This window comes from Vitreoscilla sp. C1 (assembly GCF_002951955.2).
GTDB lineage: Bacteria > Pseudomonadota > Gammaproteobacteria > Burkholderiales > Neisseriaceae > Vitreoscilla > Vitreoscilla stercoraria.
The window spans coordinates 170,996-228,666 of record NZ_CP019644.2; the positions used below are offsets into that span (position 1 = coordinate 170,996).

The 57,671-nt window shown below is 43.0% G+C and carries 53 protein-coding genes, 1 other RNA gene and 1 riboswitch (2 of these 55 running past the window's edge); of the genes, 23 read left to right on the forward strand and 31 right to left on the reverse strand.

Annotated features, from left to right (window positions below; all coding sequences use genetic code 11):
• Positions 1–348, forward strand: the 3' portion of a protein-coding gene (locus ADP71_RS00890; protein WP_104931268.1) for an FMN-binding negative transcriptional regulator. It extends 276 nt beyond the left edge of the window; the window shows 348 of its 624 coding nt (coding positions 277–624); the start codon falls outside the window, past its left edge; its stop codon occupies positions 346–348.
• 601 nt (positions 349–949) lie between these two features.
• Here the strand turns inward: ADP71_RS00890 and ADP71_RS00895 are convergent.
• Entirely contained in the window at positions 950–2,020 is a 1,071-nt protein-coding gene (locus ADP71_RS00895) for a zinc-dependent alcohol dehydrogenase family protein (RefSeq protein ID WP_104932349.1), read from the reverse strand.
• A 606-nt stretch (positions 2,021–2,626) separates the two neighbouring features.
• On the opposite strand from ADP71_RS00895, the gene ADP71_RS00900 reads away from it, so the two are divergent.
• The 6 genes from ADP71_RS00900 to ADP71_RS00925 all read left to right on the forward strand — a co-directional run bounded on the left by ADP71_RS00900 (position 2,627) and on the right by ADP71_RS00925 (position 9,759).
• Positions 2,627–3,898, forward strand: coding sequence for an amidohydrolase family protein (locus ADP71_RS00900; protein WP_019958749.1), 1,272 nt, complete (start codon positions 2,627–2,629; stop codon positions 3,896–3,898).
• 780 nt (positions 3,899–4,678) lie between these two features.
• On the forward strand, positions 4,679–5,794 hold the full coding sequence (locus ADP71_RS00905; protein ID WP_019958747.1) for a class II histone deacetylase: 1,116 nt from the start codon (positions 4,679–4,681) through the stop codon (positions 5,792–5,794).
• A 22-nt stretch (positions 5,795–5,816) separates the two neighbouring features.
• Complete coding sequence (locus tag ADP71_RS00910; protein WP_104931272.1) at positions 5,817–7,283, forward strand: Na+/H+ antiporter NhaC family protein; 1,467 nt, start codon at positions 5,817–5,819, stop codon at positions 7,281–7,283.
• Between the two features lie 17 nt (positions 7,284–7,300).
• Positions 7,301–8,167: an N-carbamoylputrescine amidase gene (aguB, locus tag ADP71_RS00915; protein ID WP_019958745.1), complete on the forward strand. Its 867-nt coding sequence runs from the start codon at positions 7,301–7,303 to the stop codon at positions 8,165–8,167.
• 106 nt (positions 8,168–8,273) lie between these two features.
• Positions 8,274–9,203: a radical SAM protein gene (locus tag ADP71_RS00920; RefSeq protein ID WP_104931273.1), complete on the forward strand. Its 930-nt coding sequence runs from the start codon at positions 8,274–8,276 to the stop codon at positions 9,201–9,203.
• A gap of 25 nt (positions 9,204–9,228) precedes the next feature.
• Complete coding sequence (locus tag ADP71_RS00925; protein WP_019958743.1) at positions 9,229–9,759, forward strand: GNAT family N-acetyltransferase; 531 nt, start codon at positions 9,229–9,231, stop codon at positions 9,757–9,759.
• Positions 9,760–9,821: 62 nt separating this feature from the next.
• Here ADP71_RS00925 and ADP71_RS00930 read toward each other — a convergent pair whose 3' ends face one another.
• Together ADP71_RS00930 and ADP71_RS00935 are read right to left on the reverse strand one after the other, a co-directional pair.
• Positions 9,822–10,898, reverse strand: coding sequence for a hypothetical protein (locus tag ADP71_RS00930; RefSeq protein WP_171460812.1), 1,077 nt, complete (start codon positions 10,896–10,898; stop codon positions 9,822–9,824).
• Positions 10,899–11,030: 132 nt separating this feature from the next.
• Entirely contained in the window at positions 11,031–12,245 is a 1,215-nt protein-coding gene (locus ADP71_RS00935; protein ID WP_019958741.1) for an aminotransferase-like domain-containing protein, read from the reverse strand.
• Positions 12,246–12,522: 277 nt separating this feature from the next.
• Between ADP71_RS00935 and ADP71_RS00940 the strand changes: the two genes are divergently transcribed.
• A complete protein-coding gene (locus tag ADP71_RS00940) occupies positions 12,523–12,900 on the forward strand; it encodes a hypothetical protein (protein ID WP_019958740.1) in 378 nt (125 codons plus the stop codon).
• Positions 12,901–13,092: 192 nt separating this feature from the next.
• On the forward strand, positions 13,093–13,632 hold the full coding sequence (locus ADP71_RS00945) for a hypothetical protein (protein WP_019958738.1): 540 nt from the start codon (positions 13,093–13,095) through the stop codon (positions 13,630–13,632).
• Between the two features lie 76 nt (positions 13,633–13,708).
• Here ADP71_RS00945 and ADP71_RS00950 read toward each other — a convergent pair whose 3' ends face one another.
• From ADP71_RS00950 to ADP71_RS00960, 3 genes are all read right to left on the reverse strand, one after another.
• Complete coding sequence (locus tag ADP71_RS00950) at positions 13,709–14,581, reverse strand: hypothetical protein (RefSeq protein WP_171460813.1); 873 nt, start codon at positions 14,579–14,581, stop codon at positions 13,709–13,711.
• 98 nt (positions 14,582–14,679) lie between these two features.
• Entirely contained in the window at positions 14,680–15,795 is a 1,116-nt protein-coding gene (locus ADP71_RS00955) for a DUF533 domain-containing protein (protein WP_336234331.1), read from the reverse strand.
• A gap of 198 nt (positions 15,796–15,993) precedes the next feature.
• Positions 15,994–17,148: a trans-sulfuration enzyme family protein gene (locus tag ADP71_RS00960; RefSeq protein WP_104931279.1), complete on the reverse strand. Its 1,155-nt coding sequence runs from the start codon at positions 17,146–17,148 to the stop codon at positions 15,994–15,996.
• Between the two features lie 284 nt (positions 17,149–17,432).
• Between ADP71_RS00960 and folE2 the strand changes: the two genes are divergently transcribed.
• Positions 17,433–18,209 carry a GTP cyclohydrolase FolE2 gene (folE2, locus tag ADP71_RS00965; RefSeq protein ID WP_019958734.1) on the forward strand — a complete coding sequence of 259 codons (777 nt, stop codon included), beginning with the start codon at positions 17,433–17,435 and terminating at the stop codon, positions 18,207–18,209.
• Positions 18,210–18,340: 131 nt separating this feature from the next.
• Positions 18,341–19,528, forward strand: coding sequence for an aspartate aminotransferase family protein (locus ADP71_RS00970; protein ID WP_019958733.1), 1,188 nt, complete (start codon positions 18,341–18,343; stop codon positions 19,526–19,528).
• Between the two features lie 104 nt (positions 19,529–19,632).
• On the opposite strand, the gene ADP71_RS00975 is transcribed toward ADP71_RS00970, so the two are convergent.
• The 3 genes from ADP71_RS00975 to ADP71_RS00985 all read right to left on the reverse strand — a co-directional run bounded on the left by ADP71_RS00975 (position 19,633) and on the right by ADP71_RS00985 (position 22,269).
• Positions 19,633–19,905 (reverse strand): hypothetical protein, encoded by a 273-nt coding sequence (locus ADP71_RS00975; RefSeq protein ID WP_104931280.1) that lies wholly within the window; start codon positions 19,903–19,905, stop codon positions 19,633–19,635.
• Positions 19,906–20,365: 460 nt separating this feature from the next.
• Positions 20,366–21,619 carry an IS256 family transposase gene (locus ADP71_RS00980; RefSeq protein ID WP_104931213.1) on the reverse strand — a complete coding sequence of 418 codons (1,254 nt, stop codon included), beginning with the start codon at positions 21,617–21,619 and terminating at the stop codon, positions 20,366–20,368.
• Between the two features lie 62 nt (positions 21,620–21,681).
• Positions 21,682–22,269 (reverse strand): nuclease-related domain-containing protein, encoded by a 588-nt coding sequence (locus ADP71_RS00985; protein ID WP_158667038.1) that lies wholly within the window; start codon positions 22,267–22,269, stop codon positions 21,682–21,684.
• Positions 22,270–22,682: 413 nt separating this feature from the next.
• On the opposite strand from ADP71_RS00985, the gene ADP71_RS00990 reads away from it, so the two are divergent.
• Positions 22,683–24,128: a DEAD/DEAH box helicase gene (locus tag ADP71_RS00990; RefSeq protein ID WP_171460814.1), complete on the forward strand. Its 1,446-nt coding sequence runs from the start codon at positions 22,683–22,685 to the stop codon at positions 24,126–24,128.
• Positions 24,129–24,720: 592 nt separating this feature from the next.
• On the opposite strand, the gene ADP71_RS00995 is transcribed toward ADP71_RS00990, so the two are convergent.
• The 16 genes from ADP71_RS00995 to ssrA form a co-directional block, all read right to left on the reverse strand.
• Positions 24,721–26,772: a DUF262 domain-containing protein gene (locus ADP71_RS00995; protein WP_171460815.1), complete on the reverse strand. Its 2,052-nt coding sequence runs from the start codon at positions 26,770–26,772 to the stop codon at positions 24,721–24,723.
• Positions 26,773–26,917: 145 nt separating this feature from the next.
• Positions 26,918–27,499: a class I SAM-dependent methyltransferase gene (locus ADP71_RS01000; RefSeq protein WP_158667040.1), complete on the reverse strand. Its 582-nt coding sequence runs from the start codon at positions 27,497–27,499 to the stop codon at positions 26,918–26,920.
• Positions 27,496–28,008, reverse strand: a complete 513-nt coding sequence (locus tag ADP71_RS01005) for an HNH endonuclease domain-containing protein (protein WP_216604021.1) — start codon at positions 28,006–28,008, stop codon at positions 27,496–27,498. Before ADP71_RS01005 ends, ADP71_RS01000 begins: the two co-directional genes overlap by 4 nt.
• A 65-nt stretch (positions 28,009–28,073) precedes the next feature.
• Positions 28,074–29,327 (reverse strand): IS256 family transposase, encoded by a 1,254-nt coding sequence (locus ADP71_RS01010; protein ID WP_104931213.1) that lies wholly within the window; start codon positions 29,325–29,327, stop codon positions 28,074–28,076.
• A gap of 90 nt (positions 29,328–29,417) precedes the next feature.
• Positions 29,418–29,906 carry a hypothetical protein gene (locus tag ADP71_RS01015; RefSeq protein ID WP_104931286.1) on the reverse strand — a complete coding sequence of 163 codons (489 nt, stop codon included), beginning with the start codon at positions 29,904–29,906 and terminating at the stop codon, positions 29,418–29,420.
• Between the two features lie 1,842 nt (positions 29,907–31,748).
• Entirely contained in the window at positions 31,749–33,539 is a 1,791-nt protein-coding gene (locus ADP71_RS01020; RefSeq protein ID WP_171460816.1) for a DUF927 domain-containing protein, read from the reverse strand.
• A complete protein-coding gene (locus ADP71_RS01025; RefSeq protein WP_171460817.1) occupies positions 33,536–34,570 on the reverse strand; it encodes a DUF7146 domain-containing protein in 1,035 nt (344 codons plus the stop codon). The genes ADP71_RS01020 and ADP71_RS01025 overlap by 4 nt, the downstream gene beginning before the upstream one ends.
• A gap of 48 nt (positions 34,571–34,618) precedes the next feature.
• Positions 34,619–34,873, reverse strand: coding sequence for a hypothetical protein (locus tag ADP71_RS01030; protein WP_104931290.1), 255 nt, complete (start codon positions 34,871–34,873; stop codon positions 34,619–34,621).
• 211 nt (positions 34,874–35,084) lie between these two features.
• On the reverse strand, positions 35,085–35,321 hold the full coding sequence (locus tag ADP71_RS01035; protein WP_019957489.1) for a hypothetical protein: 237 nt from the start codon (positions 35,319–35,321) through the stop codon (positions 35,085–35,087).
• Positions 35,322–35,787: 466 nt separating this feature from the next.
• On the reverse strand, positions 35,788–36,456 hold the full coding sequence (locus ADP71_RS01040; RefSeq protein WP_171460818.1) for a KilA-N domain-containing protein: 669 nt from the start codon (positions 36,454–36,456) through the stop codon (positions 35,788–35,790).
• Entirely contained in the window at positions 36,456–36,755 is a 300-nt protein-coding gene (locus ADP71_RS01045) for a helix-turn-helix domain-containing protein (protein ID WP_104931292.1), read from the reverse strand. Before ADP71_RS01045 ends, ADP71_RS01040 begins: the two co-directional genes overlap by 1 nt.
• A gap of 2 nt (positions 36,756–36,757) precedes the next feature.
• Entirely contained in the window at positions 36,758–37,009 is a 252-nt protein-coding gene (locus ADP71_RS01050; protein ID WP_019957493.1) for a helix-turn-helix transcriptional regulator, read from the reverse strand.
• Positions 37,010–37,183: 174 nt separating this feature from the next.
• Entirely contained in the window at positions 37,184–37,888 is a 705-nt protein-coding gene (locus ADP71_RS01055) for a hypothetical protein (protein WP_171460819.1), read from the reverse strand.
• 122 nt (positions 37,889–38,010) lie between these two features.
• A complete protein-coding gene (locus tag ADP71_RS01060; RefSeq protein ID WP_171460820.1) occupies positions 38,011–39,096 on the reverse strand; it encodes an ATP-binding protein in 1,086 nt (361 codons plus the stop codon).
• A gap of 81 nt (positions 39,097–39,177) precedes the next feature.
• On the reverse strand, positions 39,178–40,371 hold the full coding sequence (locus ADP71_RS01065) for a tyrosine-type recombinase/integrase (RefSeq protein ID WP_171460821.1): 1,194 nt from the start codon (positions 40,369–40,371) through the stop codon (positions 39,178–39,180).
• Positions 40,372–40,624: 253 nt separating this feature from the next.
• Positions 40,625–40,989, reverse strand: a transfer-messenger RNA (tmRNA) gene (ssrA, locus tag ADP71_RS01070).
• A gap of 119 nt (positions 40,990–41,108) precedes the next feature.
• On the opposite strand from ssrA, the gene ADP71_RS01075 reads away from it, so the two are divergent.
• Positions 41,109–41,603, forward strand: coding sequence for a DUF1841 family protein (locus ADP71_RS01075; RefSeq protein ID WP_019957498.1), 495 nt, complete (start codon positions 41,109–41,111; stop codon positions 41,601–41,603).
• 291 nt (positions 41,604–41,894) lie between these two features.
• Here the strand turns inward: ADP71_RS01075 and ADP71_RS01080 are convergent, their stop codons facing one another.
• Positions 41,895–42,296: a hypothetical protein gene (locus ADP71_RS01080; protein WP_104931294.1), complete on the reverse strand. Its 402-nt coding sequence runs from the start codon at positions 42,294–42,296 to the stop codon at positions 41,895–41,897.
• Positions 42,289–43,602 carry a homoserine dehydrogenase gene (locus tag ADP71_RS01085; protein ID WP_171460822.1) on the reverse strand — a complete coding sequence of 438 codons (1,314 nt, stop codon included), beginning with the start codon at positions 43,600–43,602 and terminating at the stop codon, positions 42,289–42,291. Before ADP71_RS01085 ends, ADP71_RS01080 begins: the two co-directional genes overlap by 8 nt.
• Before the next feature lie 118 nt (positions 43,603–43,720).
• Here ADP71_RS01085 and ADP71_RS01090 point away from each other — a divergent pair, with 118 nt between their 5' ends.
• Complete coding sequence (locus ADP71_RS01090) at positions 43,721–44,104, forward strand: Mth938-like domain-containing protein (protein WP_104931295.1); 384 nt, start codon at positions 43,721–43,723, stop codon at positions 44,102–44,104.
• A gap of 50 nt (positions 44,105–44,154) precedes the next feature.
• Positions 44,155–44,199: riboswitch (PreQ1 riboswitch) on the forward strand.
• An 82-nt stretch (positions 44,200–44,281) separates the two neighbouring features.
• Positions 44,282–44,944: a 7-cyano-7-deazaguanine/7-aminomethyl-7-deazaguanine transporter gene (locus ADP71_RS01095; protein WP_019957502.1), complete on the forward strand. Its 663-nt coding sequence runs from the start codon at positions 44,282–44,284 to the stop codon at positions 44,942–44,944.
• A gap of 112 nt (positions 44,945–45,056) precedes the next feature.
• On the opposite strand, the gene ADP71_RS01100 is transcribed toward ADP71_RS01095, so the two are convergent.
• Both ADP71_RS01100 and thrB read right to left on the reverse strand, forming a co-directional pair.
• A complete protein-coding gene (locus tag ADP71_RS01100; RefSeq protein WP_104931296.1) occupies positions 45,057–46,457 on the reverse strand; it encodes a hypothetical protein in 1,401 nt (466 codons plus the stop codon).
• A gap of 13 nt (positions 46,458–46,470) precedes the next feature.
• Positions 46,471–47,394 carry a homoserine kinase gene (gene thrB / locus ADP71_RS01105; protein WP_104931297.1) on the reverse strand — a complete coding sequence of 308 codons (924 nt, stop codon included), beginning with the start codon at positions 47,392–47,394 and terminating at the stop codon, positions 46,471–46,473.
• A gap of 206 nt (positions 47,395–47,600) precedes the next feature.
• Here thrB and lysM point away from each other — a divergent pair, with 206 nt between their 5' ends.
• The 8 genes from lysM (at position 47,601) to ADP71_RS01145 (ending at position 55,275) form a co-directional block, all read left to right on the forward strand.
• A complete protein-coding gene (gene lysM / locus ADP71_RS01110) occupies positions 47,601–48,077 on the forward strand; it encodes a peptidoglycan-binding protein LysM (RefSeq protein WP_019957505.1) in 477 nt (158 codons plus the stop codon).
• Between the two features lie 255 nt (positions 48,078–48,332).
• Positions 48,333–48,596 carry a 30S ribosomal protein S20 gene (gene rpsT / locus ADP71_RS01115; RefSeq protein WP_019957506.1) on the forward strand — a complete coding sequence of 88 codons (264 nt, stop codon included), beginning with the start codon at positions 48,333–48,335 and terminating at the stop codon, positions 48,594–48,596.
• An 83-nt stretch (positions 48,597–48,679) separates the two neighbouring features.
• Entirely contained in the window at positions 48,680–49,795 is a 1,116-nt protein-coding gene (locus ADP71_RS01120; RefSeq protein WP_019957507.1) for a phospholipase A, read from the forward strand.
• Between the two features lie 261 nt (positions 49,796–50,056).
• A complete protein-coding gene (locus ADP71_RS01125; protein WP_104931213.1) occupies positions 50,057–51,310 on the forward strand; it encodes an IS256 family transposase in 1,254 nt (417 codons plus the stop codon).
• 47 nt (positions 51,311–51,357) lie between these two features.
• Positions 51,358–52,377 (forward strand): ABC transporter permease, encoded by a 1,020-nt coding sequence (locus ADP71_RS01130; protein ID WP_019957540.1) that lies wholly within the window; start codon positions 51,358–51,360, stop codon positions 52,375–52,377.
• 14 nt (positions 52,378–52,391) lie between these two features.
• Positions 52,392–53,300, forward strand: a complete 909-nt coding sequence (locus tag ADP71_RS01135) for an ABC transporter permease subunit (protein WP_171460823.1) — start codon at positions 52,392–52,394, stop codon at positions 53,298–53,300.
• Positions 53,300–54,301 carry an ABC transporter ATP-binding protein gene (locus tag ADP71_RS01140; protein ID WP_019957538.1) on the forward strand — a complete coding sequence of 334 codons (1,002 nt, stop codon included), beginning with the start codon at positions 53,300–53,302 and terminating at the stop codon, positions 54,299–54,301. The genes ADP71_RS01135 and ADP71_RS01140 overlap by 1 nt, the downstream gene beginning before the upstream one ends.
• Positions 54,298–55,275 (forward strand): dipeptide ABC transporter ATP-binding protein, encoded by a 978-nt coding sequence (locus ADP71_RS01145; RefSeq protein ID WP_019957537.1) that lies wholly within the window; start codon positions 54,298–54,300, stop codon positions 55,273–55,275. The genes ADP71_RS01140 and ADP71_RS01145 overlap by 4 nt, the downstream gene beginning before the upstream one ends.
• A gap of 98 nt (positions 55,276–55,373) precedes the next feature.
• Here ADP71_RS01145 and ADP71_RS01150 read toward each other — a convergent pair whose 3' ends face one another.
• Together ADP71_RS01150 and ADP71_RS01155 are read right to left on the reverse strand one after the other, a co-directional pair.
• Positions 55,374–56,297, reverse strand: coding sequence for a MetQ/NlpA family ABC transporter substrate-binding protein (locus ADP71_RS01150; protein WP_104931298.1), 924 nt, complete (start codon positions 56,295–56,297; stop codon positions 55,374–55,376).
• Positions 56,298–56,388: 91 nt separating this feature from the next.
• Positions 56,389–57,671, reverse strand: partial view of an NAD(P)/FAD-dependent oxidoreductase gene (locus tag ADP71_RS01155; protein WP_104931299.1) — the 3' portion only. 40 nt of this gene lie beyond the right edge of the window; only the last 1,283 of its 1,323 coding nucleotides appear in the window; the start codon falls outside the window, past its right edge; its stop codon occupies positions 56,389–56,391.

The window sequence follows — 57,671 nt, forward strand, 5'->3', positions numbered from 1 at the left end:
CATCGCAAAGTGCCCACATGGAATTATCAAGTAGTGCATATTCATGGCACAGTGTCATATTTAACCGACCAAAAATCCAAATTGGCAGCAGTTGGCATGTTAACCAAAAAGCAAGAGCGGGTTGCCAATGGCGAAGCGGCTTGGAAAATGTCGGATGCGCCCAAAGACTATTTGTTAGAACAGTTAGCGTATTTAGCGGTGCTGGAAATCAATATTCACAAAATCGAAGCCCAATCCAAGCTCAGCCAAAACCGTGAAGCACAAGACTTTGATGCGGTCATCGAAAAACTGCATGGCCGTGGCAAACATGTTTTGGCGGATAATATGTCGGATTTAAAATCAATCTGAATGGTGATTGATTAAGAGCGATAGCATGATGTTTGATACAAAGCGTCCTGTAATATTTACAGGACGCTGGTTTGGGTCTGTGCCAAAAATATTTTAAAACGCAGGCATTTTGTTTACAACTGAGCGGTTAATTTTTAGAAAACCATTTAAAAAACTGTTCTCGCAGCGAAATAGAATGGGCTGTGTTGGTCACGTTGGTACGCACCAAACGTGATTCGCAATCTGGGCAATAATCGATAGGACCTATAAAGCAATCTGATATTTGGACAGGACCTTGCCAATCACATTGTGAGCACAAAAATAAAAAAGGGGGGTTAGGTGGTAATGGCATAATGGTTCTCCTTTTAAATTGATGAAGTCTGACATTGCGGCAATGTGGTTTGCCATACAAAGTGATGTTGTGTATGTGTGTTATCAGCTTGACTATAAATATAAGCAATGGTTTAGACAAGACGTGTCCGAATCTGATAAATATTTTCAATATCGTCTTAGCAATAGGCATATGAGGTGTGAAAAAGCGTTACAGGCCGCTTGTGTATACGAAACAAAGCCCACAACACTGTTGTGGGCTTCGGCTCAACATGGAAAAGCAGAAGTTGGATTAAAAATCGATGATCACTTTCATCGCTTTTTCTTCCGCCGCATGTTTGAACACGTCATAGGCTTTTTCCATTTCTTCAAATTTGAAATAATGGGTTGCCAATTTTTCCATTGGTAATTTGCCTGAACAGCAAGTTTTTAACAACATGCCTGTGGTATTGGCATTGACCAAACCTGTGGTGATGGTGATGTTTTTGATCCACAAACGCTCTAACTCAAAATTCACACCTTGACCGTGTACGCCGACGTTGGCAACGTGACCGCCTTCTTTGACCACGCGTTGGCAAATATCCCACGTAGCAGGCACACCCACAGCTTCCATAGCGCAATCCACGCCACGACCGCCGGTCAATGCCATCACTTCTTGCACTACATCGCCTGCGCCTGAATTGAGAATATGGGTGGCGCCCAATTCTTTGGCCATCGCCAAGCGGTTGTCATCCAAATCGACCATGATGATTTCGCTCGGTGAGTACATTTGTGCGGTCAACAAGCAACTCATGCCTACAGGACCTGCACCAACAATGACAACCGTATCACCGGGTTTGACATCGCCATATTGCACGCCAATTTCATGGCCGGTTGGCAGTGCATCAGACAATAAAACCGCCACATCTTCGTTTAAGTTTTCAGGCAATAAATACAAAGATGTGTCCGCAAATGGGGTGCGCACATATTCCGCTTGGGTACCATCAATCATATAACCCATAATCCAGCCGCCTTCGTTACGGCAATGAGCATACAATTGTTTTTGACAGTTTTCGCACGTACCACAACGGCTCACGCAAGAAATGATGACTTTGTCACCCACTTTGACATTGGTTACCGCTTCGCCGATTTCTTCAACAATGCCTATGCCTTCATGACCCAAAATACGGCCATTGAAAGAACCTGTTTTGTCGATGGCAGTTTGGGCAATTTCAGGATTTTTGCCTTTCCAAATACCCAAATCCGTACCGCAAATGGTGGTTTTGGTCAGACGAACCACTGCATCGGTTGGTTGGATGATGGTAGGTTTTGGACGCTCTTCAAAGCGAATGTTATTTGCACCGTAGTAAACCATTGCTTTCATACAAACTGCTCCTTGTTGGTCAAAATCAATTTTTAAAAGACGAAATCCAGCAAACATTCAATATTCTTACCTGTTTGGGCTTATTTGCCATCGCTTTGTAAGACGACACCATCGTAACATGTTCAAGGCGATGATTGCTTGAATATTGGTATACAATTAAATATTCATATTGAATATAATATTTATTTTTAGTCTAAATGCTTTATAGAAATAACACCATGACATAAGACAATAAAAATGAATTTGACATTATTTATCAAGAGGTGCCCAACACCATGCAAACCAAATTTTACAGGACACATATTAAGCGTCCTGTAAAAAATTCATGCTGTAAAATGATTGATATTTTATTGAATTTATTGTTTTTATTTTTATTTGTGAGTTTTTGGCCAGAATCAAGCATGTGATGGAAAAAGCATCATGACAAAATCTCTGTTTCAAACAACCAGCGTAATCAAAGCCTGATGTGTAAATAAGCATCCATAATTCAAGCTTAAGATGGAACCATTTGCCTACCGTCAATCTCTGATTTTCCGTTAAGGTGTTTTGCTTATTTATAAGCCATAAATGCATACTCAAACTTAAAATGAGGTCGATGGAGACGAAATGAATATTAAGCATATAGCGTTTAAAACATTGTTGCTCAGTGCATTGGTCAGTTCTCCAGCATATGCCGCTGATCTCATCATTAAAAATGCCACTGTATTTGATGGTACGGGTTCCGACCTAATAAAAAATGCGAATGTGATTATTGAGGATGGCAAAGTCAAAGCCATTGAAACAGGTAGAAGCAAAGAAAAAGCTGATCAAATCATCGATGCCAAAGGCAAAACAGTGATGCCCGGTATCATCAATAGCCACTTGCATTTGTTTTGGAATATGTATGATTTACCGCCTAAAATGCCAGCAAGCAATGACAGTGAAGCGAAGGCTTTTATGGATGGTGAACTTAAAACGCGCCTACATGACCATTTAACACATGGCGTCACTTCTATTTTGTCTCCTATTGATTTTTGGCCTTATATTGATGAGGTTAAAAAGAAGGTGGCCTCTGGAGAAATTGTGGGACCACGTATTTTTATGGCTGGACCCGTGTTGGTTCAATCTGGAGATTATTATGCGTGTGCTGGTTTGGCAGGTGCGGATTTAAAATGGTGTAATGAGCATGTTCGTTTGCCAATTGATACGCCCAAACAAGCCCAAGCTTCGGTGCAAAAATTGGTGGGCTATAAGACAGATGTGGTGGTGTATGATGGTGTGACCAATCAGAAAAAATTCAATTTACCTGCTTTAAAAGCGATTGTTGATGAAGCGCATAAAAATGATTTGAAGGTTTTCGTACACAATGCCGATGCAAAAAATGTTCCTGCCATGATAGAGGCTGGCGTTGACGTGTTTATTCATCCGCCAGCTGTGACAAAAGATATGGATGGGCGTTATTTAAATGTCTTGGGTGAGAAAAAAATGCCGCTGGCCATTACGCTTGGCTTTATGCAACGTTATATTGGATTAGGCTTTGCGACGGACAAAGACAAAAATGACTACGACATTATGAAAAACAATGTTCAGGTCATGTTAAAAGCAGGTGCCACGCCCTTATTCACATCTGATGTACCTGGCATTCCTGCAAAAGAAGTGATTCCTATGGTCACAGGTGTCATGAAAGGTCAGGGAATTGATAACAAGACAATTTTATTGTCTGCAACACGTGAAGGGGCTAAAGCTTTGGGCGCCGACAATTTGGGGACGCTTGAGCCAGGAAAAATTGCAGATTTAATTTTGGTAGACGGTGATCCATTACAAGATATTACGGCATTGGAGCGTGTTCAAGTAGTGGTAAAAGATGGTGAGCTTATCATCAATCGTCTTAAAAAATAAGATATTTAGATATCTAATTTTCATGGGTTTTGGCTTGAATTGTGATTTTTAAGCGTTTGAGTATTCAAAATATCCGTACATTTTGTGCGGATATTTTCGTTATTAAATCTGCAAATGTATGATTGATTGAAACACTGCTTTTAGATTGTATATCGAGGATGCAAGCATGTCTGAATGGAAAGGAATGGCTTTGTGTGTAGGTGATTTGGTTGTTGCTGACAATTTGTTTGCAAAGATGAGAAAGTTTTGCGCATTGTGACAGAAACCGATTGATGGTTTTGGGTGTAAATGTGTTTGACATTGATTTAGATAACAACAATCAAGCGTCCTGTAAAGATTACAGGACGCTTTGTTTATGGCTTGAGGAGAATATTCCTTAACGATTTTTGTTAATGTTCCATTAGGCGGTATTTATAGCGAGAAGTATGCGCAACCAAATCTTAAAACTCAAAACGATATGAATCGAGAATTGAACAATATTTTGTAAACTTATGTAAATATGAATTTAATATTTGAGGATTTTGTTGTCATCAAAACGAAATCAAGTTTCTTGAGGGGAAATTTTTATTCGAAAAATCAAATAAAACAGGCTTTTGGCATCTTGTGACATCATGAAAATGGCATTGAGTTTAGACAGGGATTTGTATCAGATTCTTAATCCATGTTTGGCGCAATTTGTGTTTTGAACACTCTTGCACAATCAATATCACTTGAGCATATTATTTGAATGCACTTTGCAAGCAGGCGTTTGATTTCCCACATATCTCTAAGGAGCGAAAGATGAACAAAACGGGTCTGGTTTGGCATGAGTTATACATGTGGCATGATACAGGAGCATATGCAGGTTTGATGCAACCTAGCTTAACAGTGCAGCCAAATATTCATTATGAATCTCCTGAAGCGAAACGTCGGATTAAAAATTTGCTCGATGCCACAGGCGTGAGTGAACAAATGACGATGATTAAGCCGGTGGTGGCGACTCGTGAACATTTAGAGCGTGTGCATACAACTGAATATTTGGACAAAATCGAGGCCATGCAAGGGGTCGGCGGTAACGCTGACCCCGAAACCGTTTTGGGCAAGGCGTCCGTTGACATTGCCAAACTCTCGGCAGGTGGTGCCATTGCCGCAGTCGAAGAAGTGGTTTCAGGCCGCTTGCAAAATGCTTATGCCTTGATTCGCCCACCTGGACACCATGCTGAAAAAAATCACGGTTGCGGCTTTTGTGTGTATGCCAATGCCGCGCTTGCTGGGGCACATGCTTTGGATGTGTTGGGTTTGGAGCGTATTGCGTTTGTCGATTGGGATGTGCATCACGGTAATGGTACCGAAGACATTTTCTTGAATGATGCGCGTGCTTTGACGATTTCTTTGCATCAAGACGGTTTGTATCCTGCGGGAACGGGTGCGGTGACGGTGGTGGGTGAAGGCGATGGCATCGGGCGCAATATCAATATTCCATTGCAACCGGGTTCGGGCGAAGGTGCGTATTTGTATGCGTTTGAGACCATTGTGTTGCCAGCATTGGATGCATTTAAACCTGATTTAATCATTGTGCCGTGTGGTTTTGATGCCAGTATCGAAGACCCGTTAGGGCGCATGATGTTGCATGCGGACAGCTACCGCCAAATGACACAAATGTTGATGGATGCAGCAGACAAATTGTGTTCAGGCCGCTTATTGGTCACGCACGAAGGCGGTTACAACCCTAACACCACACCATTTTTAGGCATGGCAGTGATGACCACCTTGATGGGCATAGACAATCCTGCGATAGACCCGATTTTAGAAGGCTTTAAAAACACGCCGGGGCAAGCATTGCAAGCGTATCAAAAAGATTGGATTGACCAATTGACGCAGCATTTGCGCGCGGTTCCTGATTCATTGTTGGCTTAAAGACCAAGCGAGGAGACACATCATGATGTGGTTTCGCAATGTGAATGTGGCAGCCATAGACAATAAATTGCTGTTAACGGTTGTGGCGGTCATTTTGGTGTTGATTGGCGGTGTGTATGCTTTGGCACCTGTCGATGTGGAAGGCAAACGCATTTTTGGTATTTTTACCTTGATACCTGTTTTGAGTGTATTGGCGTTGGCATTGATCAGTAAGCGCACTTTGGAGCCTTTGTGTGCAGGCGCAATCATTGGTTTATTGATGTTGGATGTGAATCCATTGGCATTTATCAATGGTTTGATGGGCAGTTCTTTAAAAGTATTGGCCTCTCCTGTGATGGGTTGGATCATGTTGCTCTCAGCTTTGATGGGCGGCCTGATTATGTGGTTGCAAGTGTCACGAGCGACAGTGGTATTCAGTGATTTATTGGAAAAATACGTGAAAACTCGCCCACAATCCATGTTTGCCGCTTGGATTTTGGGTTTGATCATTTTTGTAGACGATTATTTGAGCGTGTTGACTGTGGGTGCTGCCACGCGCCGTTTAACCGATAAATTTGGTGTGTCACGTGCCATGCTCGCTTATATTGCTGCGGCAACAGCTGCGCCTTTGTGTTTGTTGGTGCCGTTGTCGACGTGGGCAATTTATGTGTCAGGTTTGCTTGAAGCGAACAATGCCGTTGCAGCAGGCGAAGGCTTGAAATTCTACATCAGTGTGATTCCGTATATTTTTTATGCATGGTCGGCGGTATTTTTGGTGCCATTGGTGATTTACAACTTGATTCCAATGTCGCCTGCGATGCGCCGCGCTGAAATGGCCGCCAAAACCAATCCACCTGTGCAAACCAATGTCGAAGAGTTGGAAGGCTCAGCCAAACCAGCTTTGTGGCATTTTTTCTTGCCCATTATTGTGATGATCGTTTTGACTTGGTATTTGGGCGATACTTTGCTGGGCGTGATGGGCGCGACCATTGTCACTTTGGTGGCGTATCGCATGGCAGGTTTGGGCAGCATTCCCGCTTTGTGCGAGCACTTTATGAAAGGTGTTAGCAGCATGGTCACTCCGATTGCCATCATTTTTGCAGCGTTTGTGTTGCAAGATGTGAACGAGCAATTGGGATTAGCACCTTACATCATTGAAAGTGCGAAACCTTTAATCAGTGCCAATTTGTTGCCAGTGATTACATTTGTGTTGTTGGCATTTTTAACTTTCACCACTGGTTCATTTTGGGGCATTTATGCTATTTCCATTCCCATCATCGTGCCTTTGGCGCAAGCATTGGATGCGAACATGGCTTTGACTTTGGGTGCGTTGATTTCGGCAGGTGGTTTTGGTAGCCATGCGTGTTTCTTCGGTGATTCAACGGTTTTGGAGTCGCGCGGTTGTGAGATTACGCCGATAGAACATGCGTTGACACAATTGCGTTATGTGATGATTAGCGCGGCCATCGCAGCGGTTTTGTTTGCGGTGATGCCATTTATCATGGCTTAAAAAAATAAGGATTTTGAATGAGAAAAGTCAGTGTGGCAATAACACAAATGTCTTGCTCTTGGGATGTAGAAGATAACATTCAAAAAGCAGAGGCATTGGTGCGAGAAGCGGCCTGTAAAGGCGCGAACATTGTGTTGTTGCAAGAATTGTTTGAGCGCAATTATTTTTGTCAAAAACACATTCCTGCTTATTTGAGTTTTGCTACGGCTACTGAAGAAAATCCTGCGGTGCAGCATTTTCAAGCCATCGCCCGCGAATTGAACGTGGTGTTGCCCATCAGTTTTTTTGAATTGGCAGGACAAACTTTGTTCAACACTGTGGCGGTGATTGATGCCGATGGCAGTGTGTTGGGAACATATCGCAAAAGCCATATTCCTGATGGACCCGGTTATAGCGAGAAATATTATTTTTCGCCCGGCGACACAGGATTCAAAGTCTGGGAAACTCAGTTTGGCAAAATCGGCGTGGGTATTTGTTGGGATCAATGGTTTCCTGAGTGTGCACGCGCGATGGCGTTGATGGGGGCGGAAATTTTGCTCTATCCAACGGCCATCGGTAGTGAGCCACACGACCCAACCATTTCGTCTAAACGCCATTGGCAACGTGTCCAACAAGGTCATGCAGGTGCGAACATTATGCCGTTGATTGCTTCGAATCGCATTGGCAAAGAAATTCAGGACGATTTTGACATTACGTTTTATGGCGGCTCGATGATTTGCGATCAGTTTGGTGAGATTGTGGCCGAAGGCGGGGACGAAGCAGGTGTGTGGGTGCATGAGTTTGATTTGGATGAAATTGCCAGTATGCGCCGAGCATGGGGCGTGTTTCGTGACCGCAGAACCGATTTTTATGCGCCTTTATTGAGCAAAGATGGCGTCCTGTAACAGATGGAATTGGCAGTCAAAGACATGACTTAATGTCATGTCTTTTTATTTTCAAATGGGCAAACCCAAGTTTTGAGCAGGTGCAAACTTAGTCAAAATCAGGCAAATGTGGTTTAATCAAACTTCTGTCGATTTTAACAATGAAGATGGCATGATGTTTCCGATTCAATACATAGAACCTGTTTTCAGGCCGCCTAGCGAAGCCAAATCATTGATTTTGCCTGTCACCAATGGTTGTTCTTGGAATGAATGTACGTTTTGTGACATGTACACACAGCCACAGAAAAAATTCCGTCCGTTTGCGCACAATGACATCGTTGCCAATTTAGAACGCATGAGCGCGTATCCTGTGCGGCGCGTGTTTTTGGCCGATGGCGATGCGATGGCTTTGTCGACCAAACGCTTGTTGGCGATTTTAGAAGCCATTCAAAAGCATTTGCCCAATGTTGAACGGGTTTCGAGCTATTGTTTGCCCAATAATGTGAAAAACAAATCTGTGGCAGAATTGAAAGAGTTACAGGACGCAGGTTTGGCCTTGGCTTATATCGGTTGTGAGTCGGGCGATGATGAGGTTTTGCGTTTGGTGAACAAATCTGAAACGTTTGCCAGTTCTTTGTCTTGTTTGGAAAAATTGGGCGAAGCAGGCATCAAGCGTTCAGTGATGATTTTGAACGGTTTGGGCGGTAAAAAATTATCACCGCAACATGCTTTGAATTCAGCCCGCTTGATGAATGCCGCACCGCCTGAATTTTTATCGACTTTGGTGGTGTCGTTTCCATTGGGTTTGGAGCGATTCAAAAGCCGTTATCCTGATTTTGAAATGTTGACGCAGCAAGAGTTGTTTTTAGAGTTGCATTATTTAATCAGCCAATTGGATTTGCCCAATACCGTTTTTCGCAGCGATCATGCATCTAATTATTTGGTGCTGAAAGGGCGATTAGGGCGTGATCAAGCACGATTGTTACAGCAATTGCAACACGCCATAGACAGCCCGCAATTGGCCAATTTGCGACCTGAATGGGCGCGCGGTTTGTAGTTTTTTTGTTTGGAAGGGGAAGAAAATGAATATGAGCATTGGTTTTGCCAATTGGGACGAAGCAGCGATTTTGACTGATTTGATTAACCAAGCTTATCGTGGTGAAACATCGTGGACGACTGAGCATGGCTTGATTACAGGGGCGCGCGTGAGTGAAGACGATGTGCGTCAGATGATTTTGGATGCCAAAGTGCAATTGTTGGTCTTGCGTGAAGGCGAGGATGCTGAAAACCAACGCACTGTTTTGGGCTGTATTGCCGCACAAGAAAAAGAGGGCTTTGCTTATTTGGGCATGTTTGCGATGGATCCAGAACGCCAAAATCAAGGTTTAGGCAAAGGCCTATTGGCAGGTGCGGAGCATTTTGCTCGTGGTTTTTGGCCACAAATCAAAGGCTGCAAAATGACTGTGATTACTGCGCGTGATACTTTGATTGCATATTATGTGCGTCGTGGTTACCAAGTTTCAGATGAATTAGAGCCTTTTCCTAGCGATGAAAGCGTGGGACAACCACAACAAGAATTGCAATTGGTGACTTTGTACAAATATTTTTTATAAATTGTTCAGCATCAATAAGCGTCCTGTAAATATGTTTACAGGACGCTTTTGTATAGCCTGAATCAATAAGTTGTCAGATTACAAACGGCATCGCTGCTACAATCGTAATATTGATTTTTAGATGAGCCTTGTAAAGGTTCAGGATAATCCACTTTAATCGAACGATGGTATGCTTGTTGGGCTTTTTCTTTGTCATGGTCAGACAGTTTTGCCCATTTGGCATTGTATTGTGCAATCCATTTTAAAGCCGCTTCCGATGTGGGCGCTAGGCTGCTGTGAGGGTGTTGTGCCAGTGTTTGATGCGTTTGTAAGGCCTCTGGTGCAATGAATAACGTATCTGAAAAACGGTCTATGAATGGTGTATTGTCGGTGCCATGAAACAAAGCGGCGCGATACCATTTGAATTGGTATTCGGCAAATTTGGCGTAAGGACTTTTGGCATAGCGTTGCTGGTATTGCTCCCAAAACAAAGCCCGTTTGGATAACTCAGACCATGGCAACACAATGGCAGCGTCATTGGTTGTTAAACTCAGGTTTTCTTGACCCAATTGTTGCATAAAAACTTTTTCATCTTCGGGCATGTATGGAGCAAAAATGTCTAATACATATTGCGGTGAGCGGCGCAAATGCATCATGCCTTCGCCGATGTAAAAATTGTCGATGTATTCTTGACCCAACCATTGTGACATTTGCTTCATGCGATCGTTAAGCTTAGGCCAAATGTCTTTTTGTTGTTGCAAACGGGCTTGGCGTTCGTCTGCGGTTTCTTCAGGATGGCCTTCGAGTGTCCATGAAAACTCATCCCACAAACCTTCTGTTTTGGGCGTGAGCTGTAAATCCAAAAAACGTTGGTACATGGCATAACTGTCTTCTAGCCATTGGTGGCGTGTGGCATTGTCCACTTCGGCAACACATTTTTTCAACGCTTGATTGACCACAGCCAAAGATTGCACTTCGCTGCGATTGGTAATGGCGCTCATTTGTAAGGGAATGTTTTCACAATGCGCAGGCAGCGCAACGGGTCTGGCAGATTGGGTATTAGGCGTTTTAATGGTGGCTGTATTGGAAGCAGAATTACTGGGTTGGCAGGCAGTTAGACCGAATAAGGCACACATACCGAGTAAGCGCAAAATAGCCATTCTATTCTCATCTTAAAATATTCAATCAAGATAGACATGGTAACAAAAAACACCCACATTTTCAGCTGTTAAAAACCAAGCGTCCTGTAAACTTTTACAGGACGCTTGGTCATTATGGCTGTGAATCTATTGTTAGATGGTGACAGTTTGATTGTTATTGCTGGTGTTGGCGCTGGTCAATTCGCTGATGGCAGTAGCCAAACGCTGAACGCCCAATTTGATGGTTGCCGCATCTGCACCACAGAAACTCAAACGAATGTCATAAGACGTATTGCCTTCGGTTGAGAATGGTTCGCCAGGTACAAAAGCCACTTTGTGTTTGACTGCAATCGGGAACAAAGTCATCGCAGGGCAATTTTTTGGCAATGAAATCCACAAGAACATGCCGCCTTCAGGCTCAGTGAACGTTACGCCTTCAGGCATGTATTCGTGCAAAGCCTCAACCATCGCCATGCGCTGCTCAAAATATGCATCGCGAATGGTTTGGATGTGTTCATCCAAAGGGTTGTCTTGCATGTATTGCGCCATAATGCGTTGGTTGAAAATCGGCGTGTGCAAGTCAGACGCTTGTTTTGCGGTCACCAAACGCTCCATAATCGCAGGATTGGCAACCATCCAACCCAAACGCAAGCCGGGCGCGCACACTTTGGAGAATGAACCCAATAACACCACATTGTCAGGTGCAAACGCATACACGTTTGGCAAATGTTCGCCAATAAAACGCAATTCGCCATAAGGGTCGTCTTCAACCATCACATTGCCGCTGCGCTGTAAATATTCGCCCAACGCTTGGCGGCTTTGTAAACTGTAAGTCAAGCCAGTTGGATTTTGGAAATTAGGGATGCCATAAAAGAATTTCGCATCTGTGCGTTGCATTTCTTGTTCTAAAGCAGGCAAATCAATGCCGTCTTGGCTCAAATCCACTTCTTGAAAACGTGGTTGGAACATTTGAAAAGCTTGAATCGCGCCCAAATAACTAGGGCGTTCCAAACACACATAATCGTTTTTGTTCAAAAACACTTTGCCGAGTAAATCCAAAGCTTGTTGTGAACCTGTGGTGATTAAAATGCGATTGACATCTACGTTCACACCGCGAGCAGCGTAGCGTGCTGCGATCATTTCACGCAAAGGCAAATAGCCTTCGGTGGTGGAATATTGCAATGAATTGGCGCCATCGTTTGCCAACACTTTGTCAGAGGCTTCTTGAAGGGCTTTGACAGGGAAGAAGGTTTTGTTTGGCAAGCCGCCCGCAAACGAAATGATGTCTTCGCTTTGGGTCAGTTTCAAGATTTCACGGATGAAAGATTTCGGCGTGTTGTTACTGGCATCTGAAAAACGATAATTCATGGCGTATCCTGTTGCAATGTGGGACGCAAGAGCGTTAAGTCAATAAGATTGTTGAGTATACGCCTGTCAAATGCTTTTCGGGAATAGGCAAAATCATTTGCTTGAGTCAGTCGGAGATTTTTTTGTGTTTTAAAATGCTCAATGTGTAATAAATTGGCTGAAAGTGGCAATTTAGACTGGGCTTTGGCGCGGTTTTTTGGTAATCTAGAAGGCTGAGCTGAACGCTTTTTGTGTTCACTTTGGCACCGATGAAAACCTTTTTCAGAAAGTGTCTGTCATGAATCTTCAACAATCTTTTCAAGTACAAGATTTCCGTTATGAAGTGCGTTTGTATCACGGAGAATTGTCTTTTGCCTTACTCAATCGCCCGCGTCGTGTGCGCATTCCCAAAGCCGATGATTGGATTAATTTCATGGACGATGAAATCTATGAAGACGTGGCTTATCAAGTGCCTGTTTGGCAGGTTTTAAAACACGTTGTGGGAATTGTGCAAGCGTGGTTGCGCCGTTATCGTGTGCGCTACTTCACTTTCAATGCTGCTACTGTGCGCAAAATTCAAGTGTATGAGCGTTTATTACAACGCTATTTGCCCGATGATTATGCTTATTCATTCGATTTTAATGCGTTTCATGTTTATATCGTAGAAGCGTCCTGAAACTTTGCTTAAGCCAACTTTGATTGCATTTTCCAGAGCTTCGCTTCAAAACCCTGTTCAAGCCATTTGATAAATAGCAAATAATGCTTGAAAACGCGTGGCGCATCATCAAAGAAGCACTGTTGGCGCAAGGTGAATGATTTATATTGGTGGCTGGTTTCATTCTCAACCAGCATATTCAAAGGACAAATCATGGAGTTACACAGCAATTTGTATTACAAACATCCCAATACCAACACCATGGATGTGTTGGATGCTTTGTTTTTGAGTGCCAAAGACAACGAAGCGGCTTGGTTGGCTTTGGCGGCACAGTTGAATGCCGAACAAGGTGCGAGTTTGGCGCAAGAGTTGTGGTCACAAGTGGATGAGCCTGAATTTGATTTGAATCCAGAAAGCAGTTATCGCCATGAAGGTTATAGCATCGCCCATTTTGTGCATGGCTCTATGGGCGATGAAAACATGGAAGCGATTTTAGAATTTTTACTAGCCTTGTTGCCAGACATTCAAGCCCAAGCATGGGGTTGTGGCGATGACGATCCGTGGGAATTTTGGTTCAAATTCAATGAACAAGGTCAATTGGTGCGTAAAGACGATGAGCCTTATCAAGACGAAGAAGAAGACGAACACATTCAAGCAACCATTTATGCATGGTGGCACAAGGGTTTGCCTGAGAGCATCAAAGAAGGCTTTTTGAATGAAACCGATGCAGCTGATTCGCAAAACACATTTTAAAGCCTTGGTGTTTATCAAAGCGTCCTGTAACAGTTTACAGGACGCTTTTGTGTTGTTTTTGCTTATGCAAATGTGTTTAGCCAAACTTTTGTTTCATTTGTTGCAAATACTCAAATAACTCATTCAAATTGTAAAACGGTGCGACCAGCGGAATGTACAAAGTGCGGTTTTCATAATGCGGCGGTTTACTTTTAATCGCTGCAACGGCACCGTCTTTGGCATAATCAAACATTACAATGTCTTGCCATGGAAAAAATTCTTGCTGCATGCAGCCTTGTTTCAGACCATTGTCAATATTAGGGTTGTGCCAAGATTGCATTTGGATGCCAGTTGAATCAATGCGCATCCATTCGCCGCCTTGTGCATCAATGCGTTGTTGTTTGGTTAAGGTGTCTTGATGAGCAAGGGCGCAAAGAATAGTGAAACCGACCAACAATGCGCTCACAATCCATTGACCCCAATGCCAACTGCTCGTAAACATCGTCACAATCAACCGCAGACTGATGGTATAAGCCAAACTGAATAAGATGGTGCTGACATACAAAGGCATGCGCATCGAATCCAAAGGGGCGATTACCGTTGCATAAGGTGTGACGACATGGCTTTCAGGTCGCATTTTCATACTGGCATAATCTATTGCCCATACCAAGATGAGTAAGACGGGAATGAAGCCCCATTCTAAAAACACCAACAAGGGCGACTGCCATGATTGGGGCACCACATAAGGCCAAAACAACAGCGCCAAAAATAAAATCAGCATAAAGCGCCGAACATAGCCATCGAATGATTGGACTTTGGCTTTGAAAAATAAAAACAAACCAATGACCAGCACGGTTTTCAAAAAAACACTTAAGCCACCGAAATAAGACACCATTGCCAAAAGGCTGTTAAGCGTGATTAAAGCAGGCCAAGAAGGGGTGGGTTTGAGGTGAAAATGGTGTGACAACATGGCGGCTCAATTTTTAAGGATTAATTAAATCAGCGTCCTGTAAAACTTTACAGGACGCTGATGATTGATGGTGACAGTCGTTTAAGTCAAAGCAATTCTTATTGTCCTTTGACCATTTGCATGATTTTACCCATGTCCAAAGTTTTGGATTGTTGGCGGATTTGTTCTTGGTATTGCGGTTGGATGGACACGCCTTCTTGTACCAAGCGCGCGTAAGTGTCTTTCAAAACCGAAGTGCTGAATTGGCGACCGCCTGCGTAATACTCTTTGGCAACGTGTCCGAGTGCATAAGTCGAGGCAAAACTCATGCCCGAGCTGATGGCTTGATTGCCCGCTTTGCCGACCACATTGGTCAAAGTTTTGCCCAATTTGCCGCCCAAACTGTTGCGCAGTGTACCCAAAACCGTACCCAACAATTTGATGCCAGCTTGCTCTAAGTATTGCGATGTCACACCCACGCCCATCGCAGTGAGCAAATCTTTGATATGCCCTTTGTCCAAATCATAGCCAAACTCTTGTCCAATGCTGTATACCAAGCGCATTTGTAATGGAATAATCGCCATGCTGGCTGCCGTTTGTGGCAACAATTCCAAAGCACCATTAATGACAGAAGCTTTTAAAATGCGAGAATTGATGGCCGCTTCTAAATCGGTATCGATGCGTTTGAGTGGGCTTGGAGAAGTGGGCGCTTGATTGAGCGTGGTGCCTGCTAACGATACTTGGTTGACCGCATTGTGAAAAATATCTTGGTTTTGTGGCGAAATCTGCGTATTGCCAATGTCTGAGGCATGGCTTTCAATGTCAACTGGATTATTAATCCCAAAAGCATCTTTTAACTGTTGTAAAAATATTTGCTCGGCAGTGCTGATGTTGCCATCGGCTTCACACACGCCCACAGCCATTTCATATGCCAACATCTTGGAACCATCACTGTTCAATTGCGCGGCTAAGTCTTGCAATTGTGTCAATTGGCGCAATACGGCTTGGTCGATTTGTAGCAGTTGCACTTGATTGTCTAAGCCTAGACTCGAAGCAATGGTACTCAATTGCTTGCGCTCGCTGCTGTGTTTGGAACCATCGGCAAATGCTGCCATGACGGCGATGGTCATGATGGCTTGGTTTTCTTGTTCGGTCATGGAATACTCCTGTGGCTGAAAGTCGAAAAAAGGGAAGCGCAAAAAATTTAAATTGCATATTAACGTGTAAAAAGCCATTGCTGGCAATGTTTTGCAATATTTTTCATGCAAAAGACAGAATATTGCGCTCAATGTGAGCAGATAGTGACAAATTGCGAATGGCGTGGAGCGTAGGGTGTTTCTGAGGCTAGGGTAAATGTGAACGAGTATGTTTTTATACAATTAAAAAAGCGTCCTGTAAATGTTTACAGGACGCTTGATATTGACATATAGCGATTACAAAGTTGCATTTAAGGCTTGTTGGATGTCATTCCAAATGTCTTCCACATCTTCAATGCCAATGGAAAAACGCAGCAAACCTTCACGAATGCCCAACGCATCTTTGACTTCGGTACTCATGCCGCTGTGCGATTGGCTGGCGCTGTGGTTGACCAAACTTTCTACGCCGCCTAAGCTCGGTGCCATCAACAACATTTCCAAAGCTTTGATGACTTGGTTGGAGGCTTCACGGCTATCGTTTTTCAAATACACCGACACCACGCCACCAAAACCATTCATTTGCGTTTGCGCCAATTCATGGTGTTCGTGCGATGCCAAACCTGGATAAAACACTTTTTCCACTGCTGCGTGTGTTTGTAAACGCTCGGCAATGATTTGTGCATTGAGCAAATGACGGTCCATGCGCACGCTCAAAGTTTTGATGCCACGAAGCACAAACGCACAATCCATAGGCGCGGCAATCGAACCGGTCATGATCTGCATATTGCGCATGCGTTTGGCCAAAGCCGCTTCTTTGACCACGACGATGCCCATGGTCACATCAGAATGGCCGCACAAATATTTGGTGGCGGAATGAAACACCACATCCACGCCCAAAGTGATGGGCTGCTGTAAATAAGGCGTGGCAAAAGTGTTGTCAAAGCCTACCGACGCGCCATATTGGTGCGCCAAAGTGCAAATGGCTTGAATATCCACCAAGCGCAAAAGCGGATTGCTTGGCGATTCTAGCCACACCAAAGCAGGTTTGTGTTGTTGCAATAAAGGCTCGACTTGGCTCAATTCGGTCAAATTGGCAAACACGACTTGGATGCCCCAATGTGCGTACACATCGACCAGCAAATCATACGCGCCGCCGTAAATGTCTTGCACTGCTAAAATGGTGTCGCCGGGTTTTAAAATCGTGCGCCAAATACAATCAATGCCACCCATGCCACTGGCAAATGCCATACCGCTATGACCTTTTTCCAAAGCCGCCATCGTGTCTTCTAAGACTTGGCGAGTTGGGTTGGAGACGCGGGCATAACGAAACGGGGTATTTTCACCGATTTCCTTTAAAGCAAACATTGAGTTTTGGTAAATCGGTGGCATGATGGCGCGGTTGTGGTCATCAGGATCGTAACTGCTGTGTATGGCTTCGGTGGCAAATTTCATGTTCCAACTTTCGCATCAACATCGTTCAAAGAAATGTTTATCATAAACCTTATTGCATATCTTGGCTAAGGCTTAGAAGCCATAAGCTCATGCTTAAATGGTCTGAAATCGACAATTAAAGAGAAACTATCGACTATTAAAGCCTACTAATTTGCTCAACTATTTTTGCTATTGCTATACTAGCGCGGAGTTTATGCCAGAGTAGTCCCGATTTTGATTGAAATCGGCTATTTTGAGCCCATATTAAAAAGCCGCACGCATCACATCATAAAGGTTCATCATTCATGAATGCTATTCCTGACGTACAAAGCAGCGTCGACAGCCGCAATTTGCCGATTCAACAAGTAGGCATTAAAAATTTGCGTTTCCCGATTCATATCGCAACAGCAAGTGGTCCGCAAACCACTGTTGCGAATTTGACCATGACTGTATTTTTGCCTGCTGACCAAAAAGGCACGCACATGTCACGTTTTGTGCAATTGATGGAAGATGAAGCACAAACGGTTTTGGATGCAGCGCAATTGCAGCGTTTGACGCAAGACATGTTACAACGCTTGGATTCACATTCAGGCCGCTTGGATATGTCGTTTCCTTATTTTCGCAGTAAAACCGCACCGATTTCAGGCATTAAAAGCTTGTTAGATTACGATGTGCGTGTGGTGGGTGAAATCAAAGACGGTCAATACCAATCGCAATTGCAAGTGTTGATTCCTGTGACCAGCTTGTGCCCATGTTCCAAAGAAATTTCACAATATGGCGCGCACAACCAACGCTCACACGTGACCATCAATTTGACTCACACAGGCGGTATTCAAGTGGATGAATTGATTGATATTGTGGAAGAACAAGCGTCTTGTCAATTGTATGGTTTGTTAAAACGTCCTGATGAAAAATATGTGACCGAACGTGCTTATGAAAATCCAAAATTCGTAGAAGACATGGTGCGTGATGTGGCAGCGACTTTGCGTGACGATGAGCGTGTGCTGGCGTTCACAGTGGAAAGTGAAAACTTTGAATCCATCCACAACCATTCCGCTTATGCGGTGATTCAATATCCATAATATGGATTGAATGCTTTCAAAGCATTGAAGCGTCCTGTAAAGCTTACAGGACGCTTTTTTAACGCCATGAGTGATGTGAATGATGGTGTTACAATCGTTCATATTTTATGAATGATTTTTGAGTGAGAACGATGGCAAGCCAAGAAGATTTTTTGCAATACCAAGCTCCAACCAATCCGCATCCTTATTTACTCAATGTTGAAAAAGCCGAAGGTTTGTATATTTACACCACCGATGGCAAACGCTATATGGACATGATTGCAGGCGTGTCTGTGAACAATATAGGACATCGCCATCCCAAGGTGGTTGATGCGATTAAATGCCAAGTGGATCAATATTTGCACGTGATGGTGTATGGCGAATTCATTCAAGAAGCGCCTGTGGCATTTTCTAAAAAATTGGCATCTATGTTGCCTGCATCGCTCAATTGCGTGTATTCGGTCAATTCAGGTACCGAAGCGAATGAAGCGGCTTTGAAGCTTGCTAAACGCATTACAGGCCGCTCGCAATTGTTGGCGTTTAAAGGTTCGTACCATGGCAATACACATGGCTCTTTGTCGGTGTCTGCCAATGAAAGCAAAAAAATCCCATTCAAACCCTTGCTGCCAGATGTGCATTTTTTAGAACACAATGACATGGCTGCGTTGCAATACATTACTGAAAAAACCGCAGGTGTGATTTTGGAAACGGTGCAAGGCGATGCTGGTGTGCGCGTGTCGTCGCCTGAATTTTTGCATGCTTTGCGTCAGCGTTGTAATGAGGTCGGAGCGCAATTGATTTTCGATGAAATCCAATGTGGCATGGGGCGCACAGGCAAAATGTTTGCGTTTGAACACAGCGGTGTGGTGCCTGATATTTTGACTTTGGGCAAGGCTTTGGGCGGTGGCTTGCCTATTGGCGCTTTGGTATCGTCTTATGAAAACATGCAATTGTTCACCCACGACCCCATGTTAGGGCACATCACCACTTTCGGCGGCAATCCTGTGATTGCAGCAAGTGCATTGGCGACTTTGAATGTGTTTGAAGAGGATATTGATTTTGTGGAAGTTGAGCGTTTGGGGCAATTACTGGAAGACTTAATCAGTCAAAATCCTGAAATTCTTGCCATTCGCCGTATTGGTATGATGTTTGCTTTTGATATGGCATCGGCTGAGCGTGTGACCAAAGTGGTGTTGAAATGCTTGGAAGAAGGTTTGATTAGTTTTTGGTTTTTGTCGCATCCGTATAGTTTCCGTTTGTCGCCACCTGTCAACATTACCGAAAACCAAATCCGAAAAGCGGCAGACATTATCTTAAATGCGATTGCTATGACTCGATAGACTATTTAGATTGATATGAATCCCATCTCAAATCGGTGGGATTTTTTTGTTATTAAGCATAAAAAAATACCACCTGTTAAGTAGGTGGCATGCATTGAGTCAATTTATTTTGCAGATAAATTGGTATGACAACCACCTGCAATTTTACTGATTTTGAATACTTGGTTACGAGAATCTGTAAAGTCTTTGGTGATGCAGCTAATCAAAGTCTCTGCTTGGTATTTACCGTCTAAGCTTTTGATAACATATTTGGCATATTCTGAGCGTTCAGATGCTGAAGCTTTGGACCAATCATTGCTGCTGCTGTTAGAGGTAATCGGTGCTGCAATCAATGATGCGGATGCCAAAAGCATCGGTACTAAAACTAAAAATTTCATGATGGATTTTTATAATGTGGAATTGTTGATATGTTGTAAATATATTACAAATGAGTATTTTTGTAAATAGAATAGATACGTTATATTGGTTAATTGGTGGTTTTATGATTTTATCTTGCAAATATGAAAATTTTTTTGAAATATTATATTTTATTTAGAATAGATTGTTTTGAATTAAATATTTCAATATATGAATGGATTTTGGATTTGATATAGATAGAACAACATCTGGTTTCACTTTGTGAAATAGATGATGTTCTATCCATAGGCATTGATTGTGGCAAGACTGGATAAAGGCGTTGCTTTAAATATTGTGTTAAGGCTTTTGGGGTGTATGTTTGTTTTTTAAATGTTGAATGTGGTCATTTTGAGTTTTACGGGTATTGGGTTTTCTTATTGCCTGTATTTTATGGTGTATGGCGGATATTTCTGAGTTATTGTCAAATCTGGTGTATGGCATTCAGGCCGCTTTCTCTGTTGATTGCTCGTCTTCCTGCTTGCCATCTTTGAAGATGACGTTGTTGACCACCAAGGTCAATAAGTTGAATCCTTGAATCCGGCGCCAACGCTTTTGGGCCGTTTCCAATAATTTGTACACCATCGCCAAAGTGGTTTCTCTGGAACCGCAGTTTTTAGCCCGCTTACTACGCAATCGTACGGTAGCAAACGTGGATTCAATCGGGTTGGTGGTGCGGATGTGCGTCCAATGCACATTTGGAAAGTCATAGAATGCCAATAACTCTTCTTCATCCTTCACCAGTTTGTTAATGGCTTTGGGGTATTTGTCACCAAAGCGAGCCACTGTTTGTTTGAAGGCTTGTTCTGCACTTTCTTTGGTTTCGGCCATCCAAATTTCTTTCAAAGCCTCTCGCAATTTGCCTTGTACCGATTTGGGTACGGCTGCCAACACATTGGCCGTTTTGTGCACCCAACAGCGCTGATGTTTGGTGTCTGGATAAGACTTGGCCATGGCATTCCAAAAGCCCAACGCACCATCGCCGACCGCCAATTTTGGACTGGTTTCCAAACCCCTCAAACGCAAGCCTATCAACACTTCTGACCAACTGACTTCAGATTCCCGATAACCATCTTCAACCGCCACCAACTCTTTATGTCCTTGATCAGTCACACCAATGATGACCAGCAAACACAGTCTATCGTCCAATCGCACATTGCTGTAAATGCCATCGGCCCACCAATACACATAGCGTTTGCCCTTTAAATCCCGCTGGCTCCATTGCCGATGTTCGTCCGTCCAATGTTGCTTCAAACGACTGATGGTATTGGCTGACAAGCCTTTGGCCTGCTCTCCCAATACAGCCGCCAAAGCTTGTTGGTGGTCACCTGTGGAAATGCCTTTCAAATACAGCCATGGCAGCAATTCTTCGATGCTTTTGGTACGTTTCAAATAAGGCGGCAACAATTGACTGTTGAAACACACACCGTCACCACTGCGATCTCGTACCTTCGGCACTTTCACCTGTACATCACCAATGCCAGTCTGCACTGTTCGTTCCGGCAAATAACCATTTCTGACCAATGCTTGGCGACCATCGGGAAGTTTCTTGGGTGAGTGTTGCTCCAGCAAAATCTGCAATTCGGTTTCAACTGCTTTGGCAATCAACTCCCTGGCTCCCTGACGCAGCAAATCGGTCAATGGGTCATTGAATGTTTGCTGTGGTTGTACGAATGCATTTGGGTTAGAATCAGTCATGGCGTATTCCTTTTGTTGGTTGAAATCTTTGGTCGGAAATCAATCAACAGGATACGCCTTCTTCATTTGTTCGTCATACACCAGAAATGACTATAGCTCGATATTTCTGCGGTTGAAAATACTGTTTTTTGATGTTGCTGAATATAAGAAACCACTTCATTAAAATACAAAACATTTTGAATACGAGGCTGTTTAAATTTGGCTTTTTCGTGAAATGCAATGATGGAGTGGACGGTAGAGGGCTTTAAATTAAGGCTTTCAATCAATGTTTGTGTGTGTTTGTAATTTTGGCGCAAGGGATTTTGAAATGAAAAGGATTGAGTGGGAAACTTTTGTGTCCATTGGGCTTGATGTGACTCGCCAAAAATCCAACCTTGCATGTTTTTGGTTTCAATGACAAACAATCCAAAAGGGCTTAAAACAATATGGTCGATTTGGGTCGTGCCATCGTCGGTAGGTAAAGTCACATTGTTGAGAACTTGGTATTTTTTAGTGCCAAGCTTACGTAAATGTAATTTTAATAAATTTTCGCCTATGGCACCTTTACCAGCAGGCGATTTGATTTTTTTGAAGATGGTCATGCAGATGAGCAGAACCAAAATGATGATAAAAGCAATGGATAAGCTAGAAAGAAGATGGTCAGTCAACATGATGTCTCTTTTGCCATGATTAAGATGGCGGCAATGTAACATTGCTGTGTTAGCGGCTCAATATAAAATCTTCTTGTCTTTCAGATTTTTTATAAGCCAAGTTAAAAGTAAAATATGGTGAAGTATGTGTAAGATGCATGCTGATTCACTCAATCAAACCATGATGCTTGAATATTGAATTGGAATCTGATGAATATTTATAGTGTATTGGTGTGAGCGGATTGAAGCTTTGCTCATAAATAGTTTACAGGCCGCTAAGATACATCATATGGTTTTATTGGTCTCTTTACTGGACGCTTTAAAGGGTTTCCAGTACAGTCCATGCCTTTGTTGAATTTCAACATTCAGTAGTTTTGGTAGCTGGCACCATCCTACATTGCTCTTCAGTCAGCACTACCATAGATACCAAATTAATGACTCAATTCTCTGAACTCGGCCTTGCCGAACCTATCTTGCGCGCGGTTTCTGAACAAGGTTATACCACACCCTCTCCCGTACAAGCTGAGGCGATTCCTGCCATCATTGCGGGGCGAGATGTGATGGCAGCAGCCCAAACAGGCACAGGTAAAACGGCTGGTTTTACTTTGCCTATGTTACAACGCTTATTAGATGGACAACCTGCTCATGCCAATCGTTGCCGCGCATTGGTATTAACACCAACGCGTGAGTTGGCTGCACAAATTGGTGAAAATGTCACCGCATATAGCAAGTACTTAGATTTAAAAGCGGCTGTGGTTTATGGCGGCGTGAGTATCAATCCGCAAATGCGTGCATTGCGTCGAGGCGTGGATGTGTTGGTGGCATGTCCAGGCCGCTTGCTGGATTTGTACCAACAAAATGCAGTGCGTTTTGATCAAGTAGAATTTTTAGTGTTGGATGAAGCCGATCGCATGCTCGATATGGGTTTTATTCATGACATTAAAAAGGTTTTGGCTTTGCTGCCGAATCAGCGTCAAAACTTATTATTTTCAGCAACATTTTCATTAGAAATTCGGGATTTGGCTCGTGCTTTGGTACATGACCCAATCGAAATTGACGTCAGTCCACGAAACAGCACTGCTCATACGGTAGCGCAGTGGGTGATTCCTGCGGATAAAAAACGCAAGCCAGCGATGTTGGCCAATTTATTGCAGACCAATCAGTGGCAGCAAGTCTTGGTATTTATGCGCACCAAACATGGTGCCAACCGTTTGGCAACTTATCTGAATGAAGAAGGCATTACCGCTATGGCCATTCATGGTAATAAAAGCCAAGGCGCTCGTACTCGTGCCTTAGCAGAATTTAAAAGCGGTGATATTCGTGTCTTGGTGGCAACCGATATTGCTGCACGTGGCTTAGACATTGAACAGTTGCCACATGTTGTCAATTTTGAATTGCCAAATGTAGCCGCTGATTATGTTCACCGTATTGGTCGTACAGGTCGTGCAGGTGCCAGTGGTGAAGCCATTTCTTTGGTATGTGCGGAAGAGCTGGAAGATTTAGAAGGTATTGAAGGTTTGATTGGTAATATCATTGAGCGTCGTGAGTTACAAGGCTTCAAGCCACAAGTGGCTTTGCCTATTTCTCGTCCTCGTAAGCCAAAAAAACCAAAAAAATTAAAGCAGCCGAAAGAAAACCATCATGTTGTTGAGCGTGAGAATGTTACTGAACAAAAACCACGAACACCTCGTCATGCTAAAAAACCAAACACGCTTAAAAAAGATGGTGTGACTTCTAAGCGTGAGGGAGAGCGTAGCGAAAGCCACAAACGGGCAGCAGTCAGCGTTTCTCAAACTCGTTCGAAGCCAGCAAAAGATGGCACGCCGCATCAGCGTCGTCATACTGCCAAAACCACTCATGCTCGACCTAAGTCTAAGTAAGTGATGGATTTTTGATTTGTTTTTAAGGAAGAGGGTCAGGGACTAGGAATTTAAGTAAAAAAGTTTAGCACTTATATCTCAGTTTGTTGTCCTGAATCTATAAAACAAGCCTCATCAAATAATGCTGTTATCTCTTTTTAGGAATAGCAGCATTATTTATATTGATAATTTTATAATCAGTATGGGGTCATCTCCAGTCCGATACTTTGCCATTGTGCATGTGGTAAGGCTTTGAACAAGTTACCCTAATAATTTTAATTTATGATAAGTTTATAGGGTATTTGTTGTCTGTTACCCTAAACTTGATGCGCAGTCCAGCATATTGCAGAACATTCCAGCGTGTGAAATTAGCCTGAAACCCAATAAAAACAAGGGCTACCAGCATAACTGATAACCCTTGATTACTGCATTTGGTGGAGGCGGGGTCTTTCGTACAAAACATTAAAATCATTGATTTATATGGATAAATATAACAATCAATTTTTTCCTTGCCCCCAAATTTGCCCCCAAAACTAAAAAGTGAAAACATAATGATCTTTTTAGCCTATAAAATAACTTAGAAATTTATTTCTGAATGAAAAATCCTTCAATTCTAATTATTTAATATATCATCCCTTTTAATATCATATGCTGTTAATATAATTTTACTGCGTTTTTCTTTTAATTTTTCAAGATTATTTAGATTTGAAAACTCTGAAAATTCATCTGGTTCTATAAAAGTAAATTTTGTAATTTGGCTTTTTAACCATGAATCTTCAATTGCTGCTAACGTTTTCTTGCCCTTTGCAATATTCTCTTTTTTGGGTAAAACACATAGATTAAAGAGATTATGTTGTAATGATTCTTTATTAGCTAAAGAACAATTTGAGAATAACGATTGTGGATAGATATGATCTACTTCTAAAGAATCATTACCATATGGGCCATCAATACTTGATAATGCATAGAAGTGTAAAAGTAAAGGTTCTAAAATCTTTTTATTAGTAAATTTCTCACTTAAAATTGAGTTTTCATTAAATATCTCATTTAAAAGCTCAAGCCATTTCTCTTTAGGAATACTTTCAAAGACCTCTGGATTTTGATTAAAAGCTCCAATATTCCTAGCGATAATACCATCACTTGAGCCACGCCATTGTCGTGTGACATATTCGAAGATTAAACGATCTAATAAAATAAATGCATTTTTTTGAAATTTTTTTTCTGTTTGATTATTGTTGGGAGTACTTTTTCTTTTCCAATCTTTATACATTAATATTGAGAAATTTAAGGAAATTGCATCACTTAAATAATCCATTATGGAAAAATGGTAGCTTTTTAAAAATTTGAAGTAAGCGAATTTATGTATATTGCCATACATATTATTTAAATCAGATATCAGTAATTCATAATCCTTATGCCAATCAATATTTTTTGTGCCTAATTGATCAATATCATCTTTTTTAATGCCTTCATTAAAAATACCTGAAAGTAATTTAAATCCAGTAGTTAATTTTTTCTCAAAATCACTGTTTGAATCTGAAAATTTTTTAAAGAAAAATTCAGTAGAGTTAATTCTATCCAAAACTGTTGCTGCTAAGTCCCACTTCACAATACCCTCATTTTTTACACCAATGTTTTTATACAAATTTTGAGTAGCTTGTAATTGTTCCTCAATTGGATCTTTAATTACTTTATTCCAGCTAGGTTTTGCAGAAAGAATTTCAACAGCCGTTAAAGTTGTACCTTTAGAATTAATAATATTGAAAATTTTTTGTGAATCACTTGCTTCTAAATTCTTAACTTCAATCAAACCTATTTTAGAGTTGGTATAAAGCGTATTAATTCTTTCTAGAATGTCGATTCGTTCCCAAATGTTAGGCCAATTACGATTCATTAAGACTTTGAATTGAGGATGCTTTTCTTCAGGAATATGTGCTCTTGATAAAGTAAACAACTCAAAACTATCTTTTTCAGAAAAATCTAGATTTTCATCACGACAATAATTCTTATATTCATTAACAAAAGATTTAACCTTTCTAGAGTTTAATTTCGGTTTGCCTAAATCGTATTCAACATAAGATAAATTTGAAGAGTATTCAGTAAAATTAAATGGTCTTGTAAATCCATTAGAAATTTTATCTTTATGGTGAGTTAGCCTGATAATACGTATTAATAAATTTAACCCATATAGATTTTGTGTAGGAATATCAGAATTTTCTGAATCTTCTAGGCTTGGATCAGCTTCCGAATTATCTTCTATAGCATTGACCGAAGAGTTTTTTTGTTCTACTTCAGCAGATATAATTTCCTCATCTTCGAGATATTCAGTAATTTTTTCCCAGAACTTTTTTTCGACTTCATCTGGTTGATCTTTGTTTAGAAAACCAATATATTTTTTAGCCCAGTTATAAATATTTTCAGGATCATTATAAAATTGAGTAAGTGCATTTCTTCTCTGACGACCGTCTAATAACCATCTAGTTGTATGATTCTGAGTGTTATCAATATTTAAAATAGTTACACCAATTGGATATTCTTTAAATAAAGAAATACATAATTCAAAATTTTTTTTATCGTCCCATGTTTGTTTACGTTGAAATCTTGGTAATTTAATATTAGAGTCAGTTACAAAAGTTATTAATGATTCCGGTCTTATTTCATACATATTTCGAGCCTTGTTATTTAAATGGAATATTTTTATCAGACATGAGATCCTAAAGTCAAATTTACTATGAATTAGTATAGATTGAACTTAGCTTTAAAAATTGTTATTTAGATTAAATTTTTTTAATCTTATAAGGACTTTAGCTTCAATACTTTACAAGTAAACAATTTATCCAAATATCATTTTTATCTACGCGATTATCTGATGTTTTCCAAAGTTTTTTTATTTGTAAATTCAAACTATTTATAGCAACTTGTAAGGTATTTTCATTCATATCTGTAAAAATCCTGCCGCCTTTTTCCCTTGAGCTATCACCGTACTTAAAAGAAACATACATCACGCCACCTATTATTAAAGCGTCCTGTAATTTTCTTAAAACCTCAGGTAATTCATTTTCAGGGCAATGCAGCAAAGAAGCACATGCCCAAATGCCATGAAAATGATTTTGCCAATGGATGTCTTGAAATTGCATGTTTAATACAGGTTGATTGAGTAATTTTGAAGCCAATTCACATAGGGTTATAGAAGCGTCCATAGCAATCACTTCATACCCTTGTTGCTTGAAATAATGAGCATCACGGCCAGAACCACAACCAACATCTAACAAGCGGCCTGTAGTAGGCAAATGGCTTAAGAATTGGCCATACACATTATCCATACTTACATTAACTGTATCAGCATAAAATTCTTGGGCGTGTTCATCATAGTATTGAATGGTTTGATTCAAAACAGTGCCTCTCTTTTGGCTTGTGGTTGCCATGTATGGATTAAACGTGCTTTGGATACATTAAAGCATTGCTGTAAAAATTGTTGGCGTGTGGCCTCATTGTGTCCAGTTTGTTGTATTAGGGTTTCACGTAAAGGGTGGTGACTAAAAATCAGATACTCATTGCGCTTGTGTAAGCGTTTGAGTAATGCCAATGAAGGGATTTTGGCAAACTTGCCACCAATACCGCGATTGCAATCAGGACAGGCTAAGACCAAATTCCAAACACCATCTAAATTGGTATGGCGCAACTCACCTTTTAAGATATGTGGGAAAAAATGGTCAACGTCTGCCAATTGTGGGGCCAATGGTGTGATTTTGATTTCATCAAAGCAATAAAAACAGTGGCCTTTTTGGTAACCATTTAATGCATTGCGTGAACTGGTAATATTGGTACGTTGAAATTCATTTTCCACATAGAAAATATTTTCATTTTGGTCATGTTTTACCGCGATCAATTGGCGGTTCACATTCAAATGCCATGCTGTTTCAACCAAACGCCAGCGGAGTTATTGTCAAATCTGGTGTATGGCATTCAGGCCGCTTTCTCTGTTGATTGCTCGTCTTCCTGCTTGCCATCTTTGAAGATGACGTTGTTGACCACCAAGGTCAATAAGTTGAATCCTTGAATCCGGCGCCAACGCTTTTGGGCCGTTTCCAATAATTTGTACACCATCGCCAAAGTGGTTTCTCTGGAACCGCAGTTTTTAGCCCGCTTACTACGCAATCGTACGGTAGCAAACGTGGATTCAATCGGGTTGGTGGTGCGGATGTGCGTCCAATGCACATTTGGAAAGTCATAGAATGCCAATAACTCTTCTTCATCCTTCACCAGTTTGTTAATGGCTTTGGGGTATTTGTCACCAAAGCGAGCCACTGTTTGTTTGAAGGCTTGTTCTGCACTTTCTTTGGTTTCGGCCATCCAAATTTCTTTCAAAGCCTCTCGCAATTTGCCTTGTACCGATTTGGGTACGGCTGCCAACACATTGGCCGTTTTGTGCACCCAACAGCGCTGATGTTTGGTGTCTGGATAAGACTTGGCCATGGCATTCCAAAAGCCCAACGCACCATCGCCGACCGCCAATTTTGGACTGGTTTCCAAACCCCTCAAACGCAAGCCTATCAACACTTCTGACCAACTGACTTCAGATTCCCGATAACCATCTTCAACCGCCACCAACTCTTTATGTCCTTGATCAGTCACACCAATGATGACCAGCAAACACAGTCTATCGTCCAATCGCACATTGCTGTAAATGCCATCGGCCCACCAATACACATAGCGTTTGCCCTTTAAATCCCGCTGGCTCCATTGCCGATGTTCGTCCGTCCAATGTTGCTTCAAACGACTGATGGTATTGGCTGACAAGCCTTTGGCCTGCTCTCCCAATACAGCCGCCAAAGCTTGTTGGTGGTCACCTGTGGAAATGCCTTTCAAATACAGCCATGGCAGCAATTCTTCGATGCTTTTGGTACGTTTCAAATAAGGCGGCAACAATTGACTGTTGAAACACACACCGTCACCACTGCGATCTCGTACCTTCGGCACTTTCACCTGTACATCACCAATGCCAGTCTGCACTGTTCGTTCCGGCAAATAACCATTTCTGACCAATGCTTGGCGACCATCGGGAAGTTTCTTGGGTGAGTGTTGCTCCAGCAAAATCTGCAATTCGGTTTCAACTGCTTTGGCAATCAACTCCCTGGCTCCCTGACGCAGCAAATCGGTCAATGGGTCATTGAATGTTTGCTGTGGTTGTACGAATGCATTTGGGTTAGAATCAGTCATGGCGTATTCCTTTTGTTGGTTGAAATCTTTGGTCGGAAATCAATCAACAGGATACGCCTTCTTCATTTGTTCGTCATACACCAGAAATGACTATAGCTCACGCCAGCGTGATTCAGTTTCTAAATCCAAACTTTCAGCATTATTGTTAGCAAGCAATCTGTAAAAATCATCGGTTAGTTGAATCGTTTTGTATCGCTTGTTTTCATAAGCAAAAAATTGAGCTGGAATGGTTTGTTGATTCACATTGTGAAAAGCACCCAAGACATTGTTAAATCCCAATGCTACTGTTTTGTCTATTAAATCGGCATGGCCAATTTGATTTTGATTATATTGGCGGCAGGCATCTAAAAACTGGCTTTGTTGGTTTGTTGCTTGTTTGTCACTGTGCTGTAAATGCTCACACAGGTGTTTTGCAAAGGGTATGGCCAATGCTTCGAGTGATAACGATGTTTCATTATTGGCTGGCGTTTCTAATAATGCTTTGGCCAAGGCAAATTTATAGGATGCACTGTTACGGCCAAACAAAATGATGGCTCGCCATTGGTTATCCAGGCTCGGACTACTTTCAATAAAATCCATGTTGATTGGCCGTTATTAGTAATATGCTTAATGAATCATCATATAAAATCGAACTATATCAAATCTTGGTATAGTTCAAAACAGCTTGTTCATTTTCTAAGACTGATTCTGATAATCTTTAAATCAAGCATTAAAAAACGTTGCATTCTGTAGATGGCCTGTCATTTACTAAATTTTTAGTAAAAGTCGCCAAATCTTGATTTCAAATAAATTCATAGTTAAACATGGGTTAACTCAAACTTTTATAAGTTCCATATGCGCGTGGATATTGGTTTTTGGGTAAATTTGATGCGAAATAAGCATAGGTCAAAATCGGCATAAAATAACAAGGTGAAATGGTGCATGAATTCCTACATTTTATAAGTCCTATACGCGCGTATGAAGGTTTAGCTATTCAATCAAAATATGGGTGCGGTCATATTGGTATCTACTGGAAACCTGTATTTGAATGAACCATGTTGAAATTTTAGAAATACAGGACGGGGTGTTGTGATATCCCAATACCTGCAGGTGGGTATAAAAACAATTGGCCAAACGAAAAGAAACACTGAATTCAAAACTTTTATAAGTTCCATACGCGCGTGGATATTGGGTTACGTCAATTTGACGTATCGGAAAAACGTATAATTTTAATGCTTCAGATATGGCCAGTAAGAGGCCAATTGATTATAGGTTTTCCCCAAATTCGGGGAAAATAGTGCATGGTATTTTTACACCTGAATTCCTACACTTTATAAGTTCTATACGCACGCGTATAAAGGCTTTTTGTTGTTTCTATATGGATCACTTTCAGTTTTGGCAAACATGGCAATCAAGTGACAACCTCGCAAACTGAAAATACGGACTGATTTCTGACGTAAGCTGTTGTTTATTCCATTCAACGTCATTTTGACGTTCAATGACATGCTGTCTTTTTGGCATTTGCCGAGAGCGATTTCTTCACTTCGGGAGAGCGATTTTTAGCGTTCGCGGTAGCGATTTCTAGGGCGTTAATAGGCGCTATAACGACCGTCAAATTGACGGTCTGCGGTGAAATTGACATTTGCCATATATGGCCATTACTGCCAAGTCAATTTAATGACAAATATGCCTTGGATGTAGGCATCTGTTAATCATGTTATTTTGCTCACCAAATTTGGTGAGCAAATACAGATGTAGTTTTGTGACAGTTAAAACCTTTTTTCATTCTATTATGAAAGCGGCTACTAAAACATTAGTAACCGATGTCGTCCTTTGATGTGTCATTGCTCTTGTGATGGCATTTTGATAATGGTGTCTGGGCGGCTATTTTAGGCAGTAAGGCGCATTTTGTTGGTACAGGGATACTTTGCCAATGCTTTGCCTTAAATCGCCTGTATACGGCTTATTTGGTCCATTGGATTAAGCGTCCTGTCAGCATTCCAGCATGGTGCTGTTTTGGTTGGTGCTATCTCTTGCCAGTGGGTCAAATCGTCAAATCAATGGCGGTCAATTTTGCAATGATGTGCATATGTGTAAAAAAGTGGTGGGTACAGTGGGTCCACTGGGTACACCACGCTCAAACCCACGCCCATAAAGGATTTAGGTGTACCCACTGATTTTTATTTAGTGGGTACATTTTCATTTTAGTGGGTACACTTGGCTTAAACGTACCCACTGCGTACCCACACTGTACCCACTTATTCCGCTAGTGAAAAAAATAATGCCTATCTTCAATATGTTGATATATATGGATATTTATTATTATTTGGTAAGGTGTACCCACTGTACCCAGTGTACCCACTATTTTTTACGCATATGTAGCATTGATTAACGGCAAACAGTCGGCAATAAAAAACCGCCCATTGTGGACGGTTGCTTGTTTTATTCTTCTTCATGGTCGGGCGGTGCTGAACCCTCAAAAACAAAATAACGCTTCATTTCACCGTTAAACCGTTTTTTAATGGTTTTATGGCTACCACTTGGCACAATCAGCCAGCCTATGCCGTCCAGTACAGTTACCACCTTGTGGCGGTCAAAGTCTTGGCTAATTTCAGCATCAAAGACACCTGTTAAAACGTAATACATGGGTGCTTGTTCGCCACGTTCTTCTCTTAAGCCAGCAAAGTTAGGGGGCGTGTATTCATGATTGCTTGCTTTATTGATTGATACAAACCGATTGTAAGCAGCTTGTTCAAAAAAGGCGGACGCTTGTTCTATGATGCGCTTTTCTTCATAGTTGCCTGTGCCACTTCTTGCGATCCAATCGTTTAAACACTGTTTAATGCTTTGCATTGCATCATCATGGCGCATGGGCACCAATTTGGCATCAATCGCCAGCATCAAAGTAGCCGCCACCAATGCAAAGCGGTTTGCAATACGCCCAGCTTGGTTTCCCATAGTGGGTAGAGTGGCTTTGAATGTGTCAATGTATTGTTTGGTCAATTCAGTGGCAAGGCTGCCATGCTGTAACAGGTATTCAACAAACGCCATCCCAATGCAGCCATAATTGTGCAATACGGCATCATTCAAGTGTTCCGCCATGTCTTTGCCTGTGCCAAAGCCGTGCAAGGTGTCAAACACGCCCAAGCCTTTGCCAGCATTGGCAGGAATGGACGGTAAACGGGTTTCTTGTCCAGCTTGCCACTGAAAGCGTCCGCCACGCTCTACATAGCCGCTTATGCTCTTTTCACCTGTGGAAAACACCAACACACGCCATTTTTTAACAGCCCTGTTACCGCCGTCTTTGTTGCCTTGTGCTTTGCCTGTGCCATTCAGGACGCTATATGCCATTGAATAAACCGCCTGTGGGCTGGCTTCACCGATTTCGTCCAGCATCATAAAATTGTCGTTGCGGCTGTTGGCTATGTTGGTAAAGGCATAGCCTGTACCGTTCCAAGATACTTTTGCATCGATTGGATTTGCCCATACTGATAACGCCACCTTTGCGGCTGTGGTTTTGCCGTCTGAACTGTCACCAAAGATATGAAAACCGCCGCTTTCCAGCCCAAGCAATTGCAGCAATGGGGCTGCCAATGCTGTACCCACTGCCAAACATAGGCGGCTATTGCCTGTTATGTATTGGCCAATTGTATTATTCCAATCTTTTAATGTGCCTTTGGTTGCAAATGCCGCAGCTTGGCTCTTGTCACCGTTATAAATTACCTTAAGTTTATCCAATGGTGTGATGACTTCGCCGCTTGGCAAAATATAGGCTTTGCCATCATGATGCCAGCCGCCTTTATCAGTGATCGCATGGCTAACCTGCAGTGCTTCTTTTTGTATGTAGTCGGCCAATTTTTCACGGCTGCTTTTTTGTGAGTAAACCATCACACCATTGCTTTGCAATACTTTCCAGCATTGCCCTGTACCCACATCACCCAAAGGCAAAACAATGGTCCTTGAATCGCTGCCATAGTGTCGGGGACGTTCCAAAACAGCATAATGATTGCCGTGTTCATCCAAGCCACCGCCCCAGTGTTCAAAGCTGCTGGACAATGGCACACGCTTTTCCTGTACTTCGCCTGTGTCCTTGTCTTGCTGTCTTGTGACATAAAACACGCCGCTTTTGGTGGTGTCTATATATGGCTTTAAGTCGTTGGCTGGCTGTTGGCCAATATCAACAATGTTTTGTAAAGCTGCGGCCATCGCATCACGGTCTAAAGAGTCATTCATTGTGTTGCCTTTCTTGCTTTTGTTACTACATCCAGTACATCCGTGCCATTTACGCCGCTTTGCCATATGCGAACATTGATGCCATGTTTTATGGCTCTGCTTTCCAGTGCTCTTGCTGCCTTAATACCTGTTTGATTGGCATCAGTATCAGCAAAAATAAAAAGCTCCTTTACCGTGTCAGGTATCAACATGCTTGCCATGCCATTGGCTGCACCACATGCCCACACGGGTAATTTGGTCAATTGGTACACGGCGGCGGCATTTTCGATGCCCTCACACACTGCCAGTCTGTCATCGGCTGGGGTCAATTGAATGGCTGCCCCTTTGTTGCTGCCTGAAAACCTTGCCATCATCTTTTTAGGGTTTAACAAGCGTCCTGTAAAAAATGGATTAGGCATGTTTAACTTGGCGGTATGATTGCTGTTTAGGTAAGTACGGTGTAAGCCCATTAATTGACCGTCCACGCTCTCAAACTTGGCAACAATGGCAGGGAATTGACCAATAAAATGATTTTGCCCGTTTTGATCGCTTTCCCAATAGTCCAGTGCCTCTACAAAGCCCAAATTGCCCAATGCTGGCGCAATGGCAGACACATCTAAGCCACGCCCTTGCAAATAGGTTTTAATGCCTGTGTGGTGTTGGTTTGCCTCTGCCTTAGCCCATAAGCGGCATAAGCTGGCTAAATGGTCTTTTTGAGGCTGTTGTGGGGGCGGTGGTGGTGTTTTGCGTTCGGGTAATGGGTTTGCCTCAGTCATGCCCAAAACGCCAGCAACAAGGCGCATAGCCTCTTTAATATCGCAACCATAAACATGCTGCACCAATGCAAATCCATCACCGCCCAAACCGTCCATGTGGTTACAAATGAATGTGCCTTTGCCTTGCTTGTCATCAAAGCGAAAACGGTCTTTGCCACCGCAAGCTGGGCAAGGCTGGTGCTTGTTGGTCAATGATTGGGCTGGTACGCCCAAAGCGGTTAAAATGTAATGCCATTGCCCTATGGAATGGTGCGCTATGTCTTTAAAATCAATCATCTTGATTCCAATCAATGAATAAAGCCGCACAAAGGCGGCTCGTGCTGCTTATTTGTTCGGATTTGTCATGTTTTTAGTGGCTTGCTGGCAGTAACGGGCGTGTCCTGTATCGGTAACGCCCATTACTGCCACGCCATTGGCATCAAACACACCGACTGAACTCAATTCCAAAGCCTCTACAATTACATCTTTTACAGGGCGCAATTGGTGGTATGGTTGCCTTTGTATGGCATCTGTTTGCAACACACTAAAGCAAGGGATTAAACGGCTTGGTATTGCCTTGTTTTTAAGTTGGTTTTCCATTGAGTACACTCCATGCCTTATAAAAAGGCTGCAACAATCCAGCCTATGCCATTTAAAGGCATGGGCTAGCTGATTTCATATAGGGAAAATTTAGGCTGTTAGCTAGATTGCACAGTGGTGGCGTTGGCTCTTGCAGTGTGCTTTATGCCGTTGTTGAATGTACTCAAGCCACCACAGTGCAATTCATAGTTTGGCTGGGGTGTGGTGGTGCTCATAAGGCGGCCTCTTTTTCCAATTCCACACGAAGCTCGCCAATGCCTTGTATATCGTAAACTTTTGAGGCTCGAATGATGGTGACCATTGTACGTAAGGCCATTTTTAGTTCATCATCTTCTAAATTGGCACTTAAAAAACTCATGCCTGCCAATTCAGCTTGCCAAAGTGTTTCAGCCGCCATGTCATGCAATTCAATGTATTGTTGTGGAGTAGGAATTAATGCTTGATTCACGCGCAAACCCTCCCAACGGTCCAGCCTGTATGCGTTTGTTGGATATTGAAGCAAGCAAGCGCATTGCCACGTAAAAGAAAATCAACGTGACGACTAGCGGCCTCAAGGGTCGGGAAATTGCGGATTGTTTGGATGTATAACGGGCGTGTGTAGCCCTTACGGATTGCGGACATGGCAAAGCCTTTTCTAACTGGTCTAATAGGACCACCCTTTATGCTGTCAATCGTTAGGGGTGGCAGACAAATGGCAGGGTTGACAGACTGGCAGTTAGAACCAGCAAGCCGTAAGGCTTCCCTGCCATTGCCCACCATAAAAAAGGCGCACCAATAGCGTGGTATTACAGACGTAAAAATGCCGCTTAATAGGCGGCTTGTCTGCCTAACTGTATTCAGCCTGTCAAAGCTGGTCGATTGATTGAAACCGACAAGCGAATATTGCAACAATGCGCCTGAATGGTCAAGAGGTTTCATAACGCCCCCCCGCTAATTGATGTAATTTGCATTTGGTGGCGTATTGGCGCTGCCAAATCAAACAAGTGTTGTTTGCGCTTTGGATAGGGTGTGTTTTGTAACAGCATCAAGACGTTTTCTTGTTCCAGCTTATCCAGCATGGCGATTTGCTCAAGCGTTAGGCTGTTGCGATCAATAGCGGTACGTTTACCCGTTAAGGCCTCATTAATAACCAGTGCTTCATTGATGTAATGATGTGATTCTGTGGCTTTGCCCTCAGCAGTGCGCTTTTGTTCAATAAAACGATTACGAAGTATTGTGATGCTGGATAATTCAGTACGGTGTTTTTGCCATGTTTGGCCATTGGTAAGCATGGCTTCAATTTGTTCATCACACCAAATAGCAAAATCCATATCCAGCCATTGAGCAAAGCGTACCGCTAATTTACGGTGTAACCATGTACCTTGTTTAGCGGTATTGCCGCCTTTTATTGTTTTTACGAAGTGATTTTTAGTCACTTCGTTTTTTTTGCACAAAGTGTCAATGTAACGTTCTGTATCTACTTGCTTTAGCCAATCTACAGGCCGCTTATCAAACATAGCCGCCATTTCGGTGGCGTTAAACCATGCTTCGCTATTAGCATGGATAGACATGCCTTGATATTCTAAAGGTATTAATTTAGCCATCACTTCACCTCACTGAGTAAACTATAAACACCGATTTTGCGTTCAATACCAGCAACGTCAATTTCATAACGCCATGTTGTTGAGATGTCATAACCCTCTTGGCGCAAGCTGAAAATACGAGCGCGTGGATCATAGATGCCTCTCATGTGTAACTCATTGCTACTGTGTGGACGCTCACGCAAACAAGCCAATACAAACAACTTTTGTGTGGTGGCGTTCGTACTAATCAATTGGTCTGTGATAGAATGATTTTGTCTGTGAGATTGGCCGCCCTTGTTGGTGGCCTTTTTCTTTTCCATTGTTAAGCCTTTTGCTGTGCTTGCTCAGCAAGCCATTGTCGAACTTCGCCAGCAATATAAAAGCGGCAACGTGTGCCAATGACTTGGCGTGACCGTGGAAACAGACCTCTAGCCTCTAAACGGCGGATATGGCTTTCAGATAAACGGGTGTACCCACGTTTGTTTTTTGATGGACTACTTGCCAATTCTTTCAAGGTTAATTGTGCGTTGCTCGGCAACATGTCCAAGTTGATAATACTGTTTGAAGCTTGCATAAAAATGCCCTCATGGTTAATAGCTGTACTGAGATGTCAGCAGCTTTCATGAGGGGTAATTTACTTTATGTGTAGTGGGTTAAATCAAATGATTTCGGGTTTAACCATTTTAAGTTTTCAGGGTTTAACCTCTCTAAAATCCTTATGTTTATTGGATTTTAAGGTTTAACCCTATTATTTGAATTTTGGCGGTCTGGCGATTGCATCAATCTGACTTACAATGTTTTTAGATGTAAGTTCATCTCCAGTCACTTCCCGATATACTCTTTTGATTTCATCAATAACTACAGGCTGCTTTGGCGGTTTAGATCCATCCTCTAGTTTGTCCCATACATCTTTAGAGATGCGTGTTAATACTTCATAAGATGGGTTTTTATGTTTTGGGATGTAGTCAATCTGCTCAATTTTAACAAGTGGCTTACTATGTGATTTAACCGTAATTATTTCAGTGGTTACTGATGTATTTTGCTTATTTTCACTTGCTCGTAAGGATGCTCTTAAACTTGGGTAACCTTGCTTTTTTGTCCATTCAATTAAAGCTGATTGCATAATCGTTGTTCTTTTTATATCCACAGCCTCACTGGAAAATGATTGGCTTGGATCTACTTCATAGGATTCATGGCCGTAAGAATGATAATCAAATAAATACAATTCATAAGGTTGTAGAGTTCGAAGTGAAATACCGCCTAAAAAAGCTTGTAAGGCAATGGCTGTGCGTCTAAATTGCTTAGGATGTACCTGTTCCCTTGCCATCGAGTAATCAAAAAATGCAGGATCAATTCCTCCCCAAATTAGAGAGGCCTGTTCGAGTGTCCATATTGGAGCGTATCGCCAATCCGATAAATCTGGTAAATCTGAAAATTTTATTTCCTCGTTCATTGCATACCCTTTAATGTCTTTAATGTGCTATTCCCTTAGAAATGAGTAACCATGCCAACGATTAAGGGTTATCGCTTTCACCTTTGATAGCTAATCGCGGGCTAGGCATGGTTAAAGTTGGTTTACTGTTCTAAGTTACCTAAAATCCAAGTTTTCAATGCGGTGCTGTTAATTTGAAGCGCATTGGTTGTGTCGCGGGTAATTAGCTCTTGTCGCTCTAAACGTCTGATACATCCCTGTACATTGGCAGTTGATACGGTATCAATGCCTAATGCCTCTGCGTAGTGTGTTCTTGAGGCTGCGGTATATGGCGAGGTATTACCGCTTGCAATATCGGTTAATAACACTTTATCCAGTGGCTTTAATCCAGCCCATAAACCTGAGTAGTCGGACAATTCTTGTATCTGTTCTAATCGGATATCGGCTGCATCCTCAAGGCTAAGGGCAGGGTTTACAATCATGTCTTGCACAATTGCCCGCATGTACATAGGTGTTTTTTGCAGTCGTTCAAATACTTGATAAAAAGCAGCCTTGTCGGTGGCGTTGCCTGTCCTTTGTTCGTAAATGTCGGCTAGAAAGTCGGTAAAGTCTTGCCCCAGTGTCGGGAAGTCCAAAGAATGGGCAAAGTGAAAGAAGGGGGCTTTGCTGTCGTTGAATATGGCTTTTAAGCCGTTGGTACTGCTACCCGTGAATATGGTCTTAATCTGGTTTTGATTAATATCAAGGCCAGTACGCAATGAACGTATTAGGTCTTTCGTATTGGATGCTCTGGCAAGCTCTTGTACTTCATCCAGTAGTAATAGGGTTTGGCGTTTATCATTGGCGATATGGCTAATAATGTTACTTATTGGCGGAATGGTTTGAGGGGATTCGTTCCGTTCAATTTCCACACCCATTGCCGCGATTTTTTTCACGCCAGCAAAAAAGGTTTTTGCCTTTTCAGTTGGCTTATTGGTTGCAAATTCGTACAAAGCGGCTTGGAATCGTTCGGCCAATGTGTCGGGGTTGTCATCCATGAATGAAAAATAAAATACGTTGAAGCCTATTTGCTCGGCCATTGGCGCAATGTCTTGTAGCAAAAATTGGGTCTTACCCATGCGACGCGGTGCAAACAGAGTAAAGGCATGGGTGATGCCATCATGTAGACTGGTTAGCAATTTTTTTGCATAACTTGCTCTCGGAAAATATAGAGGGTCTGAGTGCTTCATAATATTCTCTAGCTGTCAGGAGTTAGCAGCAATTATACAATTAATAGCTAATTAGTCATCTAAAAACTAATTTTGGCTAATTTAAGGTTGCTGTAATTTCAAACCATCTAAATAATCCGCCCATGTTTGCATCATGGTTCGTCTGTCATTCAAATACTGAGCATGGTTGTATGTGCCACGTATTTCATTATTGTCTTTGTGGGCCAATTGCGCCTCTATCCACATTGTATTAAAGCCCTGTTCATGCAATAGGGTAGAGGCTGTATGTCGCCAGCCATGCGGGGTAAATTGCCCTTTATAGCCCATGCGTTCTAATGCTTTGCGTGTTGCCCCCTCACTTAATGCCTGTTTGGTGGCGTGATTCCAAAATACATACTCAAAGCGTCCTGAAAAAGGCTTCAAATCCTCAAGAATGGCAATAACCTGATTGCTTAAAGGCACAACATGGGCAATGCCGTTTTTCATTTGGTCGGCTTCTTTTGTCCATAGTCCTGCCTCTAAATCCAATTCAGACCAACGCATTAGCCTAACTTCGCTAGGCCTTGTAAAAACATAAGGGGATACTCTCAGCAAAGCCCTAACGGTTGGAGTGCCATTCCATTGGTCAATGTTGGCCAATAGTTTGCCCAATTCTTTTTCATCTGTAATTGATGGGTAATTTTTGGAAACGTGGGTTTTTAATTCACTTGATAGATCGCTTGCTGGATTGAATACACACAGGCGCATTTTGACACCATAGGCAAATACTTGGCGCATGACATCTAAAACACGGTGGGCAGTATCACCCTTGCCCCCAGCTTCGATATTCTTGGCAACGGTTAAAACGTCTAAAGGCATGATTGCCCCCAAGTCCTTGCCCCCAAGATAAGGGAATACATGTATTTCTAGGCTTCTCAATATGCGGGTGGCGTGTCCAGTAGTCCACCTGTTGTTATCGTCTTTGCGGTTGTTGTGCCATTGCCTTGCTATCACCTCAAACGTATGGCTATTGTCTACCTGTGCAATTTGTTGTTTGTGGTGTTGCTTTGGGTCTATACCGTCTTGAATGAGGCTTTTGGCTTCTGCTTGTAGGATTCTTGCGGTTTTTAGTGATATGTCGGGATAACGCCCAAAAGTGAGCCTATCTTCTTTTTTGTCGTGTGGGCGGCGATATTTAAGTCGCCATTGTTTTGAACCGTTGGCGTATATCTCTATGTATAGCCCGCCACTGTCTGCCTTTTTCATGCTGCCTTTTTCAGGTGGCTTGATGGCGTTTATTTGTTTGTCTGTGAGCATTTTGGGGGCAAGCCTTTTTGTTTTAGTACATTGTTTAGTAACAATATTTTTAGAATTTGGCTATTTTTTGCCCCATTTTTGGTATTGTTTTTATGATAAAAAGAAAGGGGCAAACTGTTGTTGCCCCCAATTTTGCCCCCAAAGTGTGTGAGCTGTCCAGAGTATTGCTGAATATTGCAGCGTGTGAAATTAGCCTGAAATCCAATAAAAACAAGGGTTACCAGCATTGCTGATAACCCTTGGAATCTGTGTTTGGTGGAGGCGGGGGGAATTGAACCCCCGTCCGAAAACCCTCTACGAAGCGTTCTACATACTTAGTCTTGTCTACTTAAAATCTCATTCAAGCTCCGCCGACGGACAGGCTGAGATTGAACCAGTCACCTTAAGTCTCATCAATGCTTAAGTAACCCAAGCACCAACCAGTCAATGTGAATGACGTTGCGGAGGGTTTAACCCCTCATGGTCCATTGACCAACCATTGCAACGGCTAAGCCTTAAGCGGCTAAAGCGTAAGAATCGTCGTTTGCGATTATATATTTTTCAGTGTTTTACGAGATTCTGAGATCTCGGTATGCCCGCATCCGCTTTGCAATCCCCGTCGAAACCAAGATCGCCCCCAGATGTAAGAACTGTATTGTACGACAATCAGGTACAATACGCCAGTTTAATCACTATTTTTTCAGGACGCTTGTCGATAACATGGATTGAAAACAAGCGCCCTGTAATGGAAAATTACCATGTATGACGTCAATACCCACGACGTGCGCCGCTATTTTGCGCATGTTTGGCAAAATCGCCTGAATCCTTTGCAATTGGATGCTCTGCAACAAAAAGCCTTACGCATTATTGAGGCACATCCCGAATACCAAGTGTATTTAGAGAATATTGAAGATTATTTGGATAAAAATTGGACGCCAGAAGAAGGGCAAACCAATCCGTTTTTGCATTTGTCTTTGCATTTGTCCATTCAAGAACAAGTTGGTATTAATCAACCTTTTGGCATTCGTACGATACATCAAAAATTGGTCGGTATGTACAATGATAATTGGGTTAAAGCTGAAGATGAAATGATGGAAGCATTGGTCGAAACCATTTGGCAAGCACAGCGCCACAATCAAGGTTTGGATGTGAACGCTTACATGACGCGTTTGCGCCGCTTGGTGGGCTTGGGTGAAGAAGATGATCGTCGCTTGAATCCGCATGAAGTGCAAAACCATTTTGCTAAGAAATAGTAAGTTTTTGTAATGGCATTGTTCGGCATAATATTGGCACACCTATTGCTATAATTTAAATTGTGTGTAGTGTGTATATTTGGTTTGTGTGGCCTAATATATAAAAACTCAGCCCGCATACCAATCATTTCTATAAAAATGATTGGTATGCGGGCTGAGTTTTTGTGCTTGCTAGTACAAAAAAAGGCATTACACTTTTTTGATTATTAATGATTGACTTGGTTGTATTAAAAAAGCGTCCTGTAAGTTTTTACAGGACGCTTGGAAATGCTTCAAATGAATACGAAATCATTATTTTGATTTAGGTGCAAATTCTTGTAAACATTGCTCATGGCGTTGTTGAAAACGCAGAGCGCCACCCATTTTTACCATGCGCTGTTCTGCAGATAAATCGCCAAATTTGCGAATTTCCGTTTCGCTCATGGGTTCAAATACAGGGAACAAAACGCATTCACAATATGCTTGAGGCAGCCATGAAGTATCGCCGCTGTAACTAAATTTTTTCAACTCCGCTGACCAGTTGGGTGCAGCAGGCGCGCTTTGAGTACAGTTGGTCACAAAACCATTGATAATATTGTTTTTTCCCAAAACGGTATATTTCATAGTGAAAAACAAAACAATAAATGACAAAATGATAATCCAAAGCCAAATCCGAATGGTTTTGGCTTTTTTGGGTAAAGCAGGATTAGCCACTAAATGGTTCCATGCGTATCATCACCACTGGCGTTACCACACGCTGTAAGTTTTCAATGCGCTCAATCGCTTCTTTGACATCGCGCTCTAAAGCCGAGTGGGTCAAAATCACAATTTCTGCTTCTTGGTGGTCGGTGGCTTTTTGAATCAAGGCTTCTACTGAAATATTGTGCTGAGCCAACATTGAAGTGATGGCTGCCAATACGCCCGGTTCATCGGTGCTGGTAATGCGCAAGTAATAGCTGCTGCGAATGTCATCGATGCTGATGGCAGGCAAAGTTTGTACTTGATCTGGTTGGAAAGCCAAATAAGGAACACGTTGTTCTGCTTGAGAATCCATTAAACGACAAATGTCTAAAATGTCTGCCACCACTGAGCTGGCAGTTGGCAAAGAGCCTGCGCCCGGGCCGTAATGCATGGTGACGCCTACCATATCGGCTTTGACCAATACCGCATTCATCACGCCATCGACTTTGGCAATCAAACGCTCTTCAGGAATCAAAGTCGGGTGTACACGCAATTCTACGCCATCTTCACGACGGCGAGTGATGCCCAATAATTTAACGCGGTAGCCCAATTCTTCAGCATATTTGATGTCTTTGCCTTCTAATGTAGAAATGCCTTCTAAATAGCATTTAGAGAAGTCTAAAGGCACGCCAAACGCCACAGACGACATGATGGTCAATTTGTGACCAGCATCATGACCTTCAATGTCAAATGTCGGGTCTGCTTCGGCATAGCCTTTTTCTTGGGCTTCTTTCAATACATCGGCAAAATCACTGCCTTTGGCGCGCATTTCGCTCAAAATAAAGTTACTGGTGCCATTGATAATGCCAGCAATCCATTCAATTTTGTTCGCTGCCAAGCCTTCACGCAAAGATTTGATGATCGGAATGCCGCCTGCAACGGCTGCTTCAAACATCACCATCACATTTTTTGCTTTGGCAGCTGCAAAAATTTCGTTACCGTGTTCAGCCAATAATTTTTTATTGGCAGTCACCACATGTTTGCCATTGGCAATGGCTTGTAACACCATGTCTTTGGCGATGGTTGTACCGCCAATTAATTCGACAATGATATCGATGTCTGGTTGATTCACCACTGCGGCAGCATCTGCCGTAATGGTGATATCGGTATCGGTACCAATGATTTCTTGGGCTTTGGTCGTGTCTCGGCGTGATACCATGGTGACGCGCACATCGCGGCCTAAACGGCGGCTGATTTCACTCGCATTTTCGCGCAATACTTGGGCAGTGCCTCCACCGACTACTCCCAAACCGATAATCCCGACATTGATGGGCTTCATGCATACTCCTACTAAGGGGTTTACTTTAGATGACAAACAAACTGATAAACAAACCCGTCATGCTAGCGTAAAATGCCCAATATTGCACCTTTAAAATCAAGCAAGAAAGAAACACACTATGGATTTTACCGAACACAATCAAGGCGACGTATTCCGCGTTGATGCTTATGATGCGGGCAGTATTGAGGTGGCTGGTCAAACTTATACCCAAGCCATTTTGGTTAAAAACAACCAAGTTTTGCCTTTGGATTTGGCAACGTGCCAAGAAATGACAGAAGAGTTATTGAGCGAATTATTGCAGCAATCTCATCAACCTGAGTTGATTGTGGTTGGAACGGGAAATAAGCAGCAATTTTTACCTCCTAAATTGCAAGTCTTGATTGCCAAAAATCGCATTGGTTTGGAAATGATGGCCACACCTGCGGCATGTCGCACGTTCAATATTTTGCTCAGCGAAGACCGTAAAGTTTGGGCGATTTTGTGGCCCACGCAAGCGTCGTAACGGTTGTTGTACGTCTTTAGAATAACGTATAATCTTTCGCTGTTATTTTGACACAAGTGGTTCGTAACCCTCCCACTATAAAAAACTAGGCGTCTTACAATTGGTTCTGTCCCAGCGGTGTTGTGTACACCGCTTTTGTCTGTTCGCCCTGGTTGTAACTTAAATCAGGAATCTATTATGTATTCATTTTCTTCTACCCAGCGCCAAAAGGCGTTGTATTGGTTGTGTTTTTGGCATATTTGTGTGATTGCCGCCAGCAATTATTTGGTTCAATTTCCCATTCAAATCGGCTCTATTAATACCACTTTGGGCTCTTTTACTTATCCATTCATTTTTTTAGCGACAGATTTGACCGTACGTATTTTTGGCAGTCAAATGGCTCGCAAAATCATTTTGATGGTGATGTTGCCAGCGCTGGGCTTGTCTTATGTGATTTCGGCGTTGTTTGTGGATGGACAATGGCATGGTTTTGAAGCCATTCATACCTTTCATTCTATGGGCGCGCGCGTTGCGGTAGCGAGTTTTATGGCGTATTTGGTAGCGCAATTATTGGACATCAAAGTCTTTAACCGTTTGCGTGAATCCAAAACATGGTGGTTGGCACCTGCTGTGGCAGGCTTGGTAGGCAGCGCTATTGATACGTTTGTATTTTTCTCGGTGGCATTTTACCAAAGTGCAGATGCATTTATGGCCGCCAATTGGATAGGCATAGGTATGGTGGATTATTTGTGCAAATTGGTGATTGGTGCTTGCTTGTTTTTGCCGGTTTATGGCGTATTGTTGCAATACTTGTTGCGAAAATTGACGATTTTGCAAAAAACACCAGCACAATTGGTTTGAACCTGATGATGTTGGAAGATTGAATCAGGATGTTATCTTCATAATACTTACAGGACGCTTAACGAATATTAAGCGTCCTGTAATGTTTTGTAGGCTGATTTGAAAGACCAAATTACTTATTGCGTTTGTTGCGAAAGAAATCCGTCACCGATTCGGTACGCATGCGAGTGAGCAAGGATTGCTGCTCTTCATCGCTAGCTGGTGTTGCATCAGCAGGTGTTTCTGATGTCGCTTCTGTTTCTGTTGCCAAAGGTGTATCGGCTGCTGTTTTGTTATTGCGGAAAAACTCAGAGACAGATTCGGTGCGCATGCGTTGAAATAAAGACTGTTGGGTTTCGATTTCTTGAGTGGCTTCAGTCTCGATTTCGTTGGCAGAGGCTTTGGTTTCTTTGGTTGTGGTATCGGTTTTATTGTGACGGAAGAAATCTGTCACCGATTCGGTGCGCATGCGTTCAAACAAAGATGGCTCATTGCTGTTTGATTCGGTAATGTTATTTTCTTTTTTATTGTTACGAAAGAAGTCGGCTACCGATTCGGTACGCATGCGTTCAAATAAAGATTTGGTTGCATCGTTGATGGATTCCATTTCAGTGTCTGAAGTCTCTTGCGCTGTTGTATTGCTTGCAACTTCTTCTAATTGATCCAATTCAATGGAGATGATGTTGTCACCCAAATGGTGTTTAGAAACCGCCGCTGCTAAAGCTGCGTTTGCTTGTGCATCATAAATATAACCCCGTTGTTCCCATTGGGATTGGTCTGTGGTTGACATGTAATACAGCATCAAATCTGGAAGTGCTTTCGCTTGTTGCTGCAAATCTTGGCTGCCCAAAGTCTCACATGCACACAGCGTTAATTCCTCTAGTTTTGAAAACAAATTTAAAGCAGGAAATTCGCGTAAATCAGGAACATGGTGCAATTCCAATTCCACCAATGGCAATTGCGTCAAGGTCTTGCTCATGTTGATGGGACCTTTGATAATCAAAGTTTCCAAGGATAAAAATGGCAGCAATTGTAAACAATCAAATGGTATTTGTTGATGTCTATTCCAAACGATATCAATGTGTAACTCTTTGATATGGTATAAATTCGGCAAATTAGGGATGCGCCCATTGTGCTTGTCAGCTTTGAGAACTATCAGTGGCAGTTGATGCTCGTTAAAGAGCGGTTTAAACCATTCGCTGCCATGAGTGAGATGAATCTCACTGAATGAGGCATCATCGCAGCGCAAAGTCAAAGGTGCCAATAAGGCAAGATGTAAAATGACATGGTTTAAACCCGATACTTCTACGTCTAAAGCTACAAGAGGTTGCCATCTGACCGACAACACGCCGACTTTGCGTGCAAATTCAAATACACCGTGATCGTTGCCGATATAGTGAATGAAATTGGCACGCAAAGGCAAATAGTTTTGCCATTGCGGATTGTCGCTGACAATCAGCATGTCTTTGGTTTCATCAATCTGAATCGCTTCAGCATAATGTGACGGCACGATGTAAATGCAGCGAACACTCATGGCAAAGTCCTATTTATTGTTGTTGTAGCTTCAAAAGCAAATCGCGGAAGACATCTGGATTTTTGGTAAATGTCAATTCGCCAGCTGGTGGAAAATGGTAATCTAATAAGCGCGATACCCAAAAACGAATACAGGCCGCTTCTTGTGCCAGCGGCAAATATTGCTGCTCGGCTTTGCTCAATGGGCGCACGCTCATATAACCTGCCAACAAAGCGTCCTGAAACTCTGCATCAATGTGATTGGCATCGGTGCGAGCCCAATCATTGAGCGCAATGGCCAAGTCATACATAAAATTGCCATGACAAGCATAATAAAAATCAATGAATCCTGCCACATCATCACCATGTAATAATACATTGTCTTTGAACAAGTCGGCATGAATGATGCCGCTAGGCAATACACTGTCATCATGGGCATTCAGTTTGGCGATGGTGTCTTTGAGCAGTGTTGCATCCACATAACTCATCAATGGTAGCAAACGTTCACATTCCTTAGTCCACCAAGCTTTGCCGCGAGGGTTGTCCATATGTTGTTCAAAATGGCTGCCAGCGATATGCATCTTGGCTAACATTTTGCCCACAGAATGGCATTGTTCTGCGGTAGGATGGGCAACATCAGCGCCATGTAAGCAGCTGACCAAGCAAGCAGGTTTGCCCGCCAAGTTGGCATCTAATTGACCATTGATTTGGGCAATTGGTTTAGGGCAGGCGACATTGTTTTGACTCAAATGTTGCATTAATTGTAAATAAAATGGCAATTCGTCTTGGCTCAATACTTCAAATAAGGTCAAGACAAAACGTCCTTTTGTTGTGGTGACGAAATAATTGGTATTGGTGACGCCTTGCGCAATGCCTTTAAGGTTGGTGAATTCACCCAAATCGTAATGAGACAAAAACGAGCGCATTTGCGCTTCAGAGACAGAAGTATAAACAGACATGAGCTGAAGACCAGAAGACGGACAAAACCTGATGATAACAAAAATTATGGAATCAGTAGATGGATGCAATGATCATTTCATGCCAAATTAAAAAAAACATGCTAAGGTAGCTATTGTAATCTGTGTCGTCTTTAAAGGGCTTTGTCGTACAAAGCCTCATTCAAGTGACATTTTAGTCATTAAATGGTTTCAGTAAGGAGTGAGAAATGGGATTGTTCAGTTTTATCAGAAATGCAGGTGAGAAATTATTTGGTAAAGATGAAGAGGAAGTGCAAAAAGAAGCGACTTCTAATTTGCCAGAACTCAATCGCAAAGCTGCAGAAGCCATTCGTGCTCATGTTGAAGCACAAGGCTTGGGCTTGCAAGGTTTGGTTGTGTCGTTTGATGGTACAACAGGTTTGGTCACTTTGTCGGGCAATGCACCTAGCCAAGAAGCCGCTGAAAAAGCAGGTTTGGCAGCGGGCAATGTTACGGGTGTGTCCAGTGTGGACAATAATTTGATTGCACCAGTGGAAGAGCCTTCGCAATACCATGATGTGGTTAAAGGCGATACTTTGTCTGGCATTTCTAAAAAATATTATGGCAATGCCAATTTGTACATGAAGATTTTTGAAGCCAACAAACCATTGCTCTCGCACCCAGATAAAATTTATGTGGGTCAAAAATTGCGTATTCCTAAGTGATGTCAATTTGATGTTACATTGAGCAAAAAAAGCGTCCTGTAAAACATTTACAGGACGCTTTATTGCGTTTTTAACAGCATGAATTCGCTTAATATGCGGCTTTAAATGCTGTGTTCTGTGGGTTTTTAGTCAGAATTTGTCGCATCAACCACCAAGTCATGATGAATCATATAATTAACGCTTGTCTGAAAGTGGTTAAGCGTTTAAAATTGCACGTTTACAGAAATTTATTCTTTATATTATTAGGAGACATCCATGGCAAATAGCGCACAAGCTCGTAAGCGCGCCCGTCAGGCAATCAAACAACGCGCTCACAACGCTAGCTTGCGTACTGCTTTCCGTACTGCAGTAAAAAAAGTAATCAAAGCTGTTGAAGCTGGTGACAAAGCTGCTGCACAAGAAGTATTCCGTGACTCTACTCGCGTTTTGGACCGCATTGCGGACAAAGGCGTGTTCCACAAGAACAAAGCAGCTCGTCATAAGAGCCGCTTGTCTGCTAAAGTTAAAGCAATGGCTTAATTTTAGCGAATATGCTTAAAAGGCTCCGCTTTGCGGAGCTTTTTTTTGCTATCTATGCTCATAGGCATTTGGGGAGAAATTGCATGCAAAAATTATCTAAATTGGCTGCGGCAATCTGTATGCTAAGCAGTTCGCAATGGGTTTTGGCGCAAAATATCAATGGTATTGAGCAATGTGTTGCCATTGGTGACAATGTCGCGCGTTTGGCTTGTTATGACCGTATGGCAGCCGTAGATGGAAAAGTCTCAAAAACGGTCAAAGCGGTAGATTTGGAAAAAACAGTGGCGGCTAAGTTGGAAAACAGCGATGCTCAAATTGTTTTTACAGATACCGATCACCAAGCCCAATTGGCCGATATGGATGCAGAATCTTACATCAGTGATACGTATACGCCTTTGAGTCAGGCGTGGGATCTCGATCGCAATCACGACAGCGGGATTTTTTCCGTGCGTGAGCACCATCCAATTTCCTTGATGCCTGTTTGGTACAATTCTAAACGCAATAACACGCCTCAATCACCGACACGTCAAGCCGCTCAAGCATCTACCGATGGCGATCAAAACGTCGAATCACGCATGCAAATTTCATTTAAAACCAAATTGGCCGAAGATTTATTCAGCACACGTGCTGATTTGTGGTTTGGCTACAATCAAGTATCGCATTGGCAAGTGTATAACCGTGATAACTCCGCTCCATTTCGCAATACCGATTACGAGCCAGAATTGATTTTGACCCAACCGGTGAAAATGAATTTGCCATTCGATGGTCAATTGCGCATGTTGGGTGCGGGCTTGGTGCATCAATCTAATGGTCGCACTGAGCCTTTGTCTCGTTCTTGGAATCGAGCTTATGTGATGGCGGGTATGGAATGGGGTAAATTGTCTGTGATGCCGCGCGTGTGGGTGCGTGTTGATGGCGAAGACAGTGACGACAATCCTGATATTTCAGATTATATGGGTTATGGTGATATCAGCGCTACTTACCAATTGCCCAACAAAAAATCTGTCAGCACTTTGGTGCGTTTGAATCCTGCCACAGGCAAAGGTGCAATACAGGCCGATTATACTTTCCCTATCAAAGACAAACTTAAAGGCTATGTGCGTTATTTTGATGGTTATGGCATGAATTTATTAGACTATAACCATTACAATCGCAGTATTGGCATCGGTATCAAACTGACGGATTGGCACAGTTTGTAGCAAAAGTGTAAACTCATGCACTTGCGCACAGACACCTCAAGGAAAATAACAGTATGTCGTCACAGACAACATCAGACAAGAAAAGCAAATTTTCATTAAAGCGTTATTTGCTCACCGGTTTATTAGTATGGTTGCCCATTGTGGTGACATTGTGGGTTATCTGAGCTATAGTCATTTCTGGTGTATGACGAACAAATGAAGAAGGCGTATCCTGTTGATTGATTTCCGACCAAAGATTTCAACCAACAAAAGGAATACGCCATGACTGATTCTAACCCAAATGCATTCGTACAACCACAGCAAACATTCAATGACCCATTGACCGATTTGCTGCGTCAGGGAGCCAGGGAGTTGATTGCCAAAGCAGTTGAAACCGAATTGCAGATTTTGCTGGAGCAACACTCACCCAAGAAACTTCCCGATGGTCGCCAAGCATTGGTCAGAAATGGTTATTTGCCGGAACGAACAGTGCAGACTGGCATTGGTGATGTACAGGTGAAAGTGCCGAAGGTACGAGATCGCAGTGGTGACGGTGTGTGTTTCAACAGTCAATTGTTGCCGCCTTATTTGAAACGTACCAAAAGCATCGAAGAATTGCTGCCATGGCTGTATTTGAAAGGCATTTCCACAGGTGACCACCAACAAGCTTTGGCGGCTGTATTGGGAGAGCAGGCCAAAGGCTTGTCAGCCAATACCATCAGTCGTTTGAAGCAACATTGGACGGACGAACATCGGCAATGGAGCCAGCGGGATTTAAAGGGCAAACGCTATGTGTATTGGTGGGCCGATGGCATTTACAGCAATGTGCGATTGGACGATAGACTGTGTTTGCTGGTCATCATTGGTGTGACTGATCAAGGACATAAAGAGTTGGTGGCGGTTGAAGATGGTTATCGGGAATCTGAAGTCAGTTGGTCAGAAGTGTTGATAGGCTTGCGTTTGAGGGGTTTGGAAACCAGTCCAAAATTGGCGGTCGGCGATGGTGCGTTGGGCTTTTGGAATGCCATGGCCAAGTCTTATCCAGACACCAAACATCAGCGCTGTTGGGTGCACAAAACGGCCAATGTGTTGGCAGCCGTACCCAAATCGGTACAAGGCAAATTGCGAGAGGCTTTGAAAGAAATTTGGATGGCCGAAACCAAAGAAAGTGCAGAACAAGCCTTCAAACAAACAGTGGCTCGCTTTGGTGACAAATACCCCAAAGCCATTAACAAACTGGTGAAGGATGAAGAAGAGTTATTGGCATTCTATGACTTTCCAAATGTGCATTGGACGCACATCCGCACCACCAACCCGATTGAATCCACGTTTGCTACCGTACGATTGCGTAGTAAGCGGGCTAAAAACTGCGGTTCCAGAGAAACCACTTTGGCGATGGTGTACAAATTATTGGAAACGGCCCAAAAGCGTTGGCGCCGGATTCAAGGATTCAACTTATTGACCTTGGTGGTCAACAACGTCATCTTCAAAGATGGCAAGCAGGAAGACGAGCAATCAACAGAGAAAGCGGCCTGAATGCCATACACCAGATTTGACAATAACTCTCCCACAAGGAAGTGCATATGTTTTCTTTTATTTGTAAACGGATCTTACTGCTGATTCCGATTTACATCGGCTTGACCCTCTCCACCTTCACCTTGGTTCGTATGGTGCCAGGAGACATTGTGCAAGTTTTAATGGGTGAAAGAATGGTCGATCCAGAATTACATGCCCAAGCCATGAAGCGCTTAGGGCTAGATCAACCCTTGCCGGTGCAATATTTTGACTATCTCACCAAAATTTTAAAAGGTGACTTTGGCAATTCTTTCCGCGACCGCAGCCCGGTTTTGAATGACTTTTTCTCTCATTTTGTACCCACTTTAGAGTTGGCCATTTGCGCCATCTTGATTGCCAGTGTTTTGGGAGTTTCATTTGGCATTATCGCTGCACTCAAACGTGGCTCGTGGCTAGACTACACATTGATGAGTGCTTCTTTGGCTGGCTACTCGATGCCTATTTACTTATTAGGTCCAATTTTAACTGGTATTTTTGCGCACTACTTGGGCTTGTTGCCCGTGTCTGGCGTCATCAGCGTAATGCAATTTTTAGATGTTGAGCCTTATTATGGCTCATGGTTATTGGGTTCTTTCTTCAGCGACCAACCAGGGGCATTTTGGGACGTCATCAAACACTTTATCTTGCCATCCATTGCCTTATCAACCATCCCACTAGCCATGATTGCCCGCATGACCCGCTCTGCTATTTTAGAAGTTTTGGGTGAAGACTACATTCGTACCGCCAAAGCCAAAGGTCTGTCCCCGACTCGCATCGTGCTCGTTCATGTGATGCGCAATGCTTTGATTACCGTTGTCACTGTCATTGGTTTGCAAATGGCGACTTTACTGGCAGGCGCAATTTTGACTGAGACCATTTTTTCATGGCCGGGCGTTGGCAACTGGTTGCTCGATGGCTTTCACAATCGCGATTACCCTGTGGTGCAAAACGGCATTTTATTAGTCGCCACCGCCTTGATGCTCATCAGCTTGCTGGTAGACATTTTGTACGGCTTGATTAACCCTCGCATTCGCCACGCGGCCAAATAAGGAAGGGCTTTTATATGTCACAAACGACCACCCCCGCCACAGCCGCCAGTTTAACACCACCCAAACAGTGGCAACAATTTGTCAGTGCTTTTATGAAAAACCGCGGCGCAGTCATTGGCTTATTGGTCTTGATTGCTTCCATCATCATCGCACTTTTCGCCCCGCTCATCGCCCCACACAACCCATATGAATTGTTTCAAGGCAAAGAGCAATTGCCACCTGTCTTCATGGAAGGTGGCGACAGTACGTTTTTATTGGGTACGGACGATGCAGGACGCGATACCTTGTCACGCGTCCTGTACGGCGCACGCTATTCTTTGTTCATTGGTTTGTGTGCCACCACTTTGTCTTTATTGATAGGCGTCAGTTTAGGTTTGATGGCCGCATTTTGGCCCAAGCTTTTAGGAAAATTCATCATGCTCATCAATGACATTTTGATGTCTTATCCAAGCTTGCTATTGGCCATCATCATCGCCGCCATCTTAGGGCCATCGATGACCAATACCATTTTAACCATTGCCTTGGTGTGTTTGCCGCCATTCATCCGTTTGACCCGTGCCACCGCTATGGTGGAATTGCAACGCGATTATGTTACCGCTTCTCGGGTCATGGGTGCGGGCACCGTGCGTTTGTTGTTTGTCACCATTTTGCCCAATTGTATGGCGCCGCTGATTGTACAAGCGACCATGGTCTTTTCTTCGGCAATTTTGGAAGCTGGTGCCATTGGTTTCTTAGGCTTTGGCGTTCAACCACCCGATGCCGAATGGGGTGCGATGCTCGGCACAGCACGCCAATACATCCAAAGCAATGTGTGGTTGGCGATTTTTCCAGGTGTGGCAATTTTCATTTCTGCATTGGCAATTAATTTGACTGGCGACGGTTTGCGCGATGCCTTAGATCCAAAACTCAAAGAGGTATCATAATGACAGAACCTTTATTACACATAGACCATTTGAGCGTGGTGTTTGGCAAAGGCGAACGGGCTTTTCGTGCAGTCGATCAAGTGAGCTTGTCTTTACAAGCGCAAGATGTGTTAGCCGTAGTCGGAGAATCGGGTTCTGGCAAATCAGTCACGATGATGGCATTGATGGGTTTATTACCCAGCAGCGCCAATATCCACGCCAACAGCTTGCGTTTTAATGGCCAGGATTTGCAAGCCATGAGCGCCAAGCAAAAGCGTCAAATCATCGGCAAAGACATCTCGATGATTTTTCAGGACGCTATGAGCAGCCTGAACCCAAGCTTCACCATCGAAACCCAAATCAGCGAAGTTTTAAAAACCCATTTGGGTTTAAAAGGGGCAGCCGCTCACCAACGCTGTATTGAATTGCTGCAACTGGTGGAAATTCCCGATGCCAAAAATCGTCTCAAAGCCTATCCACATCAATTATCAGGCGGCATGAGCCAACGGGTCATGATTGCGATGGCTTTGGCGTGTGAGCCCAAATTGTTGATTGCCGATGAACCGACCACCGCACTGGATGTAACGGTACAAGCACAAATTATGGATTTGTTGCGCCGCTTACAGCAAGAACGACATATGGCGATGATTTTAATCACACATGATTTAGGTTTGGTAGCAGAAAATGCCCATGAAGTGGCGGTGATGTACGCAGGGCAAATGGTGGAACGCTCACACGTTGCCAAAATTTTCAAACGCCCTGCCCATCCTTATACCGAAGCTTTGCTCGCTGCCATTCCTGAATTGTCTATTGGTCAAAAACGCTTGCATTCTTTACCAGGGGTCGTACCGAGCCAATATGACCGCCCACAAGGTTGTTTGCTGTCACCGCGCTGCCCTTATGTACATGAGGCGTGTCACCAGCCCGTGTTGTTGCAAAACAGCCCTTTTGGACAAGTGCGCTGCGTTTATCCTGACATCAGCGCCATTTCCACCTCTCAAATCACGGGAGTTTCAGCATGACCCATTCACAAAACATCGTGCTCAGCGCCCAACAATTGAGCCGCCATTATCAAATTCCACAAGGCTTTGGCAAATCCAAAGCCACTGTCAAAGCCTTAAATGGCGTGTCGTTTGAATTGGCGCAAGGCAAAACCTTGGCCATCGTGGGCGAATCTGGTTGTGGTAAATCCACGCTCGCCCGACAACTGACTTTAATTGAAGAACCCACTGGTGGCAGCTTGTATGTCAATGGTCAAGACACCACCCATTTGAACAAAAACGCCCAAAAAAAACTGCGTACCGAAATTCAAATGGTGTTTCAAAACCCATACGGCTCATTGAATCCGCGCCATACCATTGGTTTTCAATTGACCGAACCTTTGGACATACACACATCGCTGAGCAAAACAGAAAAAAAAGACCAAGTGGAAGCGATTATGAAACAAGTCGGCTTGCGACCTGAACATGTAGGGCGCTATCCGCACATGTTTTCAGGCGGCCAACGCCAGCGCATCGCCTTAGCGCGAGCGATGATGTTGAATCCCAAAATCATTGTTGCCGATGAGCCCACTTCCGCTTTAGATGTGTCAATTCAAGCACAAGTATTGAACTTGTTCATGGATTTACAGGACGCTTATCACACCGCTTATGTGTTCATTTCACACAATTTATCGGTGGTGCGCCATGTGGCGGACGATTTGATGGTGATGTATTTGGGCAAAGCGGTGGAACACGGCCCCAAAAAAGCCATTTTTGACAAACCTTGCCATCCCTACACACAAGCTTTGCTCGCTGCCGCTCCCAGCTTGAACGGTCATCAAGCCCAAATCAAGCTTGCAGGCGAATTGCCCAGCCCTTTGAATTTGCCGCAAGGCTGCGCCTTGCATTTGCGTTGTCCTTTTGCCCAAGAAACGTGCGGCCACAGCGAACCTGAGCTGCGTCCATGGCAAGGTCGCTTGGTTGCCTGTCATCGTTTGGAAGAGATTGCCGCTTAAAAAGGATATTTCACCATCAATGCATTAAGCATTGTATAAAATCAAGCGTCCTGTAAAACATTTACAGGACGCTTGATTGACAATCACATTACGTCAAATCAATGGGTTGCAGAAGCTGCTTGCAAAGCTTCAGCTGAGCCTTCGCTGGCACCTGATTTACCCGCGACTTTCCACTGTACTGGGTATTTGTAACCTGGATAAGTTGCAAACGTGTATTTTTTGAACTCATCTGACTCATAAGCTGCGATGACATCTTGCGCCCATTTGCTGTCTTTGTCAGCGGTACGGAATGCGCCCCAGTTCACATACGCATAGCTTGGCTCTTGGTACAAAGCATCGGTCAATTTCATGCCGCTGCTCAAAACGAAATTACCATTGATAATGGCATAATCGGCATCAACGCGCGCGCGTGGCAAATTCGCCGCTTCCATCTCAATCAATTCTACTTTTTTGATGTTCTCAGCAATGTCTGCTTTAGACGCTTGCAAAGCATTGACATTGTCGTTCAAACGAATCCAACCCAATTCACTCAACATCACAATGGCACGGGCAAAATTCGATGGGTCATTCGGTACGGCAACTTTGACACCTTCTTTGACTTGGTCTAGCGCGGTCAATTTGCCTGCATACAAACCCAATGACGAAGTCGGCACTTGGAAACCCATGCTCAAAGGCAATTTGTGTTCGGCCACAAAACTGTCAAAATACGGTTTGTGTTGGAATACGTTCACATCCACCGCACCCTCAGCCAAAGCCATATTTGGGGTTACATAATCATTGAATTCGGTCAATTTGACTTGATAGCCTTGCTTTTCCAAAATTGGCTTAATGGAATCTTTCACCATGTCACCAAAATCGCCCGCAGACGTACCAATCACAATTTCTTTTTTCTCAACATCCACACTCACTGCACTACCAGACGCTTCTTTGGCCGCAGGCGCAGCCGCTTGTGGTGAACAAGCAGCCAAACCCAAGCTGACAAAAGCCGCAGTCAAAGTCATCGTCGTTTTCAAGCCCAACATACATCTCTCCCAATGCGCCGCAGCGCCACTACTTCAGTCTAAAAAACACAGCAATGCTGTGGCTGATGCGTAAGAGCCATCAGCTGCTCCGTCAAATATCCAAACCCGCAGTTTGCTGCTCTTTATGGATGCGCCATTTGGCACCTAAGCTGCGAAATGGCTCAGGTGGTACTTTGGTTGGTTGGCTGGTTTGGCGAATAAACTCCAAAGCCTCGCTGTTATTGCCATGCATCATTTCTGCCATGTAATAACCCAAATACGTTCCCTTAGCCACGCCCACACCGTTACAACCACAAATCACATACACATTGTCTTGCGGCTGTGCAAACACCGATTGGTAATTCATCGTCACCGCCAACACGCCGCCCCAAGTGTATTGAAAATCCACTTGTTTCAAAAATGGGAAACGCGCTTCAAACGAGGCACGATGTTGTTGCCATGCTTGTTGGCGCTGCTGCTCGCTAGAATGTTGACTAGGATTGAATTCCAAAATATTGCGCACTAAAATACGGCGGTCTGGCGTCCATCGAACCGTGGTCCCCGCAGGATGTGCCGAAGTCACACCCCAAGGCTGAATATGATGAAAATGTTTTTGCCACAAATGTTCTGGTAATGGGTCGGTTAAGCTGCCATAGGTGAATACAGGCGCGATGGTATTTTTGGTCAACGCACTGGCATCGGTAAATGAGCTGGTACATTGCACCATTTTTTTGGCATGTAACACGCCACCTACCGTATGCAATTTAATTTCATCGCCATATTCAATATGAATGATGGGAGAACGGGTATAAAAATCGATGTGTTCTTGCAAACCCAAAGCAATACCGCGCACCAAAGCCGCAGGATTCATCAAAATATTACCCGGTGTGAAAATACCTTCTTGATAATAATCTGTTCCCAAACGTGCCGCCAATGCGTCCCGCTTGAAGCGTTGATAAGCATCTTGACGTTTTTGCAACGAGGCTTCAAACGCATCCAAACCGGCTAAATTGGCGGTTTCTTTGGCAACCAAATATTTGCCAGCTTGGTGCCACAAACAATCAATTTGAAATTGCTCACGCCAATTTTGCAAACGCTCAATGGCAAACGCATTCAATCGGCGAATGTGTGCATCTTGTTCAGGCGTGTTTTCTTGAGCATCGACATTGTGAGGCAAATCAATGATGAATCCGGCATTGCGGCCTGAAGTGCCTTGCCCCACATCCAAAGCCTCCACAACGGCAATGGTTTGATTGGGATACAATTCCTTCAAACGCTGCGCTGCTGATAAGCCCGTAAAACCCGCGCCCAACACCACAATGTCTGCGCGCTGCTGACCTTTTAAAGGTCGTCCAATACTTTGCTTGACATTGGCAGCCGTCAAATACCAACCCA

Excerpts from the sequence above, each read along its gene's own strand:
- ADP71_RS00895 (WP_104932349.1), bottom strand. The coding sequence starts at position 2,020 with ATGAAAGCAATGGTTTACTACGGTGCAAATAACATTCGCTTTGAAGAG.
- ADP71_RS00900 (WP_019958749.1), top strand. The coding sequence starts at position 2,627 with ATGAATATTAAGCATATAGCGTTTAAAACATTGTTGCTCAGTGCATTG.
- ADP71_RS00905 (WP_019958747.1), top strand. The coding sequence starts at position 4,679 with ATGAACAAAACGGGTCTGGTTTGGCATGAGTTATACATGTGGCATGAT.
- ADP71_RS00910 (WP_104931272.1), top strand. The coding sequence starts at position 5,817 with ATGATGTGGTTTCGCAATGTGAATGTGGCAGCCATAGACAATAAATTG.
- aguB (WP_019958745.1), top strand. The coding sequence starts at position 7,301 with ATGAGAAAAGTCAGTGTGGCAATAACACAAATGTCTTGCTCTTGGGAT.
- ADP71_RS00920 (WP_104931273.1), top strand. The coding sequence starts at position 8,274 with ATGTGGTTTAATCAAACTTCTGTCGATTTTAACAATGAAGATGGCATG.
- ADP71_RS00925 (WP_019958743.1), top strand. The coding sequence starts at position 9,229 with ATGAATATGAGCATTGGTTTTGCCAATTGGGACGAAGCAGCGATTTTG.
- ADP71_RS00930 (WP_171460812.1), bottom strand. The coding sequence starts at position 10,898 with ATGGCTATTTTGCGCTTACTCGGTATGTGTGCCTTATTCGGTCTAACT.
- ADP71_RS00935 (WP_019958741.1), bottom strand. The coding sequence starts at position 12,245 with ATGAATTATCGTTTTTCAGATGCCAGTAACAACACGCCGAAATCTTTC.
- ADP71_RS00940 (WP_019958740.1), top strand. The coding sequence starts at position 12,523 with ATGAATCTTCAACAATCTTTTCAAGTACAAGATTTCCGTTATGAAGTG.
- ADP71_RS00945 (WP_019958738.1), top strand. The coding sequence starts at position 13,093 with ATGGAGTTACACAGCAATTTGTATTACAAACATCCCAATACCAACACC.
- ADP71_RS00950 (WP_171460813.1), bottom strand. The coding sequence starts at position 14,581 with ATGTTGTCACACCATTTTCACCTCAAACCCACCCCTTCTTGGCCTGCT.
- ADP71_RS00955 (WP_336234331.1), bottom strand. The coding sequence starts at position 15,795 with ATGGCTTTTTACACGTTAATATGCAATTTAAATTTTTTGCGCTTCCCT.
- ADP71_RS00960 (WP_104931279.1), bottom strand. The coding sequence starts at position 17,148 with ATGAAATTTGCCACCGAAGCCATACACAGCAGTTACGATCCTGATGAC.
- folE2 (WP_019958734.1), top strand. The coding sequence starts at position 17,433 with ATGAATGCTATTCCTGACGTACAAAGCAGCGTCGACAGCCGCAATTTG.
- ADP71_RS00970 (WP_019958733.1), top strand. The coding sequence starts at position 18,341 with ATGGCAAGCCAAGAAGATTTTTTGCAATACCAAGCTCCAACCAATCCG.
- ADP71_RS00975 (WP_104931280.1), bottom strand. The coding sequence starts at position 19,905 with ATGAAATTTTTAGTTTTAGTACCGATGCTTTTGGCATCCGCATCATTG.
- ADP71_RS00980 (WP_104931213.1), bottom strand. The coding sequence starts at position 21,619 with ATGACTGATTCTAACCCAAATGCATTCGTACAACCACAGCAAACATTC.
- ADP71_RS00985 (WP_158667038.1), bottom strand. The coding sequence starts at position 22,269 with ATGTTGACTGACCATCTTCTTTCTAGCTTATCCATTGCTTTTATCATC.
- ADP71_RS00990 (WP_171460814.1), top strand. The coding sequence starts at position 22,683 with ATGACTCAATTCTCTGAACTCGGCCTTGCCGAACCTATCTTGCGCGCG.
- ADP71_RS00995 (WP_171460815.1), bottom strand. The coding sequence starts at position 26,772 with ATGTATGAAATAAGACCGGAATCATTAATAACTTTTGTAACTGACTCT.
- ADP71_RS01010 (WP_104931213.1), bottom strand. The coding sequence starts at position 29,327 with ATGACTGATTCTAACCCAAATGCATTCGTACAACCACAGCAAACATTC.
- ADP71_RS01015 (WP_104931286.1), bottom strand. The coding sequence starts at position 29,906 with ATGGATTTTATTGAAAGTAGTCCGAGCCTGGATAACCAATGGCGAGCC.
- ADP71_RS01020 (WP_171460816.1), bottom strand. The coding sequence starts at position 33,539 with ATGAATGACTCTTTAGACCGTGATGCGATGGCCGCAGCTTTACAAAAC.
- ADP71_RS01025 (WP_171460817.1), bottom strand. The coding sequence starts at position 34,570 with ATGATTGATTTTAAAGACATAGCGCACCATTCCATAGGGCAATGGCAT.
- ADP71_RS01030 (WP_104931290.1), bottom strand. The coding sequence starts at position 34,873 with ATGGAAAACCAACTTAAAAACAAGGCAATACCAAGCCGTTTAATCCCT.
- ADP71_RS01040 (WP_171460818.1), bottom strand. The coding sequence starts at position 36,456 with ATGGCTAAATTAATACCTTTAGAATATCAAGGCATGTCTATCCATGCT.
- ADP71_RS01045 (WP_104931292.1), bottom strand. The coding sequence starts at position 36,755 with ATGGAAAAGAAAAAGGCCACCAACAAGGGCGGCCAATCTCACAGACAA.
- ADP71_RS01050 (WP_019957493.1), bottom strand. The coding sequence starts at position 37,009 with ATGCAAGCTTCAAACAGTATTATCAACTTGGACATGTTGCCGAGCAAC.
- ADP71_RS01055 (WP_171460819.1), bottom strand. The coding sequence starts at position 37,888 with ATGAACGAGGAAATAAAATTTTCAGATTTACCAGATTTATCGGATTGG.
- ADP71_RS01060 (WP_171460820.1), bottom strand. The coding sequence starts at position 39,096 with ATGAAGCACTCAGACCCTCTATATTTTCCGAGAGCAAGTTATGCAAAA.
- ADP71_RS01065 (WP_171460821.1), bottom strand. The coding sequence starts at position 40,371 with ATGCTCACAGACAAACAAATAAACGCCATCAAGCCACCTGAAAAAGGC.
- ADP71_RS01075 (WP_019957498.1), top strand. The coding sequence starts at position 41,109 with ATGTATGACGTCAATACCCACGACGTGCGCCGCTATTTTGCGCATGTT.
- ADP71_RS01085 (WP_171460822.1), bottom strand. The coding sequence starts at position 43,602 with ATGAAGCCCATCAATGTCGGGATTATCGGTTTGGGAGTAGTCGGTGGA.
- ADP71_RS01090 (WP_104931295.1), top strand. The coding sequence starts at position 43,721 with ATGGATTTTACCGAACACAATCAAGGCGACGTATTCCGCGTTGATGCT.
- ADP71_RS01095 (WP_019957502.1), top strand. The coding sequence starts at position 44,282 with ATGTATTCATTTTCTTCTACCCAGCGCCAAAAGGCGTTGTATTGGTTG.
- ADP71_RS01100 (WP_104931296.1), bottom strand. The coding sequence starts at position 46,457 with ATGAGTGTTCGCTGCATTTACATCGTGCCGTCACATTATGCTGAAGCG.
- thrB (WP_104931297.1), bottom strand. The coding sequence starts at position 47,394 with ATGTCTGTTTATACTTCTGTCTCTGAAGCGCAAATGCGCTCGTTTTTG.
- lysM (WP_019957505.1), top strand. The coding sequence starts at position 47,601 with ATGGGATTGTTCAGTTTTATCAGAAATGCAGGTGAGAAATTATTTGGT.
- rpsT (WP_019957506.1), top strand. The coding sequence starts at position 48,333 with ATGGCAAATAGCGCACAAGCTCGTAAGCGCGCCCGTCAGGCAATCAAA.
- ADP71_RS01120 (WP_019957507.1), top strand. The coding sequence starts at position 48,680 with ATGCAAAAATTATCTAAATTGGCTGCGGCAATCTGTATGCTAAGCAGT.
- ADP71_RS01125 (WP_104931213.1), top strand. The coding sequence starts at position 50,057 with ATGACTGATTCTAACCCAAATGCATTCGTACAACCACAGCAAACATTC.
- ADP71_RS01130 (WP_019957540.1), top strand. The coding sequence starts at position 51,358 with ATGTTTTCTTTTATTTGTAAACGGATCTTACTGCTGATTCCGATTTAC.
- ADP71_RS01135 (WP_171460823.1), top strand. The coding sequence starts at position 52,392 with ATGTCACAAACGACCACCCCCGCCACAGCCGCCAGTTTAACACCACCC.
- ADP71_RS01140 (WP_019957538.1), top strand. The coding sequence starts at position 53,300 with ATGACAGAACCTTTATTACACATAGACCATTTGAGCGTGGTGTTTGGC.
- ADP71_RS01145 (WP_019957537.1), top strand. The coding sequence starts at position 54,298 with ATGACCCATTCACAAAACATCGTGCTCAGCGCCCAACAATTGAGCCGC.
- ADP71_RS01150 (WP_104931298.1), bottom strand. The coding sequence starts at position 56,297 with ATGTTGGGCTTGAAAACGACGATGACTTTGACTGCGGCTTTTGTCAGC.